Genomic DNA, 41584 nt, shown 5'->3' with positions numbered 1-41584 from the left:
CCCACTTCTATTTTATATTGGAGGTTTTATTTTTTCTACTCATAGCTATAAGCTTTCCGGAACCACAGGTAAAACCTGTGGTATTCTAGATACAATAAAAAACACTAAGCATAAAACCTAGTGTTTTTAGTGGACGAGCAAATCTGTAAGCCGAGTTCTGTATTAAACAATCATCTATCTAGGCCCATTGTTACCAATGGACTCAAGCGATACTACCCGAAAGCAAAGCGGGCCACTTTTTCATGCTTTCCTATTCGATCTTGCTCCAGATGGGGTTTACATAGCCGCAAAGTCGCCATTGCGCTGGTGAGCTCTTACCTCGCCTTTCCACCTTTACCGAAATTAATTCCGGAAGTATATCTCTGTTGCACTTTCCTTCAAGTTACCCTGACTGGGAGTTACCCAGCACCCTGCCCTATGGAGCTCGGACTTTCCTCTCCTGCACATAATGCAGCAGCGATTGTCTGGTTTACTCGCAAGTAATATAATATCATATATTTTTTTTATTTACAATAAAATTTTTTAAAATATTTCATTATAATTCTTAACAAATACTAATCATATTTGCAGTGAACTATTCTTCCGCAATTATCGCAATATACAATTTTTTTATTCTTTTTTATGTTATCGATTGTAATCGCGGACACCTTCATTTTACATCCTGTGCAGACACCGTCATATAATTCAGCAGCTCCCGTACCTTTTGCTTCAGATATTTCATTAAACTCATCCAGCAATTCCTCTGGAATTTCTCTTTCCAAATTAGAAATATCTTTTTCAGCTTTTTCTATTACTTCTTTAACTTTTAATATTTCTTTGCTCCCATTTTCTTTAAATTCGTAAAATTTATTTCTAAGATCAACCAGCTCTTTTCTATTTTTCTTTTTATCGCTCGAAATCTTTTCTTCTTCATACATAAATTCCAGACTTTTATCTTCCATATTTTTAATTTCATCTTTTTTTGATTCTATAGATTTTTCTAAACTTTTAATTAATTTTAAATCATATTTTAAATTACTGTACAATTTGTTCTCGTCTTTTTCTAGCTCATCTTTTACCTCATTTATTTTTTTCTCTGTGATTTCTATATTTTTTCTTATTCCCTTAAGTTCTTTGTCTAACTTTATATAATGTATTTTTTTATCATCAAATTTCTTTTTCAAGTCCTTCATAACACTTATATTCAGTACCGTTTTCAATGCTCTTTTTTCCTTTTTTATTAATGATTTATTTTTCTGAATTTCAATTAATAAATTAAGCATATAATTACCTCCCTTTGAATTCACTTGCAGCCCCAATATCTTTTAATAAAATATTTCTATAAAAAAAGTAAAAACGAATAAATTAATACTCATTTTTACTTATATTTATAAGGATTACTATTAACTTTTGATAAAATAATATTATTTTTAAATCCCATCGATTCTATTCTCTTTTTTAAATAATTTGCTACTACAGAAATAGAAGGCCATTCAGTTCCAAAATGGTCAGCATCTATAATAGCCATACCCTGCTCATTAAAATCACTCACATAATGATAGGTAGTATCGCCTGTTATAATGCAATCTGCTCTCAAATTTTTAGCCAAATTGAAATAATCTTTTCCGCTTCCATTTACAACTGCAACTTTTTTTATTATTTTTTCATCTTTCCCAACATATCTTAAATGAGAAATCTTAAGTTTTTCTTTCACTTCAGTACAAAGATCATTCAATGTAATTGGATTTTTAAGTTCTGCAATTCTTCCTATACCTGAGTCATCTCTAGATTCACCATTAACACATGAATGCTCCATAATGCTTGCATGATTGAAATTTAAAATCTGCATTATTATATCGTTCATTCCACCTAACGTAGAATCAAGATTTGTATGGCTTGAATATACATTTATGCCATTTTTAATAAGTTTAATTATTTTTTTGCCAACTAAAGTATCCATGGTTATGGATTTAGGTTTTTCAAAGATAAGTGGATGATGTGTAAAAATAAGATTACAGTTTTCTCTTTTAGCTTCATCAATTACGGTCAAAGTACAATCCAGTGATACTAAAACAGATGTAACTTCACATTCCATATCACCAACCATAAGTCCTACATTGTCGTAACTTTCTTTAAGTTTCGCAGGTGCATATTGTTGAATTATTTTATCTATATCTTTAACCATTAAAGGCATTTTACCAACTCCTGTAATCTTATTATCTTATTTTCTATTTCTAATTTTCTCATTTTAGCTAAATTACTGTCATCTTTTATATAGCCTAATATATTTTTATATTTATTAATCTTAGATTCTATAAACTTCAAAGCAAGTGGATGCTTCTTCTGTATTAATTTTTCTCCCACTTCATAAAATATATCTTCTTTTTCCTCTGCAATATCACTATATTTTACTTTTATTATCTCATAAAATATATTTTCGTCAATACATAAATTTTCATCAATTATTTTAAAACCATTCTGGTATATATATTTCCTAACAACTTCCGGATTTTGAACTGGCTGAAGTATACAAAATTCAGCACTTTTAAATACATCTATATTTTCATCTATTATATCCCTTATTAAATTTCCTCCCATTCCAGCAATTATAATACCCTGTGCCTCTCCTTTATAAATGGTATTTAGTCCACTGCCAAGTCTGCACTCTACTTTTTGCTGTAATCCTTCCATACTTACATTTAATCTGGCTTTTTGAATTGGGCCTTCATTAATATCTGAAGCTATTGCTTTCATGCACTTATGATTTTTCACAAGATAAATAGGAATATACCCATGATCTGTACCTATATCGGCAACCAAATTACATTTATCCACCATATCACAAATACACTTTAATCTTAAACTGAGGTTCATAATTTATTTATTCTCCATTTCTATCTGAATACTGTAACTATCCTGAGCTGCATTATTAAAAGTATTGTACTCAATATAAGCGACACATATATAAACTTATAAGAATACTTTTTATTATACTTTGCAAATAAAAAATCTGCATAATACGTACAAAATAATAAAGCCATATCAAGTAGTCCATATGCCATTTGTTTAAATGCAAATTGTTTTCCTGTTCCAAATTTTTCAGGTGTAAAATTGATATTGAAATTAATTGGCATCTTATACGGAATTTTATTAGAAAGATACAGAATTATAGGATTAAGTGTAATTATAATTGCCATTAAAGCTGATATTAAAAAAAGTATAGAAAATTTTTTATTTCTATAAGCATTTTTATTTTTGTCTACACTATCCTCCCAGCTAACATTCATGATTTTATTATTTAAAAGCTGTTTTTCAAATTCATGAAATTTTTCAGGTGAGATCCCGTAAATAATTTTATTTATCCTTAAATAAATAACATTTTTAGTAGAAGTTGTAAACATATATGTAATACCTACCTTATCTATAAAAGCTCTGCCAATAGCAAAATTATTTTTACCATACCCGGATAATTTTACTCCTTTTATATATCCATTTGATTTCTGATAGGAAATAATGGAATCAATTGGAATTTTTAATCTTTTTAACCTTAAAGCAGTATATATATATATGTTTTCTTCATCTATATAATATTTAAGAGTTCCATAAATAATAATATAATAAAATTGATATATATTGAATACAATCAAAACTAGATTTATCAAATTAGATACTTCATAAAAATTTACAAAATGGGATAATATTAATAACGCAGCATCATATAAAATTGTTATTGCCAAAATATAATTCATTCCTATACCTTTTGCTGGTTTATACTCTTTCACATCATCACCTCGTACTTATAATTATATCATATTAAAATATATTAATTATAGGCATGTCCGTAATTCAATGAAAAAAAGCGCCTGTAAAAGGTGCTTTAATCCAAATAATCCTTTAATTTTTTGCTTCTGCTTGGATGTCTTAATTTTCTAAGTGCTTTTGCTTCTATCTGCCTTATTCTCTCTCTAGTAACATTAAATTCTTTACCAACTTCCTCAAGTGTTCTTGCCCTTCCATCATCCAGCCCAAATCTTAGCCTAAGTACTTTTTCCTCTCTTGGAGTTAAAGTATCAAGTACATTTATAAGCTGTTCTTTAAGCATGGTAAAAGCTGCTGCCTCAGCTGGTGCTGGTGCCTCATCATCCGGTATAAAATCTCCAAGATGACTATCTTCTTCCTCTCCAATAGGTGTTTCAAGTGAAACTGGCTCCTGGGCTATTTTCATTATGTCTCTTACTTTATCTACTGGCATTTCCATTATTTTTGCTACTTCATCTGGTTGTGGTTCTCTTCCAAGTTCCTGAAGCAATTGCCTCGATACCCTAACCAACTTATTTATAGTTTCAACCATATGAACAGGTATTCTTATTGTTCTTGCCTGGTCGGCAATGGCCCTAGTTATTGCCTGCCTTATCCACCATGTAGCATAAGTACTAAATTTATATCCTTTTCTATAATCAAATTTTTCTACAGCTTTTATAAGTCCGAGATTTCCTTCCTGAATTAAATCCAGAAAAAGCATACCTCTTCCAACATACCTTTTAGCTATACTTACAACCAATCTTAAATTTGCCTCTGCCAGCTTTTTCTTTGCAATTTGATCGCCCTTTTCAATTTTCTGGGCTAAATCAACTTCTTCTTCTGGAAGAAGAAGCGGAACTTTTCCAATCTCCTTTAAATACATCCTAACAGGATCATCTATAGCAATTCCCTCAGGTACAGACAAATCCAGATTTTTTTCATTCACTTCTTCTTCATGTTCATGCATATCACCTATTACTTCAATTCCCATAGATTCTAGTGCTTCATATATCTTCTCTATTTGCTCTGGATTCAAGTCCACTTCTTCCAATTCATTCATTATTTCTTTATAAGTTAAGCTATTATTTTTCTTTCCTTTTTCTATAAGTTTTTTAACTATTTGAATTTTTGAACTTTTATCCTTCATTTTTTTGCCTCCTTTAACCATTACTGTACTTCACCAATCCTTCTTTGAATTTTTATAAGTTCTTGTGCCAATTTTAGAGATTCATCAAGTTTTCCCTCTTTTTCACATTTTTTTATTTTAGTTATAATATTTCTTTTTTCCTGTTCCAATCTATGTTTTTTTATTTTTTCAATAAAACTATTTATCATGTATTTATAATCGTAATTATCAAATATAATTTCTGTATCTAAAATATTCACCCATTCTTTAGATATATCCACATCTCTGCATTTAGATTCTATATGCTTTATTTTATCATCTCTATCATAATTTGAACTTTCAATAATATACTTATATATTTTCCTGTGACTTTCGAGAAGTATTTCTTCAACACCTATAAATTTCTGTGCATATTCCATCGCATGGTCATCATCTAACATTAGCTTAAGCATTGCTCTTTCCGCCTTTAAATAGGCTGGCTCTAAATATAATTTTTGTCCAAAATCCTCTTCAGTATTCATGTTTTCAACTTTTTTTGTATTTTTTCGAATATTTCCATTCAACATGTCATAAAGTGCCTGAATTCTAATGCCTGTTTCCTCAGACAATTTCTTTATATACATTTCTCTTTCTATAGGATCAAGGTCAATTAATATTTCCAAAACTCTATCCACATATTTTATTGTATTGTCAGGGCTTTTCGATTCAAATTCTTTTCTTACACTCTGAATTCTATAATCTATAAGTGGAAGAGCATTAGAGATCAAAGTAATAAAAGCATCTTTACCATTATTTCTAATAAATTCATCTGGATCTTTACCCTCAGGAATTAGAAGCACCCTTACATCCAATCCTGCATTCTTTAATATATTTAGACTCCTCAAAGTAGCCATCTGTCCTGCAGTATCTGCATCATAAGATATTATAACTTTATCTACATATCTCTTCATAAGTTTTGCCTGTCCTGCAGTAAGTGCAGTTCCAAGTGATGCCACTGTATTTGTTATGCCATATTGATGAAGAGATATACAATCCATATAACCTTCTACCATAATAAACATTCTTGAGCTATTATTTTTTATTGCAAAATTAAGCCCATATAAATTTGTGCCTTTTTTAAATAATGAGGTTTCCGGAGAATTTAAATATTTAGGCTTTGAATCATTAAGCACCCTACCTCCAAAACCTATAACTTTTCCACTGTAATTAAATACCGGAAAAATCACTCTATTCCTGAATCTATCATAATAATTACCTTTCTGGCTTTTTATTATAAGTCCATCTGAAAGCATATCCAATTCAGTAAATCCCTTTTCTTTTAGATATTTAAGCATAGCATTCCAACTATCTACAGAATATCCAAGTCCAAACTTTCTAATAGTTTTTACAGTTATTCCTCTATTTAAAAGATAGCTTTTTGCTGTTTCATTTTTATTTAAACAGGAAAAAAAATATCTGGCAGCTTCCACATTTAATTTATACAATTTTTCAAAACTATTTTTTCTGCTTTTATTTTCATTCCTATAAAAATCTATATCTATATTTACTCTATCAGCTAGCAATTTTACTGCTTCCGGAAAGCTCAGGTTCCTTATCTTCATGGTAAAAGTTATTACATTTCCTGCCTCTCCGCAGCCAAAGCACTTATATATCTGTTTGTCTTGAGATACGCTAAACGATGGAGTCTTCTCATGATGAAATGGACACAAACCTATATAATTTCTTCCAGATCTTTTTAGTTTTACACTTTCAGATATTACATCAACTATGTCATTTTCATCTTTTACTTTTTGAATGACATCTTCTGATATCACAAAGCAACTACCACCTATCTGAAATTATTGTACCAAATTTTAATATATTCGACATAAATCATTATATTCCTTCTTTTAAATTAAATATTTTATAAATTAATTTATAAAATATTTAATTTATTATTCTAGTATATATATTCTTTAAAAATAGCAAATATCCTTCAATAAAATAAATAAATAATTTGAAACATATCATTTTTTATTTAACAGAATACTATTAAAGATATTTCTAATACAATACAATTTTAGGTATATATATATTATTAAACAGCATTAAGCAGTAATCATCACTCATACCAGATATGTAATCGGACACTCCTCTTATCAAACCTTCTTTTTCAACAATATTTCTGTAAAATTTAGGCATTTTATCAGGTTTTGTATAAAAGTATTTAAACACCTGCTTTAATACAAATTTTGCCTTTTCCCTTTCTACTTTTAGTGCATCTCCAAGATACACTTTCTCAAACATAAAATTTCTGAGTTCATTTAAAGCTTCAAATATTTCATCACTTAAGGATACATACACTATTCCTTCTCTAATATTTTCTATAGTTTTATATATACAATCTTTAACCAGGGTATCTATTCTTTCGCTGTTTGTTTTTCCTAAAATTTTTGTACAGTTTTCAGGGATATCCTGAGGTTTCAAAATTCCTGCCCTAATAGAATCATCTATATCATGATTTACATAAGCTATCTTATCACTATACTTAACTACCTGTCCTTCAAGTGTAAATGCATTCATTTTAGGATTCCCAAAACCGCTGTGATTTAAAACTCCATCCAGGACTTCTTTAGTTAAATTTAATCCTTTGCCATTCTTCTCTATTTTGGTCAATACTCTTACACTGTTTTTGTTGTGTTTGAATCCCCCTGGAACAAGTTCATTTAAAACCTGCTCTCCACTGTGAGCAAATGGGACATGTCCAATATCATGTCCCATAGCTATAGCTTCTATTAAATCTTCATTTAATCCAATGCCTTTCCCTATGGTTTTTCCAATTTGATTCACTTCTAATGTATGTGTTAGTCTTGTTCTGTAATGATCTCCGAAAGTTCTTATGTAAACTTGCGTTTTATGTTTAAGTCTCCTAAAAGATTTACTATGTATTATTCTATCCCTATCTATCATAAATGATGTTCTTATAGGGTCACTTTCCTCATTTCTCTGCCTTCCAATAGTTTTAGAAGAAAATGAAGCTTCAGGTATTAATATCAACTTTTCTTTTTTCTCTATTTTTTCTCTTATTAGCATATACATCACCTTTTGTATTAGTTCTATACTTACTTTTAAAATTCCTTTTCAACAATAATGTATAATATGAAAAAGTATTTAATATTATTATATAGAAATACTTTTTAAGGAGTATGATAAATGAATAGAACTGTAGACTTATTATCTGAAGAAAATGTAAAAAAATACGTGCTTCCATATTATAATCTTCAAGATAGTGAGTTAATTAAAATAAAATTTAAAAATACAGATAAGCAAAGGGCAGTATACAAAGTAAATTGTATGAATAAAAGCTACTGCTTAAAAAAAGTATATTTTGATGAACCCGAGCTGCTTTTTGTATATTCCGCTATTGAATGGTTATACAGAAACAATATAAATGTTCCAAAAATTTTGCCAACAGTCAAACATAGTAGATTTGTAAAATATGAAGATATGCTGTTTATACTTACTCCATGGATATTGGGGGAAAAATGCAGCTACGATAATGCAAAACACATGAATGCAGCTATTTTAAACTTATCAAATATTCACAAGGTCAGCAGTAATTTTAAACCTATTTATAGAAGCGCCAATAGAAAAAATTTTGAACACATACACCTGTCCTTTGAAAAACATCTTAACCAACTTTTAATTTGTTCAAATTCGGCATTCAAGTATAATGATAATTTTTCAAATTTATTTTTACAAAATTTCAACATAAATTATATGCTGGCAGAAATATCTATTAAAATATCTGAGACTATAAATTATAACAATTTGCATTCATCTCTTTGCCACCTTGATTACGTAAATAAGAACATAATATTTGATAATAGCCAAAATATATGGGTAATAGATTTTGATAAATGTACAAGATCTTACTGTTCTCATGATATATCATATTTTTTGAGAAGATTCTTAAAAAGAACAAATACCAACTGGGATTTCAATACAGCTGTAGATTGCTTAAAAATATATGATAATAACTTTTCTCTTAATTTAGATGATTATAAATATATAATATCCTATTTATCTTTTCCACAAAAGTTTTGGAAAATATCACGAGATTATTATAACAATATAAATAAATGCAATCACAATTCTTTTTTTTATTTGCTTAAAAAAGCATCTGGCAATAATATGAATCAATTGGAGTTTATAATTGATTTTGGAAAATATATATGCAAAAAATTTAAAACTCAAATTTAAAAAGATTAACAATATTTTTTAAGGTAAATCAAAAAAGATTTAGTACTAGAATGAAAATAATTTTAGTACTAAATCTTTTTTTATAAATGTTCTATTTTCTTGGATTCTTAACTTGAGCTTGTGCTGCTGCAAGTCTTGCTACTGGAACCCTAAATGGTGAACATGATACGTAATCAAGTCCTACATTGTGGAAAAATTCTACAGACGATGGATCTCCTCCATGCTCTCCACATATTCCAAGATGTATATCCGGTCTAGTTTTTCTACCTAATTTAACGGCCATATCAACTAATTTTCCTACACCAGCTTGGTCAACCTTCTGGAATGGATCAAATTCGTATATTTTATTATCATAATAATAATTTAAAAATTTTCCGGCATCATCTCTTGAGAAACCAAATGTCATCTGAGTTAAATCATTTGTTCCAAATGAGAAAAACTCAGCTTCTTTTGCTATTTCATCTGCTGTAATAGCAGCTCTTGGTATTTCTATCATAGTACCTACTTTATATTTCAGATCTATTCCTGACTTGTTTATTATTTCATCTGCCGTTTTTACAACTATGTCTTTAACAAATTTTAATTCTTTCAATTCCCCAACCAATGGTATCATTATTTCAGGAACAATATCATACCCTTTTCTGTTTTTAACATCTATTGCAGCTTCAATTACTGCCTTTGTCTGCATCTCTGCTATTTCTGGATATGAAACAGTAAGTCTGCATCCTCTGTGTCCCATCATAGGGTTGAATTCATGAAGTGAAGCTATTGTTGCTTTTAATTCTTCACAGCTTATATTCATTTCCTCAGCTAAATTCTTTATATCCTCAGGATCAGTTGGAAGGAATTCATGCAGTGGTGGATCCAGGAATCTAATTGTAACCGGTCTTCCTTCCATAGCTTCATAAATCTGTATAAAATCGCCTTTTTGCATTGGAAGTATATTTTTAAGGGCAGCTCTCCTCTGTTCTTCACTTTTTGAAACTATCATCCTTCTGACTTCAGGTATTCTATCTTCATTAAAGAACATATGCTCTGTCCTGCAAAGTCCTATTCCTTCTGCGCCAAATTCTACTGCCTGTTTTGCATCCTTTGGAGTATCTGCATTCGTTCTAACTTTTAATGCCCTGATACTATCGGCCCAACTCATGAAAGTTCCAAAATAACCTGTTATTTCAGGAGCTACTGCTTTTATTTCCTCTCCATATACATTTCCTGTGCTTCCGTCTAGTGATATATAATCTCCCTCTTTATAAATTTTACCTTTTACTTCAATTGTCTTATTTTCTTCATCTACATTTATATCTCCGCATCCAGCTACGCAGCATGTACCCATACCTCTAGCTACAACTGCTGCATGAGAAGTCATACCTCCTCTTACTGTAAGTATTCCTTCTGCTGCTACCATTCCTTCTATATCTTCAGGTGAGGTTTCAAGTCTTACAAGTATTACTTTTTCACCCTGGCTGTGGTGCTTTTTTGCATCATCTGCAGTAAAATAAATTTTTCCACAGGCAGCTCCAGGAGATGCTGGAAGTCCATTTGCAATTATCTCTGCCTTTCCAAGTTCATTTTTATCAAAATTAGGATGTAGAAGTGCATCAAGTTGTTTAGGTTCTACTTTAAGGATTGCCTCTTCTTTAGTTATAAGACCCTCTTCAACCATATTAGCTGCTATCTTAAGAGCTGCCTGAGCAGTTCTCTTTCCATTTCTTGTCTGAAGAAAATATAGTTTGCCGTTTTCTATAGTAAATTCCATATCCTGCATGTCCTTGTAATGGTTTTCCAAGTTGTTAGCAATTTTTACAAATTCCTCGTAACATTGTGGGAGATCTTGTTTTAATTTTGCTATAGGCTGAGGTGTTCTAACACCTGATACTACATCTTCTCCCTGCGCATTTATGAGATACTCTCCAAATATGCTTTTTTCTCCTGTAGCAGGATTTCTTGTAAATGCAACTCCTGTGCCTGAAGTATCTCCCATATTTCCAAATACCATGCACTGGACATTTACAGCTGTTCCCCAATCTCCTGAAATGTCATTCAATCTTCTATAAACTATTGCCCTTGGATTTTCCCATGATCCAAATACTGCTGTAATTGATTCAATTAATTGTTCCTTAGGATCTTGAGGAAATTCCTTCCCTATGTTGTCTTTATATATTTTTTTGAATCTAATAATTGCATTTTTCAGATCCTCTTCAGTTAATTCTGTATCAAATTTTACTCCTTTAGAATCTTTTATTTCATCAAGTACATCTTCAAATTCTCTTTTTTCAATGCCCATTACTACATCTGAAAACATTTGAATGAATCTTCTATAAGAGTCGTAGGCAAATCTCAAATTATTAGTTAATTTACCAAGAGCTTTTACTGAATTATCATTTAATCCAAGGTTTAATATAGTATCCATCATTCCTGGCATTGATACTCTAGCACCTGATCTTACAGAAACCAAAAGTGGATTTTCTAAACTTCCAAATTTTTTTCCTGTAACTTTTTCAAGTTTTTCAAGAGCACAATAAATTTCTGCAACAATTTTATCGTTTATTTTTTTATTGTCCCTGTAATATTTAGTACAAGCTTCTGTAGTTACAGTAAATCCATGTGGAACCGGGATTCCAAGATTAGTCATTTCTGCTAAATTGGCACCCTTCCCCCCAAGAAGACTTCTCATTCTTGCATTTCCTTCACTAAAAAGATAAACATATTTTTTTTCTTCCATGAAACAAGCATCCCTTTCTCTATAAAATTTTATACAAATTATATATTTATATATCAGCGGAATATCCGCTTACTATCTTTAATTATTTTCTCCCATTTTAACAAAAAGCCTTGTTATATTTGTTTTAGAAACTTTTCCTACTATTTTAAGTATCTCTTTAGAATCTTCCATTGATTTTTCTATAACAGGAAGACAATCTACCTCATGTTCCATTATTTTTTGAGCTGCCGTGTAAGCAGTATCTTTTCTTTCTAGAAATACTATATTAGGCATCCTGGTCATTATTATTCCTACAGGTACATTTTTCATATCTGTACCGCCTATAGCTATCTTTAAAAAGTCCTTTCGTGACACAGCACCAGTTAATATACCATTATTCTCTACAAACAATGTTCCAACATCATTTAAAAATAAATTTACTATAGCATCATAAACTGTAGTATTTTCATCAACTACAACTGGTTTTGACATTATATCCTCTGCATTTATATTTCTTATATAATCATATAAAAGACTATAGGATGGTTTATTAGAATATATATATCCTACTTTAGGCTTAGCATCCAATATACCGGTCATAGTAAGTATAGCTAAATCTGGCCTAAGTGCTGCCCTCGTAACACCAATTTTATCTGCCAATTGTTCACTTGTTATAGGTGCTCCTTTTTTAACCAATTCCATTATCTTCTGTTGTCTGCTAGAAAATTTAATAACATCCAACCTCCCTTTATATACTATCTAATGTTTATTTTCAATTCTGCAGAAAAAATAAGGTATACTTAACTTTATATCTTCAGAAACATTATACCATTATAAAACAAGAAATAGTATATCATTTTTATTTTTATTTTTATTTAAAATTATATAAACCTAATTATTTACTTAATTCCCCTCAATTTTATATGCTATACTATTTAATTTAATTATAAGACAATTCTTATGATTTTACTATAAATTATCGCAAATATTACAAAATAATTTATAATAAAAGTTAAAATTTTGTATAAAATATAAAAAAATAGAATGGATACTGAAATTATTTTTTTATTTTCAATACCCATTTTTTTCTCTTAATTAAAATAAAATATTTTAATTATTTGGTTTTGTCATCGTCATCTATATCATCAAATTTTACAGTATATTGGTAAGTATTTTTATCATCATCTTTATTTCCCTTATGACTGAATTTATCTTTTATAGAAGATGCAGCATCAAATACCTTGTCTTTTACATCTTTTGCAGTACTTTTAACTCCGCCTTTAATTATTTTATTTACAACTTCTACTGATCCATCATCTTTAGTTATTTCTATGGTTACTTTAGTAAGTACGGCAGTAAGTATTCCAATAGCAATTAAAGGAGGCCATACAAGTACTGTGAGCGTGGCAGCAATCCCTGCATTTACAGGAATATCTACAACTACCTTATCATCTTTTTTTATCTTTATTCTATTTATATTTCCTTTCTTTACTAAATTTTTGAGCCATTCCAAAAATTCGTCTTTTGTAGTGTAAATATTTTCCTTGTCATTTTTTTGTTTTTCTTCAATGTATATAAGAGCATCCACCACATTTGCATCACAAGCTTCCAGTGCTTCTTTCGCATCAGCATAACTTATACCAGTTCTTTCTCTTATAATATCAATTTTTTCTAACGTTATTTCAGCCATTTTATCCTCTCCTTTTAATAATTTTGTTTTTCAAAGTTTACAAGATAATTCAAAGTTTCGAGACTTTTAGGTTTTCTAAAATAATTTTGAGATATAATCAAGCTAAGAACTTTGTAAAGTTCTTCTTTTACTTCTTTTGATAAATTAACTCTATATACTTTTTCAAGCGGAATTTTTGAAATATACTTAAGTGCACTAAATGTTGAATATTTTATACCTACTCCATTTATTTTTTTACATTCACTGCACACACCGCCCAAATATTGTATGCTTAAATAATCGGAAGTTGTAATTTTTCTTCTGCATACTGCACAATAATCAAAATTAATTCCATAACCTGTGGATTGCAGAATTTTTAATTCAAAGGCCCTTGCCAAAGTCTCCAAATCCACAGCATGATTTTTCATAAGATAAAATGCAGTTACAAGGTGTATAAATAATCTTTTATTACATTCTTCATCATTCATAGCTATATCCACTAATTCACAAAAATAAGAAGCATAGGTCAAAGTAACCAGATCATTCAATAGATCTTGAAATGAATCAATCAAACTGCTTTCATTTATAACATATAAACTTCTTCCTTTGTATAATACGTAATCCCCATAACAGAATTGGAGTGTTGAAGAAAAAAGCTTATTTTTTGATTTTTTTACTCCTTTAGCTATTGTAGATATTTTACCTAATTTTTCAGTAAATAGCCATACAATTTTATCATTTTCTTTTATATCCTGAGTTTTTATTATTACAGCCCTTGTTTTAATTGTGTTCAGACAACCATCCCCCGCTAAAAAATGTCATTATTTATATCCAAGCTCCTTCAAGACACCATTACTGTCTCTCCATTCCTTCTTAACTTTAACCCATATATTCAAATATACCCTGGAGTCTAACAATTTTTCAATGTCTCCCCTTGCATAGGTTGATATTCTTTTTAACATTGATCCACCTTTGCCTATTATTATGCCCTTATGAGATTTTTTTTCACATAGTATAGTAGCATCTATATTATACATTCCCTTTGAATTTTTCTTCATGGATATTATTTCTACAGCTATTCCATGGGGAACCTCCTGAGAAAGCAGCTTTAAAGATTTCTCCCTTATAATTTCTGATACTATGAATCTCTCCTGTTTATCTATTATCATGTCATCAGGATAATATTTGGGACCTTCTTTCATATATTGTACTATGAGCTTTTTTAGTTCATCTACATTTTTTCCGTTAATAGCAGATATCGGTATGTATTCTTTAAAATCAAACTGTTCCGAATATACTTTAAGAGTCTCTGCAACTTTATCAGCAGAATTTTCATCTATCTTATTCACAATTAAGAACACAGGTACTTTTAAATGTTTTAATTCTTCTAAAATATAAGTGTCAGCCTTTTTCATTTCACCTTCTGGAGTGGTTAAAAAAAGTACAACATCCACATCCTCCATTGATTCTTTAGCTGACTTTACCATATATTCTCCAAGTTTGTGTTTAGGATTATGAATTCCAGGTGTATCCACAAAAACAAGCTGAAAATCTTTTTCTGTGAGTATAGCCTGTATATTGTTCCTGGTTGTTTGCGGTCTGCAGGATACAATTGATAACTTCTCTCCTATTATTTTATTTATCAAAGTAGATTTACCTACATTTGGTCTTCCAACTACAGTTATAAATCCAGATTTAAACATATATAATCTCCTTATTTTCCTAAATCTTTTTTTGAAAATGCTCCTGGCATTATTTCATCTAGTTTTTTTACTATATAATCATCTTTATTTTTTGCAATTATAATATCCATATTATCCTGAGAAAACTCAACAATTACCTGCCTGCATATTCCGCAGGGATATGTATATTCTTCCGGAGAACCTACTATGGCTATAGCTTTAAGTTTTCTATGTCCCTCAGAAACTGCTTTAAATATAGCTGTTCTTTCAGCACAATTTGTTGCTCCATAAGAAGCATTTTCTATATTGCATCCAGAATATATGCTTCCATCCTCAGTCATAACTGATGCTCCAACTTTAAAATTGGAGTATGGTGCATATGCCTCTTCACGTGCCTTTATCGCTTTATAAATCAGTTTACTATAATCCATTTTTTATTTTATTCCCCCAAAAATTATTTTCCTTAATATTTTCATTCTGTAAATACATATAATCAGAATATTTTAAAAAGTAGTACTGTTATAAGCACACCTAAAAATCCTCCTAAAAAAACCTCTGGCAGCGAGTGAATTTCAGAATCCACCCTGCTTTGTGCTACTATAAATGCCATAAGATAGCTAAGGGTAACTACTGTAAGATTTTCAACCATAAGTGCAATAATTGTAGCTATAGAAAATGCTATTGCACTATGACCACTTGGCATTCCTCCCTTAAGTGGTGTTCCTTCACCAAAAATAGCTTTTACAATAATAACTGATATGCACACAATAGCAAGTATGATAAATACAGTATATGGACTTGTAGTCCTTACTTTTCTCATAAGTACAAAATTTATATATTTTAATTTATCCCAAAATATTATATATCCCACAACCACTGCATTAATTGCAGTTATTAATACACCGCCAGCTGCTACATTTTTTGCAAGCTTTGCCAGTGGATGATAATAATTTGTAGTTGCATCTATTGCAAACTCTACTGCTGTATTAAAAAGTTCTGCCATTATTACCATAGTTATCGTTATGGTTATTGCAAGAATTTCTATCTTGCTCAAATCATAAAAAAAACATAAAATCAGTATAAAAAGCGCAGCAGCCATATGTATTCTCATATTTCTCTGAGTTCTTACAGAATATATTATTCCCTCAATTGCATAATTAAAACTATCTAAAAGCTTTTTTACTTTCATAATCATTCACCAGCTAAAAATTATAACTTTAAAATTCAAATTTTTTTAGAATTTCTTCTTCCCTTTCCCTCATCAATTTCTTTTCGTCTTCTTTCATATGATCATAACCTAAAAGATGGAGTACAGAATGTACCGTTAAATAGCAGGCCTCTCTTAAAAAAGAATGCCCGAACTCTGTACTCTGTTCTTCTGCCTTTTCAAGAGAAAGTGCAATATCACCAAGCACCAGATTTCCATTATCCATATCACTTTCATCAAATTCATATTCCAGATAACATTGTTTAAATACTTTTCCTTCTGGATATTCAAGCATTGGAAAAGAAAGGACATCTGTAACTTTGTCGATATTTCTATTTTCTTTGTTTATTGTCCTTATGCTATCATTGTCTATAAAAATCACACTTACCTCACAAGGTATTTTTACATCTTCCACATCAAGTGCATGTTGTATAACATCTTTTATTGTATTTTCCAGATTATCTGTAACTTGAATTTTATCCTGCCTGTTGTCTATAAAAATCATATTTGTCCTCCATGTTTTTTATACTAATATAAATTTATTTTAGCTATTTTGTGTTTTATTTACAATTTTATGTTCAATAAATTTTTTTTGTTTTTTATCCCATTTATCTTCAGGATACTCTATTCTCTTATGGTATATTCCAAGGAGTACCTTAAGAAAAGCCTTTTTTATTATATTTATATCCTTTAAAGTAAGATCACAGTTATCAAGCTGACCTTCTTCAAGTCTGTCCCTGATTATACTATTTACCATTTGCTCTATATTTTCTTTGTTATGGTCATTTATAGACCTCACTGCCGCCTCTATTCCATCTGCCAGCATTATTATACCTGATTCCTTGCTTACCGGTATAGGCCCCGGATACCTGAAATCTTCTTCTCTGATTTCTTCCGGATTATCGCTTGAATTTTTCATGGTAACATAAAAATATTTTACAAGCGATGTGCCATGATGCTGTTGTATAATATCCTTCACAATCTTCGGCAATTTATATTCTTCTGCCATTTCCACACCATCTCGTACATGAGATATTATTATAAGTGCACTTAATGCAGGAGTTATTTTGCTGTGTGGATTATCGCTGCCAATTTGATTTTCTTTAAAAAAGTAAGGTCTTTTTATCTTTCCTATATCATGATAATATGCTGCCACTCTTGCAAACAGAGCATTACCTCCAACTTCCTCTGTTGCAACCTCTGCAAGGTTTCCAACTAAAATGCTGTGATGATAAGTACCAGGTGCCTCTATGAGCAGTCTATTTAACAGTGGATTATTTGGATTGCACAGTTCTAAAAGTTTTATAGTAGTAACTATATTAAAGGTGCTCTCAAAAAGCGGCAAAAATCCTATAACTAAAATTCCTGATATTATACTCGATATACCAACAGCCATAGCCTTCCTCGCCACATCCATTACATTGTTGCTTATTAAAAATCCCATGGAAAAAGTAAGCATAATATTTATAACACTTACGTAAAAGGATGCATACAATATGTCATTTCTCTGCTGTAATTTTCTGAGTATTATGGAACCTATGACAACATTGACTATTGCAATTATAGTAATTTCAATATTAAATCCTACAGCTGTACTTATTAGCACACAATTAAATAGGCTAATTACAAGAGATGTTTTAGAATCTACAAGTATTGAAAAAAGCATTGGTATAAATGCAAGTGGCATGAAATATGGTGATACTATACTAAGTGTTCTAGCAATTGCTACTGCCAAACAATTTAATATATTTATCATAGTAAAAGTATTCAAATCGTCATATACATCTTTATTATATATGGCAAGGTACACCCATTGAAGCGCTAATATCAAAATCACCAGTGCAGCCAAAGATATATATATATACCATTTAAAATATGATCCATCATTTAAAAGCCCTAAATCTTTAATTACTTCAATTTGGTTTCTAGTTACAGGTTCCCCTTCTTTTACTATAATTTGGTCCTTCTTTACAACAACAGGTTGAACCTTTTTTATCGTTTCATTTTTTAATTCCTGCGTTTTGTCTTTATCATAAAAAAAGTTAGGATATATCTGCGTATAAGCTATATTGGTAGCCAATTCACGTGTTGATTTTGATAAATTTGAGCTTTGGACTTTTATCATTATATTTTCTTGTGCTTTTTTAATATCTTCTTCATTGTCTTTTCCAGAATCATCGCTTATATTATTATTATCATATAAGTCAGACATAGTGCTCACCAAAAAGCTTTGAAGTGTCTTTGCATCATTTTTGTTCATTCTCACCAGTTCAAGGTAATCATCATCTGATAATTTTATTTGTGCACTGCTTTTAAGTTTTTCCTGTTTTTGTCCGTCATCTGAATTATTATCATTTATTATTTGCTCCAGCTTAGAAAAAAAATCATTTAATCTATTTACAGTCGTGTTTTTTATTTCAGGATTTTTATTATATTGAAGAGGTACTGAATTTAGTACCTGATTTATTTTATCTTTTGTAGAAAGTTCATCTCTGACTTCCCGTGGAGCTTTTATATCAAACTTTGCAATCTCTCCTTCTTTTAAATTATATCTCTTTGTAGTAAGACCTGTTACAAGTACAAAATATACAAATATAAAACTTAATATAAAGATAATCATCCTGCTCTGTTTTTCTCGTACAAAAAAGCATTTTAGTTCCAGTTTTTTCATTAGAAATCACCCTTTGTATACTAGTTGTTACTATTTTTGCTCTTTACTGTTTTTCTCATTAACATCTTCTTTATGTTCTACCTGAGATACAATGTTTTCCTCTGCTATAACAAGTACTCTTACCTTGAGAAATTTATCCTGTTTTTTATCAACTACTTTATTAAGTATTTTAACTGATTTATCTAAATTAGAACATATCTGTCCATATAGCTCTTCTGCTGCATCAGAAGTTAGTTTTTCTATGTTGCCTTTCACTTTAACTTCTTTAACTTCATAAAATACTTCTTTTTTTAAGAATAACTTACTTTCCTCTATTTTATCATACTTATCAAATTTGTTTATATTTTTTTTTAAATACACCTTCTTGCCATTTATATTTAAGTAATAATTTTCTATTTTTCTACCCGTTCTCTCCCTTTTTATACTATCTATCTTTACATCTTTACTCTTTTCATAAAATGTTTTGCATATTACACTTCCTGAAGCGTGTACAGTATAACTTTCACCTTCTTTTCCTTGAACTCCTTTTACAAGTATCTGGCCTTTTTTGACCATATCCCCTCTATTTACAACTGATGTACCTGCTGTAGTATACACTCTTAAAACCTCTCCATCTCTTGAGGCTGCAAGATCACAAGGAGAATTATCCTGAACTATATTTGGTGGTGATTTCCTTTCTGCCGCAGTAATTATAAGTCTGGAACCTTCTATTCTTGCCCTTACCCACATTATATTTTCATCACTTTTTACAAGAAATTCCTCTATTTTATAAACATTTAATCTTTTCTTGCTAATTCCAGGGACTACTCCGTATTCCTTTAACTTTTGTCTTAACTCATAAGGAGGTAGATTTGAGTCTGAATTTATTTTAATCTGCCATATAAATGTAGACAGGTAATATATTATCGATATAAATAAAAGTATTCCAACAATAAGCATTTTATTGTTTTTTAATTTTAATATTAAGAATGAAATTCCCCACCTTTTAAGTATCCTTATCTTTACATTATTTCTTTTAGCTATTTTATTTATTTTATTGTAGTCTTCAAGTTTTACATCCATTATTACAGTAGTTATACTTTTTCTCATTATATTTTCTACATATATATTATTTTTCCAAATTAAATTAATAAATCTTTCAGGTCTTATGGATTGTATTTCAATTTTAATTACAGCATTTTTATATTCATAAAATTTTAATTTACTATTTTTTTTCATATACTATAGATTTAAATTTTCCTCCTATAGTTATAGTACTTCCACCCATAAAAAGTACTTCAAATTCATCTCCGTATATTGATATCAATCCAACCCCTGAATTAATTTTTACATTATGTTTATCAAAAAGTGCAATGCCCTTATGATTTTCTATTACTATTTCATTATCGCCTGTTATCTCAATTTTAGGCATATTTAAAATTATATCTCTCGGAAGATCCAGCTTATCTGCAATATTTTGCTTTGTATTATAAAATTTGTCTCCCATAATATCACCTCTAAGAATTTTTCTTATACTAATTTATGAATTAGAAGGACAATAAATTACTTAAAGGCATATTATATTGCTAAATTAAAGCAAAATAAAAAAGGCTGAGATAACTCAACCTTTTATTCTTTTATTTATTTAAATATTGTTTTACAATTTGACTTACAAGCTTACCATCTGCTCTGCCTTTTGTCTTTGGCATAATAGCTGCCATAACTTTTCCCATATCTTTTATACTATTTGCTCCTATTTCATTAACTGCCTGATGAACAATTTCGGAAATCTCTTCTTCACTTAACTGCTGAGGAAGGTAACTTAACAAGATCTTTATTTCATTTTCTGTGTTATCAACCAAATCTTGTCTATTTCCTTTTTTAAAATCCAGTACAGCTTCACGTCTTTGCTTGACTTCCTTGGCCAAAATTTCTATAATTTGTTCATCGTCAAGCTGTTTTCCATCAGTTTTTTCAACTAATAAAACAGCCGCTCTTGCCATACTTATGGTACTGGCTTTAAATTTGTCTTTCGACTTTAAAGCCTGCTTCCAGTCCTCTTGTAATCTTTTTTTAAGAGACATTAACTCTTGTACCCTCTTTCCAAAAGAATTCTATTTAAATTTTCTTTTTCTTGCAGCTTCTGATTTCTTCTTCCTTTTTACACTTGGCTTTTCATAGTGTTCTCTTTTTCTAACTTCTGAAAGAACACCAGCTCTAGCACATTTCCTTTTAAATCTTCTCAATGCACTTTCTATAGTTTCATTTTCTCCAACTTTTATTTCTGACATATATATCCCTCCCTCCGCTAGCTCAATTTAATTTTAACAATTAAATACAGTTAACATAGGTCAAATAGCACATAGATTATTATACAACAAATGTTTTTATACTGTCAACATATTGAATTTAGACCTCTAGCCCGGTGGCCAATTAAGTGATCTGCCACCCAATAAGTGAAAATGTACATGTGGAACTGTCTGTCCCCCATTTTCCCCGGTATTTGAAACAATTCTATATCCAGTATCTGCTATACCTAATTTTTTAGTGATTTCTTTTGCCACCATAAACACATGAGCAATAACCTTTGAATCTTCTTCTGTGAGATCATTAATGCTGCTTATATGCTTTTTAGGAATTATAAGAACATGAACTGGTGCTCCAGGATTTATATCTTTAAAACTCAAAACTAAATCATCTTCATATATCTTTTCTGATGGTATTTCACCTTTTATTATTTTACAAAAAACACAATCTTCCATATATTCACCCCCTTATTTGTTATAAGCTTATGCATAATATCTAGGGATTAATTTTCCTAAATCCACATGGCTTAAATTACTCAATATGTACAGGAATCAATAAATTTACTGCTTAAATATATAATACATTGATTTGCTGACATTAATTATAATATTCAATATTAATAACAAATATCCTTCTAAATTCTATGAAAACTTTTTTAAAATTTTCTATATAATTTGCCTTCTGCATATCCATCTTTAGCTGTTAAAATCTCAGTTTTAAATATTTTACCCTGTAAATTTTTTTGAGATCTTGTAACAACTTTTATATAGTTCGATGTATAGCCCTCATATCTATCATCTTCATTATTAAACTTCTGTTCATATAATACATTCATATTATTTCCCAAAAACTTATTTATAAACTGTTTTTCCAGAATTTTATCTAAGTCTATGAGCTTTGAACTCCTGTATTCCTTTATTTTTCCATCTATTTGATCTTTCATAGCTGCAGCTTTAGTACCATCTCTTTTACTGTACTTAAATATATGCATCTTCGAAAGTTTAATTCTCTTCAAAAATTCATAAGTATCATTAAATTCCTCATCTGTTTCACCAGGAAATCCCACTATAACATCCGTAGTTATGGCTACATTTTTTATATTCTCCCTAAGCTCCTTCAAAATATTTTCATACTGAGCAGTTGTGTATCTTCTATTCATTCTTTTAAGTGTCTTATCACACCCACTTTGAAGTGAGAGATGAAAATGCGGACATAATTTTTTAAGATGGCTTATCTTCTCTATAGTCTCTGTTGTAAAAAATTGTGGATCTATTGAGCCTATTCTAATCCTGTTTACTCCATCTATATTGTCTACTTCCTGCAAAATCCTCAAAAGATTCCAGTTACCGTCTAAGTCACTTCCATACGAGGCTATATGTATACCTGATAATATTATTTCCTGAAACTTATTTTTCGCTAATTTTTTTACTTCTTCTATGACCTTATTTGGATCTTTGCTGCAAACTGCCCCCCTTGCAAAGGGTATAAGACAATACGAGCAAAATCTGTTGCAGCCATCCTGTATTTTTAGGAAAGCCCTTGTTCTATGCTGATATTCATCAATATTTAAATTTTCAAAAACATTATCTTTTAGAACTTTATTCACTTCTACAATTTTCTTTTTTTCAGCTGCAGCCCTATTGACCCAGTAAACTATATCTCCCTTATTTCTGGTACCCAAAACAACATCTACACCTTCAATATTTGAAACCTTATCCGGTGAAATCTGTGAATAACAGCCTACTACTGCAATAATCGAATTTTCATTTTTCCTTCTTGCCCTGTGAATCATCTGTCTGGATTTTTTATCTCCCATATTCGTAACAGTACACGTATTTATAACATATACATCCGCTGTGCTATCAAAATCTACATTCTCATAGCCTTCTTTTATAAATTTTTCTACCATTGCTTCTGTTTCATATTGGTTGACCCTGCAGCCTAAAGTTGAAGTTCCTACAGTTTTTTTTCTATTGTATCTATTAAAAAATTCAGTTTCATTCAAAGTCAAATCTGCTCTATTTTCATAACTATTCAATTAATTTAGACCTCCTAAATCACCAAATTCATACATAAGCAACGATATAGCTACAAAACCAGCCGTCTCAGTCCTAAGTATTCTTGGACCAAGTGTAACTATATTTGCTCCAAGATCCTTAAGACAGGTGATTTCTTCTTCTGAAAAACCACCTTCAGATCCTATTATAATTGCAATTTTCTTTATTTTATCTCTATCAATATATGATGATAATTTCTTTATGCCTAAGTTTTCTTCATTTTCATATGGGACCAAGATTAAATCCATATCAGGAAGTATTTTTAACATATCATCAAATTCCAGTGGACATTCTATCTCAGGTATTACACTTCTCTTACACTGCTTACACGCTTCTTTGGATATTCTTCTCCATCTATCTACTTTTTTTGATTCACCCTGTTTATTTTTTACTACGACTCTCTCTGTAAAGACAGGTATTATTTTTTTTACTCCTAATTCTGTTGCCTTTTGTACTATCAAGTCCATTTTAGATGCCTTGGGAAACCCCTGGAAAAGATATATATCCAATTTACTTTCATTATTAAGTAAAAGTTTTTCTATTATCCTAGCTTGAACCTGTTCCTTATTGACACTTTCTATTTCTGCAAGGAACTCTTCTCCTTCACAGTTGTTTATACTTATTTTATCTCCAGCTTCAAGTCTAAGTACCTTGTATATATGTTTTACATCTTCTCCAGAAATATAAGCTGTATTATTTACTATATTATCCTTTGATACAAAAAATTTGTGCATACTTTTACAACCTTTTTAATATAATTTATTTAGATTTTGCTGCTATACAAACCCATTCTCCATCTTCCTGTATATCTTCTATATTAAATTTGCATTCCTCAAGCTTGTTGACTACATCCTGTTTTCTTTCCTTTAGTATTCCAGAAGATATAAATACACCATCTGGATTTAAAAATTTCTTAATTTGTTCTGAAAGTGGTATTATAATATCTGCAATTATATTTGCGACTATAATGTCTGCTTTTCCTGAAATTACATCCATAAGGTCACCGTGAAGTATCTCTATATCCTTTATATCATTATATTTTATATTTTCTTTAGCTGATTTTACAGCTACAGGATCTAAATCTACACCAATAACATTCTTTGCATTTAGCTTTTTAGCTGTTATGGAAAGTATACCTGATCCTGTTCCTATGTCAAAAACAACTGAATTATTATCAACATACTTTTCAAGCATCCTTATACACATTCTCGTAGTTTCATGTGTACCTGTTCCAAAAGCCATTCCGGGATCCATTTTTACTATTATTTCGCCTGGATTTTTAGTGTATTCTTCCCATATAGGAACTATTACTATTTTATCGCCTACCTTAGTAGGTTTATAATATTTCTTCCAATTGTTCTCCCAATCTTCTTCATTTACTTTGGATACTTTAACTTCTCCTCTGCCTTTATCTATGCCAAAATTCGGCAAATCGTCTATAGCCTTTTTTATATAATCTAAATTATCATTAAATTTCTCGTCATATTTATAATATGCAGTAATTAAAGTATAATCCTTAACTTTTAAAAGATTATTGTCAAAATAGTCCCAATCTCCAGGATGTTTCTTCTTAAATTCAATATCTTCTGGATCCTCGATTGCCACACCTTGAACACCTGTATTATATAATATTCCTGAAATAGCTTCTACAGCCTCACTTGTTGTAGCAATGGAAATCTCTATCCAATCCTTATCCATGATACACCACTTTCTAAATTTTAATTATTTACCTTTTACATTAAAGTTTTTTCTTAACTTTATCAAAAAAAGATTCTTTTCCATTTTCAGTGCCTATATTTTCTCCGCTTGCTTCCATAAACTTGTATAATGCTTCTTTTTGCTTTTGATTCAAACTTCTAGGTACATCAACTATTACATTTACATATTGATCTCCTCTGCCATGTCCATTTACTCTAGTTACACCTTTTCCTCTAAGTCTGAACACCGTACCCGACTGTGTGCCCTGAGGAACTTCATATTTAACTTCACCATCTATAGTTGGAACCTTAAGAGAAGTACCAATTGCTGCCTTTCCAAAGCTTATATGTTTATCTATATATATGTCAAATCCTTCTCTTTTAAACTTTGAACTAGGAGTAACTCTTACATTTACATAAAGATCTCCTGCCGGTCCACCATTCGATCCTGCTTCTCCCTGACCTCTCATAGGAATAACATTACCTGTATCAACTCCAGCTGGAATATTCAATTTTATCTTTCTGTGCTTTCTTACTGTTCCTTTTCCCTTGCAATGTGGACATGGATTTGTTATTATAGTTCCTTTCCCACCGCATTTAGGACATGTACTTGTACTTACAAAACTTCCAAGAGGTGTATTTTTCTGAACTCTAATTTGTCCGGTTCCGCCGCATTTATCACAAGTATGTGGTTTGCTTCCAGATTTTGCTCCTGTTCCATTACAATGTTCACATTTCTCATCTCTACTTAAATTTATTTCTTTTTTTGTGCCAAAAACAGCTTCTTCAAAAGTTAAATTCAAAGTATACTCAAGATCTGCTCCTTTTCTCGGTGCATTTCTACGCCTGCTGCTTCCCCCTTGAGAAAATCCACCTCCAAAAAATGAATCAAATATATCTCCAAAACCACCTAAATCAGAAAAATCAAATCCACCAAAGCCTGCTCCTCCCTGAGCTCCTGCTCCACTAAAGTCCGCTGTACCAAATTGGTCGTATTGAGCTTTTTTCTGCGGATCTGAAAGAACCTGATAAGCTTCATTTATTTCCTTAAATTTTTCTTCGGCCTCTTTATTGCCTTGGTTTCTATCCGGGTGGTATTTTAAAGCCAATTTTCTAAATGCTTTTTTTATTTCATCATCACTTGCACCTTTTTGAAGTCCAAGTACTTCATAATAATCTTTGTTTGCCATTTTTTATATTTCACCACCTAATAAATTTAGTGCACATTATTTACTCTGTACTTAAATTAAGGGAAGAGCATCAACTCATCCCTTAACCATTATTATTATACACATTTATTTTATAATCGTGAAGAGCAAATATTATTTATTATCCTTATCGTCATCAACCTTATAATCGGCATCAACTACATTGTCATCTTTTTTTCCTGCATCTCCTGCTCCACCTGGATTTGATCCTGCATCTGCTCCTGGATTTGCTCCAGCTCCAGGATTTTGTCCTGCTTGAGCATTTTGACCATAAATTTTAGATGAAACTGCATAGAAAGCTTGAGTTAAATCTTCAGTAGCCTTCTTTATAGCATCCAAATCTTCTCCATCCTTAATTTTCTTTAAAGCTTCTATCTTGTCTTCAATAGATTTTTTATCCTCTGGTGATACCTTATCTCCAAGATCCTTTAATGTCTTTTCTGTCTGGTATACAGATTGATCTGCATTATTCTTAACCTCTATTGATTCTTTTCTCTTCTTATCCTGTTCTGCAAATTTTTCTGCATCTTTAACAGCCTTATCTATTTCATCATCGCTTAAATTAGTTGAAGCTGTAATTGTTATGTTTGCTTCTTTTCCAGTTCCTTTATCCTTAGCAGATACATTTACTATTCCATTTGCATCTATATCAAATGTAACTTCTATCTGTGGAATTCCTCTTGGAGCTGGTGCTATACCTGAAAGAGTAAATCTTCCAAGAGTCTTATTGTCAGCAGCCATCTGTCTTTCACCTTGAACTACGTTAATTTCAACAGAAGTCTGACCATCTGCTGCTGTCGAGAATACCTGACTCTTCTTAGTTGGTACTGTAGTATTTCTATTAATAAGAGGTGTCGCAACTCCACCCAAAGTTTCAATTCCAAGAGTAAGTGGTGTAACATCAAGAAGTAATACATCTTTTACATCTCCAGTTAATACACCTGCCTGAATTGCAGCTCCTACAGCTACACATTCATCCGGATTAACTCCTTTTGATGGATCCTTTCCTGTAAAGTTTTTAACTGCTTCCTGAACTGCTGGTATTCTTGTAGATCCACCAACCAATATAATTTTATTTATATCATTTATTGAAAGTCCTGCATCATTTAATGCCTTTCTCATAGGTTCTATAGTTCTTTCAACCAAATCCTGAGTTAATTCATTAAATTTAGCTCTAGTCAAATCCATATTTATGTGTTTTGGGCCTGTTTGATCAGCTGTAATAAATGGTAAATTAATATTTGTCTGTGTTGATGATGAAAGCTCAATTTTTGCTTTTTCTGCTGCTTCCTTTAATCTCTGAAGACACATTTTATCATTTCTTAAATCTATACCATTCTCAGCTTTAAAAGTATCTGCTATATAGTCTATTACCTTCTGGTCGAAATCATCTCCACCTAGATGAGTATCTCCATTTGTAGCTTTAACTTCAAATACTCCATCTCCAAGTTCAAGTATGGATACATCAAAAGTACCACCACCTAAATCATATACGAAAATTTTCTGATTTGTATCAGTTTTATCCAATCCATATGCAAGAGATGCTGCTGTTGGTTCATTTATTATTCTACGTACATTTAGTCCAGCAATTTTACCTGCATCCTTAGTTGCCTGTCTCTGACTATCATTAAAATATGCTGGTACTGTTATAACTGCTTCAGTTACAGTATCGCCTAAATAAGCCTCTGCATCTGCTTTTATTTTTTGAAGTATCATTGCTGATATTTCCTGTGGTGTATAATCTTTTCCATCTATATTTACTTTATGGTTTGTTCCCATTTGTCTCTTTATTGACATTATTGTTTTATCAGGATTTGTTATTGCCTGCCTTTTTGCCACCTGTCCTACTAGTCTCTCTCCATCTTTCTGGAATGAAACTACTGATGGAGTTGTTCTTGAACCCTCTGAATTTGCTATAACTGTAGGGTCTCCACCTTCCATAACTGCACAGCAGGAATTTGTTGTTCCTAAATCAATACCTATTATTTTTGCCATTTCAATTACCTCCTAATTTAACTAACTTCAAATTTCATTTATATATTTATATTTAGAATTAATTTGCAACTTTAACCATACTAGGTCTTATAACCTTATCTTCTCTCTTGTATCCCTTCTGGAATACTTCAACTATAGAATTTTCTTCATAACTCTCATCCTCAATATGCATAACTGCACTATGAATATGAGGATCAAATTGTCCATCTGTAGGAATTTCTTCTACATTTAACTTCTTAAAGGCATCATTAAATTGTTTCATTGTCATATCTATGCCTTGTTTCAAGTCATCCATATTTCCCTCTACTGAAATAGCTCTTTCCAGATTATCCAGCACTGGGAGCATTTGCTTTAATATATCCTCGCAAGCTTCTGTATATATCTTTTCCTTTTCTTTTGCAGTCCTCTTTCTGAAATTATCATATTCTGCTGTCACCCTTGCCAGTCTATCTTTTAAAGCTTCAAGCTCATTTTTAGCTTTCTTATTTTCATTTTTTAATTTTTCATTTTCACTACTAATATTTTTAATCAGTTCATCTTTTTTCAATTCTTGCTCATTATTTTTGCTGCTATCTTTATTATCATCTTTATCTTCTTGAACATCTGTATCATCTAAAGTTTCTTCTTCATTATCCTCTAAATCTTTTTTTAAATCATCATTTTCATTTATGTTGTTCTTACAATCTTCTTTCTTTTTAAACATCCGATTGTTTCCCTCCAATCTAGTATTTTATGTTAAATACAACTATATCTAAAATTAATCATCATTAAAATACGTATTAGTTAAAATATAATTTAATTCTCTAACTACATTCGATAATACAGATATAACTTTAGAATATGGTATTCTCGTAGGTCCTATAACCCCTATTTTTCCTATAGGTCTATCACCCAAGCTATAAACTGCAGATATAACACTGCAATCTTTAGCACCCTCTATATAATTTTCATTTCCAATTTTTATGGAAATATTTGAAGGATCATCTAAAAGTTCATTTACCTCTTCTTTATTTTCAAGCATAGACAAAAATTCTCTAGCCTTCTCAATATCCTTGTATTCTGGATAATTAAATATATTTACAGTACCCTGCATATATATATCTGATTTATTTTCACTTTTTAAATTTTCATATAAAACCGGTATTATTGCATTAAATATATCTTCATATCCATACAAATCCATTTTTATATTATTTATAACTTCCAAATTTATCTGTTCACTATTTAAACCCCTCAATCTGTTACTAAGTATTGAGCTAAGTTTAATTAAAACTTTATCAGAAACATTTTTGCCAACTCTTATTATATTATTTTTTATAACTCCACTATCTGTAATAAGAACAAGCAATATATTATTATTTGATTCTATATTTATAAGTTGAAGGTGTTTTATATAGCTCTTACTAACAGATGGAGTTTTAACTATACATGTAAGCTTAGTAAGTTCTGATAAAAGCAATATTACCTGTTTTATTATCTTATCAACCTCAAAAAGTGCACCATCTAAAATTTGATTTTTTATAATGTACATCTCTTCTGAACTAAGATTAGGTATCTGCATTAGTTTATCTACATATAATCTGTAACCTTTGTTGGAAGGTTTCCTTCCCGATGAACTATGAAGCTGTTCTAAATAGCCCATATCTTCAAGATCAGCCATTTCATTTCTTATAGTAGCAGAACTTATTCCCATATTATATTTTTTTGCTATGGTTCTGGATCCAACAGGCTCAGCTGTATTTATATAATCATTTATTATAGCCTGAAGTATTTTTATCTTTCTTTCATCCATTTCCATATTATCACCTCTTTATTAGCACTCGGTAGTACTGAGTGCTAATTACTATGATTAAAAAATATCACTGATGTTTTTCTTTGTCAACTTTGCACAAACTATATTATAAAGTCAAATAATACGATATATTAAATCTAACCATATACTTATCTAATATTCTCAATTTTTCTTTTAATAGCTATATGGTTTATTTATGCCGTTAAAATAAATTCACACATAACACTATTTGAAACCTGTATACCCCTTTTACTTAAATATAATCTGTCGCCATTCTTAATCAAAGTTCCATACCTTATATGCTTATCTATCACACTCTCATATATATTATATATATCAGTATTGAATCTATTTTTAAATTCAGACATTGATATTCCTTCAATTTTTCTTAGTCCCATAAAGATGAATTCTTCCATGTCATCCTTCACAGAATTTCTATGAAAGTCAAATTTCAAAAAATCATTTTTAGCTGATTCTTGTATATACTGTTCTATGTCCTTACATTTTCTATACCTACATCCATTTAAGTATGAATGGGCACTCACACCACATCCAATATATGGCTGTAAATTCCAGTATACCAAATTATGTTTGCATGACATCCCTTTTTTTGAAAAATTAGATATCTCATATTGTTTATATCCATTTTCACCTAAAAAATCTACTGCAAAATCATACATTTCCCTTTCTTCATCTTCTTCCGGAAGATTAAGTTCACCTTTTTCATACATATCATAAAAAGGAGTGCCTTCCTCTACTATAAGACTATAGCAGGATATATGTTCTGGATTCAGGTATATTACATTTTTCAATGTGTCTTTCCATTCTGAAATATTTTGACCGGGAAGTCCAAACATTAAATCTATATTTATATTTGAGAATTGTAATTTTCTTGCCAGTTTATATGATTTCAAGAATTCATATAATGTGTGTATTCTTCCCAGCCGTTTTAATATATCATCCTGCCATGCCTGAAGCCCGATGCTTAATCTATTGACACCAATTCCTTTTAGGAATTTCAATTTTTCTTCTGTAAAAGTACCTGGATTTCCTTCAACTGTAAATTCTATATTTTTTCCTAAATTAAGATCTGATAAAGCCTTACTTATATTTTGCCATGCCTTTAAAGATAAATATGTAGGTGTACCGCCACCTATAAATATAGTTTTTATCTCTGTATCACCTATACTTCTTATATCTCTCGCTAGAGCAATTGAATATCCCTCCATAAGATTTTCCATACAACTGAAAGATGGAAAATCACAATAAAGGCACTTACTCTTACAAAATGGTATGTGTATATATAACGCTGCAGGTAATTTCATAAAAACACCAGCCTAATCATCAGTTTTTAAAATAGCCATAAAGGCTTCCTGTGGTATTTCTACCGCTCCAACCTGTCTCATTCTCTTTTTACCCTCTTTTTGCTTTTCAAGTAATTTCTTTTTTCTCGATATATCTCCTCCATAGCATTTTGCAAGTACATCTTTTCTCATAGCTTTAACTGTCTCTCTTGCTATAATTTTGCCTCCTACAGCAGCTTGAATAGGTATTTCAAATAGCTGCCTTGGAATTATATCCTTTAATTTTTCAGCTATATGTCTTCCTCTTTCGTAGGCTCTTTCCTCAGGTACAATCATAGAAAGTGCATCTACAATTTCCGAGTTCAAGAGTACATCCAACTTGACGAGTTTTGCTTCACTATAACCTTTTAATTCGTAATCAAAGGATGCATATCCTCTTGTTCTTGATTTCAGTGCATCAAAGAAATCATATATTATTTCATTTAATGGAATATCGTAATTTAAAGATACCCTAGTAGTTTCAATATACTGCATATCCTTAAATGTTCCCCTTCTACTCTGGCAAAGCTCCATAACTGCCCCTACATAATCTGAAGGAGTTATTATGGAAGCTTTTACTATAGGCTCTTCCATATAATTTATTTCTGTAAGCTGCGGCATATTAGTCGGATTAGTAAGTTCTACAACACTGCCATCAGTTTTTATTATCTTATAAACAACAGATGGTGCCGTAGTTATAATATCTAAATTAAATTCTCTCTCTATTCTCTCCTGAATTACATCCATATGCAGAAGTCCTAAAAAACCACATCTGAATCCAAATCCAAGTGCTATAGATGTTTCAGGTTCAAATGAAAGTGCTGCATCATTTACCTGTAATTTTTCAAGTGCTTCTTTAAGTTCTCCATATTTTGCTCCATCTACAGGGTATATACCACTGAATACCATAGGGACTGCCGGTCTATAACCTTCAAGTGCCTCTGTTGCCTGTCTACTGGCTTCAGTAACAGTATCTCCTACTCTGGCATCTCTTACATTTTTTATTGAAGCTGTAAAGTATCCTACATCTCCAGCCTTTAATCCATCATTTGGCATAAAGTTAGGGACAAACACGCCTGTTTCAACTACTTCATATGTTTTGTCAGTAGCCATCAATTTTATCTGCATTCCAGATTTTATTGAGCCTTCTTTTACTCTTATATGACATACAACACCCCTATAGCTATCATAATTTGAATCAAATATAAGTGCTCTAAGTGGTGCTGTTTCATCTCCATCAGGAGCTGGTACTTTTTCAACTATAGCCTCTAAAACATCATCTATATTAAGTCCTGTTTTTGCTGAAACAAGAGGCGCATTTTCAGCTTCTATTCCAATAACATCTTCTATTTCCTTTTTTACTTCATCCGGTCTTGCACTCGGAAGATCTATCTTATTTATTACAGGTACAATTTCAAGATCATGATCAAGTGCCAGGTAACAGTTTGCGAGTGTCTGAGCCTGTATACCCTGCGTAGCATCGACTACCAGTATTGCACCTTCACAAGCAGCAAGGCTTCTTGACACCTCATAATTAAAGTCTACATGTCCTGGAGTATCTATGAGATTCAAAATATATTCCTCATTTTCTGATTTTTTATATATTAACCTCACAGCTTGGGATTTTATAGTTATACCCCTCTCTCTTTCCAGTTCCATATTATCAAGTACCTGTGATTCCATTTCCCTTTCAGTAAGAGTACCGGTCTTCTCAATCAATCTATCTGCAAGTGTAGACTTGCCATGATCTATGTGAGCAACTATAGAAAAATTCCTTATATACTTTTGCCTTTCACTCTGCATATTACTTTCCCCCATATCAATAGATAATTTAAAAGATTTGCATTTTGTGCAAATCTTTTTACCTAAAACTCTATGAACAACCATAATAAATTATAACATAACACATATTTGCTGAAAAGGTCATTATCCTTTGAAAACTAATGTTTTATATTAGATTTAATTTGATTGAAAGTTCTACCTGCAGAATTAATTATACCATCTACTCCATTTTTTATATTATTCCCTACATCTTCTGTAGTTTTAATTGATTTATTCATAAAATTGTTTAGACTATCTCCACCCATATTAATTGAATAATTTTTTGTATTAATTTTAAAATCAAACGGAGAAAGGCTGCAGCTTATACTAAAATTAGATTTATCTTTAATAAACTTTGGCATGCTATTATTTACAATAATTATTCCAGTTAGAATCAAAATAAGGCAAAAGGCACTCATAAATACAGCCGCCCTTTTTTCCATAAAAAATCACCCTTCCAATAAGAATTAATTTTAAATTCCTATTATTAAGGATGACCTTTTATAGAAAATTTATTCATTTATTACTTTCTATTAAGTACTTCTGCAATAATTCTAGCTAAATATTTCATTGAGGCTTTACATTCAGTTGTGGTGTTTATATCTGCTCCAACTTCTACAAGTATTGCATTGTTGCTTTTGTCCTGATTAAAATATCTTGTACCATAATTATAATAGCACACTCCTTTGGTAAATCCAGGATATAGGTTTTCTGAGACTTGAAGTATTTTATTAGCTAATGCCATATTCTTATTAAAATGAGGATTTTTTCTCGCCATAACTAACATAAATTTTGCTACATTTTCGCCGTTCATTCTTGTAGTAATCGAACTTTTATCATCTACAGAATCCCTATGCATATCTATTATAAGTTTAAAGTCTCCATATTTTTTTAAATATTTATCAACTGTTACAGCAGATCTAGAATAACTTTGAGTATAGGCTTCCGCATCATGCACTGTTTTATCATTTATAGCAGATATACCATACTTGTTTAGCTCACTTACCAATTGGTCACCAACTGCACATACATTTTGAGTATCATCAAAATTATCTGGAGATCCTGGTTTATAACTTTCTGTAGTATGAGTATGGTATATAAAAACATCTGGTTTATTATCTAATGACTGTTTCAAACTAGAATCAAATACACTAACTTTTTTATCTGGAAGATTTAAATCATTTTGAGTATTTGATTTTGAACTATCACTGCTTTTTGAAATTTGCTTATTATCCAATTTAAACTCACTTACATTTAAATCATTACTGGAATTAGAGAAGGCCGTACCTAAAAAAGCTATTTCCCTTCCCAATATGGACATAGGATTTTTTGTATTTATCTGAAATAGTGCTAAATTTGAATTTTTTAAAGAAAAACTGTCTTCAGCCATATCTTCTTCATTAAAAGAAGTGGCCTTAACCGCTGGCATTGCAAGATTTAATATCTCTACATAAAACATATTTCCCTTAACCTTATTATTATAAGAGCTCGCTTCAACCATATAGGGTAAAATAATTACAAAAATTAAACTTATAACCAAAATACAAATTTCTAATTTAGGATTGTCTTTTCCATTAATTCTTCTGTAATTCAATGAATTCACCGCTTCTCATCTAAAAAGCAGTTCTCCCCCCTCTCATGTAAATTTCCTGGCTTATTTATCTAAATTTTTTATTTTACTAATTTATATGAGAGAAAAGATTAATTTATTACTAATCTAAAAAAGCATTTATTTCTTTCGCATTTAATTCAGGCTGGAGAGCTATATTTATTCCGGTTGATAATATTTTAGCTATTGATTCAATAATAATATCTACATCTTTAGGTGTAACCATTGTATTTTGAGAATATGGATTTAGAACCTCAAGTATTAATTTCCTCTTTTCTTCCCTATCTAAAGATTTAAGTATATTATAAAATTCTCCTCCGCTCTTTGATTTAGCTATCATTTCATTCAAAACCAAATCAATAGTATCACTTGCCATAGTAGCTGCATCTACTACCGTTGGAACACCCAGAGCTATTACAGGCACTCCAAGAGCTTTTTCACTTAATTCCATTCTTCTATTTTGAACTCCAGAACCTGGTGATATCCCTGTATCACTTATCTGTATAGTAGAATTAACTCTGTCAACCTTTCTTGAAGCCAGAGAATCTATACATATTATAATATTAGGTTTAATTTTTCCTACAATTCCACTTATAATTTCGCTTGTTTCAATTCCAGTTAAACCAAGTACACCAGGAGATATTGCACACACCGGTCTTATTCTTTCATCTATTTTATCCGGTATCAATTGTTTCAAATGTCTTGTAATCATTAATTTTGAAACAACTTTTGGTCCTAAGGAATCCGGAGTTATGTTCCAGTTGCCAAGGCCTACTACCATAGCTGTCATACTTTTGTCTATTTTTACAATTGAGTTAATTATATGTTTTAATTCTTTCCCTAATACTCTGCTTAACTCATCTCTCAACTCTCCGTTATAATGTGTAAATTCAGGTATGTCTATTGTTATATAAGAGCCTTTTGGTTTGCCCATTATTCTCTCACCAACGTCTTCAGTTATTTTTACATTGGTAACTTTTATTCCATTTATCAGATTTTCTTCTACTTTAACACCATCTATTTTTTTATTTTCATCTTCACACATCTCTTTAGCTTCTAACGCTAGATCCGTTCTTATATTTAACACAGTCATCACTCCAAAACTCAATTTAAGTATTAATTTTATTATATCTAAAAATTTACTTTAATATTCACTTGAACAACAAATATAACTTGTTCACATTTGTTACTTCTTGACAATAATTGTTTTATCAAGTACTATATGTGTAAATGCAATTTATTCGCATTTACACATGTTTAGGGAGGAAGCTCTATGTTTAATAGAAACAAAATAATTAAAGCTATAGCATCAGCCGTGGCAATTAGTTGTGCTATAGTTATTTTTGGTGGTTGTAATAATGAAACATCAAAATTAAATACTAAAAAATCTGATTCCAAAATAAAAGTAGTTGTATCATTCAATGCTATGAGAGAATTTGCTAATGCCATAGGAAAAAATAAAATTGATATTGAAACTATAATACCTGATGGCACTGAACCACACGACTTTGAACCAACTGTAAAAGATCTAAAGACTCTCAGCACTGCCAATGTATTTGTATATAGTGGCTTCGGTATGGAATCCTGGAAAGATAAAGTTATATCATCTGTAAACAACAAAAATTTAATTGTAACAGATGCTTCAAAAGGAGTAACTCCAATAAAAAATACTAATAATGATGAAATAAAGGAACATGGTGAATATGATCCACACATCTGGATTAGTTTAAAGGATGCTGAAACTCAATCTAAAAATATAAAGGATGCCTTGATTGAAGCTGATCCTTCAAATAAAGATTTTTACGAAAAAAATTACAAAGATTTTTCAAAACAGCTGGATAACTTATATAATGATTACAATAAAAGTTTCAAAACAATCAAAAATAAGAATTTTGTAACAGGTCATGCTGCTTTTGCGTATCTATGCAGAGATTTTGGTTTAAAACAAAATAGTGTAGAAGATGTTTTTGCAGAAGGTGAACCTTCTCCTAAAAAATTAGAAGGATTGGTAAACTACTGTAAGCAAAATAAAATCAAAACTATATTTGTTGAGGATATGGTAAGCCCTAAAGTATCTAATACTCTCGCAAAAGAAGTAGATGCTAAGGTAGAAAAAATATATACAATTGAAAGTAAAGAAGATAATAAAGATTATATCCAGAGCATGAAATATAACCTGCAGATGATTTATAACAGCTTGAAATAATTAAATTTGCTTTTAAAACTTATACTTGAAGAAACTTACTTTTAATGTTATAATAGCACTTGTTAAATAAACGAAACTCACTAGCGTTCCCTAAAGCTGTTGAGACCTTGGAAAATTATAAGGTGGTGAATTATATGGCAAATATTAAATCAGCAAAGAAAAGAATAAAAGTTATTCAAACTAAGACTCTTAGAAATAAAATAATAAAGTCTTCATTAAAAACTACTATAAAGAAATTCTTAACTGCTGTTGAAGCTAAAAATGTTGATGAAGCTAAAGTTACTTATATTGCTTCAGCAAGAGCTTTAGATAAAGCTGCATCAAAGGGTGTAATACATAAAAACAAAGCAACAAGAAAGAAATCCAGATTAGCAGCAAAATTAAATAGCTTAACTGCATAATAAATAAACCGGTATTAACCGGTTATTTATTTATGCAGCAGTTGTCTTTATTATTAAAAGCTCCATTTCTGTCTTCTCATTTACAGGTGAGTTCTTTATTTTCTGCTCAGTATCCAGGCAAAATCCCACAGCATTTTTAAGTTGTCTTAAAGTAAACTTCTTGCTCTGACTCAGCATAATTTTGTAAGCATAATCAGATCTAATTTTAAGTATGCTCATTATATCATTTTTATCCTTTTTAGCTTCAATTGCGATTTTCATTTTTAACATCAACATAAATTGTCTTTCAACCATATTCAAAATATAATTTATCTTTACACCCTTATATATAAGTTCATTTAATACATCGAGCGCTTCCTTTACTTTCTTGTTTGCTATAGGGTTTACAAGATCAAATATATCATCATCACTATTCTTGAAAAACAAATCTTTTATGTCTTCTTTAGTTATATCCCTTCCATAAGTATAACAACAAAGTTTTTCAACTTCATTTCTTATTACGCTAAAATTATTGTCTTCCATAAGACTGCAAAATATTCTAAGTTCAAACTTTCTTATATTTTTGTTTTTTTCAATGAATACTTTTTCAACTTCATTTTCAAGCTGCCTTCCCTTTAGTTTATCTACTCTAACCACGCATACGTCTTTATCTAATTTATGTATTCTCTTTCCCGCTTTATCTCTCTTGCTTTTAAAAATATCATACAATATCAAAATACAATGATCCGGTACCTGTTTTAAATATTTATGTATATTATTGAATTCTTTTTCACCCGATAATTTATTTTTATCATAAACATTGTCTTCTATAAAAGAAGCTCTATAGACAAGTACAACCTTCTTGTTACTCATAAAAGGAAGGGTCTGGCAGGCATTTATAACATCATCGAATTTCTCAAGTGAATTTCCATCAAATTTAACATAATTTAATTCTAAAAAATCATGCGAAATCACTTTATCAACTATTGTTTTTACGCATTCTTCAATAATTCTTTCATCTAACCCACAAAATACATAACAATTTTTCAAGTTTCCTTTTTTAATATCCTGTTTTAAAGTAAATACATCTATAATAATAAACCACCTCTATTTCAGCTGCTAGTTTTATATTATTTAATTTTAATTGCCCTGTTAAATATTATAACATAAGAACAACTTTTATCTAAAACATCTCCATTAGACATTGAACTATCACTTCTTAATTTTGGTATGTAAATCAAGTTCCTATCAGACGTTTTTATATCAGATTCATACTGTTTATCCAGGACAAAATTAATTTCTTCATTATTATTGCATAATTTTACAATCAATTCGTCCTTGTTTTCAGGATTTATATTTAAGAAACTATTATTATTTAATTTATAAATATAATTTTGTGATGGGTTAGTCACTATTTTGTCTACATTCATAGAATCCCTTATATTTGTTACCCATTTAGATGAAAATGAATCATAATTGCACATCATAAATTTCTTGCTTCCATTATTTAAAATAACTGCTTCTCCACTTTTAAAATTCAAAAAAGTTATTTCTGTAATAAAACTATAATTTTGAATAAATACTGCTATTAAAACTGCAGCCGGCAAATACTTTATCTTTTTATATCCCGACTTATAGAGAACATAACTCATATATAACAAAAGCATTATAATTCCCTGTTCATAACTTAAATAGATTATATCAGGACAAAATTTCAGTATTATTGAATTAGCTCCTTCCGATGCTGTAAGTACCATATTTAAAGGTATTGTAATTAAATCAAATGCCTGTTTTAAGAATGAAAATATAAGAGCAACATTTCCAAGTACAACTATAGCAGAATACAACGGAAGTAAAAATAAATTTCCCAATATAAATCCATAACTGAAATTTTGAATTGTAAAGGCTATATATGGCATGGAATAAATTTGAGAAGCTAATGTAATGCTGATACTTTCGTTTAACTTTTTAGGGAGCATATAAAATTTCATTGAAAGTTTCTTATAGTATAAAATTATACCGAGTGTAGCTAAAAATGACAGTGAAAATCCTATATCTACAACATTATATGGTTTTGCCATAATAAGAATAATAGCAGCTAAGGATAATGAGGATAGGCTATCATATTCTCTAAAAAATACTTTAGACATTTTAAATATAAATATCATGATAAACGACCTTACAGTAGCAGCTGACATTCCTGTAAAAACAACATAAAGCATGGAAAATATCACAGCAGCCTTAAAACCAAGTATACATTCTATAAATTGATATAGTATAGCCATATGAAAGCCAGAAACACTAACTGCATGAACCACTCCCAATTTTTGAAACTCTTGATTTTGATCAGAAGTTAAATATTGTGTATCACCATAGCATATACCCATCACTAAAGCCGTTCTATCCTCACCAATTTTATTTTTAAATTTATTATAAATAAATTTCTTATATTCATAAATATAATATATCATATCATGTTTCAATGGTTTATAATTCTTTATAGTATATCTTCCAATTATCCCCCTGGAAAAATCATTATTTTTTTCAAAGCTTCCATATGCTTCTATCCTCGAACCTTCTTCTAATTTTTCTGTCTTGCCTGTAAGTATAACTTTTCTTCCTTTAAAATTTCCTATAAAATAATAACTTTTTTTCTGTACTACCCTGATCTTTTCATTTGTATCTAAGTACATATTAAAATAACACATAAAACTAAAAGAAGCTAAAATAAAAAACATAGCATTAATAATAAAAAATTTTCTATCTAAGGTAAAAAAATATATTATAAAAAATAATACAGCAATAGTCATGCCTACAATAAAATCATTAAAAAACTCCATTGTAGATAAACAACCTATTGCTGTAGAAATAGAATAAAATACCAATGGTCTTTTCAATCTCCGCACCTCTTGTTTATAATATTGACAAAAAATCCAATTATAAACAGGAAATCAATTAATCCATATAGTAGTTTTCTCCATCCAATTTATAAAACATACAAAATATGAACCATAAAATTGAAAAAGCAAAAATAATTATCCAATATACTCCATCAAATATAATATTAAATTTTCCCATAAACACAATAACAATAATTTGGAAAACAAAATTTATAAATATTATAAAATTAGAAACTAAATTTTTAAATATTTTTGTATTTGAAAAACTATAAGCAAAAATTACCGAACAAAAATTTAAAACTCCAAAAGCCATATTACCAGAAAATTTACTTCCTAAAATTTGTGAAAATTTAAAAGCAGAAAATGCTAAAATAGCCATTAAAAATCCAGCAAAAATAATAAAATATTTTTTGCTTTTTATCATCTGTTTATCTATTTTACAATTAATATATTCTGTTGTTTCATATTTGTATTGATATACCAATGCCAGTGAAGATAAAAACATAGTTACTATATTAAACCATATTGATTTTATAAATATATCTCCTTCAATCTGAGAGCCACCATTAAATATTGAATTCATAAGGTAAAAAATTAAAAATCCAAAGCTGCAGCTTATTATATAAAGAAGTATTTTTCTCATTACACTTATTATTTTTCTTGAACCTTCTATTAAATTCAATAAATTCATAAAATCAATATTTTTTATAGATATATCACATAATTTTTTTACAATATTGCTTTTCGTATTGGTTATACCTATATTGGATATCTTAAGTGCAGGCAAATCAGTCAACTTCCATCCCGTCATAGCTGTAATATATCCATAACTCTTTAGAGCTTCAATAATTTTAATCTTATGTTTGGAATTAATTCTTGAGAAAATATTTATTTTTTCTCCAATACGTTTAAATTCTTCATCATCCATATTATCAATTTCAACACCAGAGATTATCTGCTGCAGCCTGGATAAAAATCCAAGTTTTTTTCCTACTGCAAATGCAGTTAATTTACTGTCTTCTGTGATTATTACAGGTTTTATTGAAAGGCTTGCTGCTTTCTTTATAGAATCTTCTGCAGTTTCCTTTAATTTATTTTCAAACCCTATAAGCCCAACAAACACTAAATTACTTTCTATATTTTCTTTCAGACTTGGTTCATAATTAAAATTTCTATATGCAAAACCAGTTACACTTAAACAATCATTAG

The 41584-nt window shown here is 30.1% G+C and carries 39 protein-coding genes and 1 other RNA gene (1 of these 40 running past the window's edge); 3 read left to right on the top strand and 37 right to left on the bottom strand.

What is annotated here, in order from left to right; genetic code table 11:
• Positions 1 to 130: 130 nt before the first annotated feature.
• The 8 genes from rnpB to J2Z42_RS08410 all read right to left on the bottom strand — a co-directional run bounded on the left by rnpB (position 131) and on the right by J2Z42_RS08410 (position 7978).
• Positions 131 to 476: RNase P RNA component class A (gene rnpB / locus J2Z42_RS08445), an RNA gene on the bottom strand.
• Between the two features lie 78 nt (positions 477 to 554).
• Positions 555 to 1262, bottom strand: coding sequence for a zinc ribbon domain-containing protein (locus J2Z42_RS08440; RefSeq protein WP_209702209.1), 708 nt, complete (start codon positions 1260 to 1262; stop codon positions 555 to 557).
• Between the two features lie 95 nt (positions 1263 to 1357).
• Positions 1358 to 2173: a Nif3-like dinuclear metal center hexameric protein gene (locus J2Z42_RS08435; protein ID WP_209702208.1), complete on the bottom strand. Its 816-nt coding sequence runs from the start codon at positions 2171 to 2173 to the stop codon at positions 1358 to 1360.
• On the bottom strand, positions 2164 to 2853 hold the full coding sequence (locus J2Z42_RS08430) for a tRNA (adenine(22)-N(1))-methyltransferase (RefSeq protein WP_209702207.1): 690 nt from the start codon (positions 2851 to 2853) through the stop codon (positions 2164 to 2166). Before J2Z42_RS08430 ends, J2Z42_RS08435 begins: the two co-directional genes overlap by 10 nt.
• 20 nt (positions 2854 to 2873) lie before the next feature.
• Positions 2874 to 3761, bottom strand: a complete 888-nt coding sequence (locus tag J2Z42_RS08425) for a PH domain-containing protein (protein ID WP_209702206.1) — start codon at positions 3759 to 3761, stop codon at positions 2874 to 2876.
• Positions 3762 to 3856: 95 nt separating this feature from the next.
• Entirely contained in the window at positions 3857 to 4927 is a 1071-nt protein-coding gene (rpoD, locus tag J2Z42_RS08420; RefSeq protein WP_209702205.1) for an RNA polymerase sigma factor RpoD, read from the bottom strand.
• A 20-nt stretch (positions 4928 to 4947) separates the two neighbouring features.
• Positions 4948 to 6720, bottom strand: a complete 1773-nt coding sequence (gene dnaG, locus J2Z42_RS08415; RefSeq protein ID WP_209702204.1) for a DNA primase — start codon at positions 6718 to 6720, stop codon at positions 4948 to 4950.
• A 229-nt stretch (positions 6721 to 6949) separates the two neighbouring features.
• Complete coding sequence (locus tag J2Z42_RS08410; protein WP_209702203.1) at positions 6950 to 7978, bottom strand: deoxyguanosinetriphosphate triphosphohydrolase; 1029 nt, start codon at positions 7976 to 7978, stop codon at positions 6950 to 6952.
• A 120-nt stretch (positions 7979 to 8098) separates the two neighbouring features.
• On the opposite strand from J2Z42_RS08410, the gene J2Z42_RS08405 reads away from it, so the two are divergent.
• Complete coding sequence (locus J2Z42_RS08405; protein WP_209702202.1) at positions 8099 to 9148, top strand: CotS family spore coat protein; 1050 nt, start codon at positions 8099 to 8101, stop codon at positions 9146 to 9148.
• Positions 9149 to 9239: 91 nt separating this feature from the next.
• Here J2Z42_RS08405 and ppdK read toward each other — a convergent pair whose 3' ends face one another.
• The 26 genes from ppdK to gpr form a co-directional block, all read right to left on the bottom strand.
• A complete protein-coding gene (gene ppdK / locus J2Z42_RS08400; RefSeq protein ID WP_209702201.1) occupies positions 9240 to 11873 on the bottom strand; it encodes a pyruvate, phosphate dikinase in 2634 nt (877 codons plus the stop codon).
• A 78-nt stretch (positions 11874 to 11951) separates the two neighbouring features.
• The gene (gene ccpN, locus J2Z42_RS08395; RefSeq protein WP_209702200.1) at positions 11952 to 12593 is read right to left on the bottom strand and encodes a transcriptional regulator CcpN; all 642 of its coding nucleotides are present in this window, start codon (positions 12591 to 12593) and stop codon (positions 11952 to 11954) included.
• Between the two features lie 373 nt (positions 12594 to 12966).
• Positions 12967 to 13542, bottom strand: a complete 576-nt coding sequence (locus J2Z42_RS08390; RefSeq protein WP_209702199.1) for a DUF4342 domain-containing protein — start codon at positions 13540 to 13542, stop codon at positions 12967 to 12969.
• 14 nt (positions 13543 to 13556) lie between these two features.
• On the bottom strand, positions 13557 to 14315 hold the full coding sequence (recO, locus tag J2Z42_RS08385; RefSeq protein WP_209702213.1) for a DNA repair protein RecO: 759 nt from the start codon (positions 14313 to 14315) through the stop codon (positions 13557 to 13559).
• A 27-nt stretch (positions 14316 to 14342) separates the two neighbouring features.
• Positions 14343 to 15224: a GTPase Era gene (era, locus tag J2Z42_RS08380; protein WP_209702198.1), complete on the bottom strand. Its 882-nt coding sequence runs from the start codon at positions 15222 to 15224 to the stop codon at positions 14343 to 14345.
• 11 nt (positions 15225 to 15235) lie between these two features.
• Entirely contained in the window at positions 15236 to 15634 is a 399-nt protein-coding gene (locus tag J2Z42_RS08375) for a cytidine deaminase (protein ID WP_209702197.1), read from the bottom strand.
• 62 nt (positions 15635 to 15696) lie between these two features.
• A complete protein-coding gene (locus tag J2Z42_RS08370; protein WP_209702196.1) occupies positions 15697 to 16392 on the bottom strand; it encodes a diacylglycerol kinase in 696 nt (231 codons plus the stop codon).
• A 28-nt stretch (positions 16393 to 16420) separates the two neighbouring features.
• Positions 16421 to 16915 (bottom strand): rRNA maturation RNase YbeY, encoded by a 495-nt coding sequence (gene ybeY, locus J2Z42_RS08365; protein WP_209702195.1) that lies wholly within the window; start codon positions 16913 to 16915, stop codon positions 16421 to 16423.
• A 39-nt stretch (positions 16916 to 16954) separates the two neighbouring features.
• On the bottom strand, positions 16955 to 19081 hold the full coding sequence (locus tag J2Z42_RS08360; RefSeq protein ID WP_209702194.1) for an HD family phosphohydrolase: 2127 nt from the start codon (positions 19079 to 19081) through the stop codon (positions 16955 to 16957).
• Positions 19082 to 19111: 30 nt separating this feature from the next.
• The gene (gene yqfD / locus J2Z42_RS08355; protein WP_209702193.1) at positions 19112 to 20299 is read right to left on the bottom strand and encodes a sporulation protein YqfD; all 1188 of its coding nucleotides are present in this window, start codon (positions 20297 to 20299) and stop codon (positions 19112 to 19114) included.
• Positions 20286 to 20567, bottom strand: a complete 282-nt coding sequence (yqfC, locus tag J2Z42_RS08350) for a sporulation protein YqfC (protein WP_209702192.1) — start codon at positions 20565 to 20567, stop codon at positions 20286 to 20288. Before yqfC ends, yqfD begins: the two co-directional genes overlap by 14 nt.
• 130 nt (positions 20568 to 20697) lie before the next feature.
• Positions 20698 to 21144, bottom strand: coding sequence for a GatB/YqeY domain-containing protein (locus J2Z42_RS08345; protein ID WP_209702191.1), 447 nt, complete (start codon positions 21142 to 21144; stop codon positions 20698 to 20700).
• A gap of 30 nt (positions 21145 to 21174) precedes the next feature.
• Positions 21175 to 21351: a 30S ribosomal protein S21 gene (gene rpsU / locus J2Z42_RS08340; RefSeq protein ID WP_007061146.1), complete on the bottom strand. Its 177-nt coding sequence runs from the start codon at positions 21349 to 21351 to the stop codon at positions 21175 to 21177.
• A gap of 126 nt (positions 21352 to 21477) precedes the next feature.
• Positions 21478 to 21822, bottom strand: coding sequence for a histidine triad nucleotide-binding protein (locus tag J2Z42_RS08335; RefSeq protein WP_209702190.1), 345 nt, complete (start codon positions 21820 to 21822; stop codon positions 21478 to 21480).
• Between the two features lie 200 nt (positions 21823 to 22022).
• Positions 22023 to 23372, bottom strand: a complete 1350-nt coding sequence (mtaB, locus tag J2Z42_RS08330; protein ID WP_281063534.1) for a tRNA (N(6)-L-threonylcarbamoyladenosine(37)-C(2))-methylthiotransferase MtaB — start codon at positions 23370 to 23372, stop codon at positions 22023 to 22025.
• Positions 23373 to 23405: 33 nt separating this feature from the next.
• Entirely contained in the window at positions 23406 to 24158 is a 753-nt protein-coding gene (locus tag J2Z42_RS08325; RefSeq protein WP_209702188.1) for a 16S rRNA (uracil(1498)-N(3))-methyltransferase, read from the bottom strand.
• Between the two features lie 25 nt (positions 24159 to 24183).
• Positions 24184 to 25122 carry a 50S ribosomal protein L11 methyltransferase gene (prmA, locus tag J2Z42_RS08320; RefSeq protein ID WP_209702187.1) on the bottom strand — a complete coding sequence of 313 codons (939 nt, stop codon included), beginning with the start codon at positions 25120 to 25122 and terminating at the stop codon, positions 24184 to 24186.
• A 40-nt stretch (positions 25123 to 25162) separates the two neighbouring features.
• Positions 25163 to 26311 (bottom strand): molecular chaperone DnaJ, encoded by a 1149-nt coding sequence (gene dnaJ, locus J2Z42_RS08315; protein ID WP_209702186.1) that lies wholly within the window; start codon positions 26309 to 26311, stop codon positions 25163 to 25165.
• 132 nt (positions 26312 to 26443) lie between these two features.
• Positions 26444 to 28324, bottom strand: a complete 1881-nt coding sequence (dnaK, locus tag J2Z42_RS08310; RefSeq protein WP_209702185.1) for a molecular chaperone DnaK — start codon at positions 28322 to 28324, stop codon at positions 26444 to 26446.
• 58 nt (positions 28325 to 28382) lie between these two features.
• Positions 28383 to 29027 (bottom strand): nucleotide exchange factor GrpE, encoded by a 645-nt coding sequence (grpE, locus tag J2Z42_RS08305; RefSeq protein WP_209702184.1) that lies wholly within the window; start codon positions 29025 to 29027, stop codon positions 28383 to 28385.
• 54 nt (positions 29028 to 29081) lie between these two features.
• The gene (gene hrcA, locus J2Z42_RS08300; protein ID WP_209702183.1) at positions 29082 to 30122 is read right to left on the bottom strand and encodes a heat-inducible transcriptional repressor HrcA; all 1041 of its coding nucleotides are present in this window, start codon (positions 30120 to 30122) and stop codon (positions 29082 to 29084) included.
• 188 nt (positions 30123 to 30310) lie between these two features.
• Complete coding sequence (gene hemW / locus J2Z42_RS08295; protein ID WP_209702182.1) at positions 30311 to 31441, bottom strand: radical SAM family heme chaperone HemW; 1131 nt, start codon at positions 31439 to 31441, stop codon at positions 30311 to 30313.
• Positions 31442 to 31453: 12 nt separating this feature from the next.
• On the bottom strand, positions 31454 to 33262 hold the full coding sequence (lepA, locus tag J2Z42_RS08290) for a translation elongation factor 4 (protein WP_209702181.1): 1809 nt from the start codon (positions 33260 to 33262) through the stop codon (positions 31454 to 31456).
• Positions 33263 to 33399: 137 nt separating this feature from the next.
• Positions 33400 to 33723: a sporulation-related protein NgaS gene (locus J2Z42_RS08285; protein ID WP_209702180.1), complete on the bottom strand. Its 324-nt coding sequence runs from the start codon at positions 33721 to 33723 to the stop codon at positions 33400 to 33402.
• Positions 33724 to 33803: 80 nt separating this feature from the next.
• Positions 33804 to 34874 carry a stage II sporulation protein P gene (locus J2Z42_RS08280; protein ID WP_209702179.1) on the bottom strand — a complete coding sequence of 357 codons (1071 nt, stop codon included), beginning with the start codon at positions 34872 to 34874 and terminating at the stop codon, positions 33804 to 33806.
• 118 nt (positions 34875 to 34992) lie between these two features.
• The gene (gpr, locus tag J2Z42_RS08275; protein WP_209702178.1) at positions 34993 to 35976 is read right to left on the bottom strand and encodes a GPR endopeptidase; all 984 of its coding nucleotides are present in this window, start codon (positions 35974 to 35976) and stop codon (positions 34993 to 34995) included.
• Between the two features lie 186 nt (positions 35977 to 36162).
• Here gpr and J2Z42_RS08270 point away from each other — a divergent pair, with 186 nt between their 5' ends.
• Together J2Z42_RS08270 and rpsT are read left to right on the top strand one after the other, a co-directional pair.
• A complete protein-coding gene (locus tag J2Z42_RS08270) occupies positions 36163 to 37095 on the top strand; it encodes a metal ABC transporter substrate-binding protein (protein ID WP_209702177.1) in 933 nt (310 codons plus the stop codon).
• A gap of 134 nt (positions 37096 to 37229) precedes the next feature.
• Entirely contained in the window at positions 37230 to 37496 is a 267-nt protein-coding gene (rpsT, locus tag J2Z42_RS08265; protein WP_209702176.1) for a 30S ribosomal protein S20, read from the top strand.
• A gap of 30 nt (positions 37497 to 37526) precedes the next feature.
• Here the strand turns inward: rpsT and holA are convergent, their stop codons facing one another.
• From holA to J2Z42_RS08250, 3 genes are all read right to left on the bottom strand, one after another.
• A complete protein-coding gene (holA, locus tag J2Z42_RS08260; protein ID WP_245331547.1) occupies positions 37527 to 38525 on the bottom strand; it encodes a DNA polymerase III subunit delta in 999 nt (332 codons plus the stop codon).
• An 80-nt stretch (positions 38526 to 38605) separates the two neighbouring features.
• Positions 38606 to 40381 carry a ComEC/Rec2 family competence protein gene (locus tag J2Z42_RS08255; RefSeq protein WP_439897321.1) on the bottom strand — a complete coding sequence of 592 codons (1776 nt, stop codon included), beginning with the start codon at positions 40379 to 40381 and terminating at the stop codon, positions 38606 to 38608.
• A 49-nt stretch (positions 40382 to 40430) separates the two neighbouring features.
• A protein-coding gene (locus J2Z42_RS08250) for a cation-translocating P-type ATPase (protein WP_209702174.1) crosses the window boundary here: on the bottom strand, positions 40431 to 41584 show its final stretch. The gene runs 1447 nt beyond the window's last position; 1154 of the gene's 2601 nt are visible here — the last part of the coding sequence; its start codon lies beyond the right edge, outside the window; it ends in the stop codon at positions 40431 to 40433.

This window comes from Clostridium algifaecis, assembly GCF_017874415.1.
GTDB classification, from domain to species: Bacteria; Bacillota; Clostridia; order Clostridiales; family Clostridiaceae; genus Clostridium_B; species Clostridium_B algifaecis.
The sequence above is the reverse complement of the archived record's forward strand: the minus strand, read 5'-3'. Positions and strand labels throughout refer to the sequence as shown.

Excerpts from the sequence above, each read along its gene's own strand:
- grpE (WP_209702184.1), bottom strand. The coding sequence starts at position 29,027 with ATGTTTAAAAAGAAAGAAGATTGTAAGAACAACATAAATGAAAATGAT.
- J2Z42_RS08410 (WP_209702203.1), bottom strand. The coding sequence starts at position 7,978 with ATGCTAATAAGAGAAAAAATAGAGAAAAAAGAAAAGTTGATATTAATA.
- ybeY (WP_209702195.1), bottom strand. The coding sequence starts at position 16,915 with ATGATTTTTATAGACAACAGGCAGGATAAAATTCAAGTTACAGATAAT.
- J2Z42_RS08325 (WP_209702188.1), bottom strand. The coding sequence starts at position 24,158 with ATGCACAAATTTTTTGTATCAAAGGATAATATAGTAAATAATACAGCT.
- J2Z42_RS08435 (WP_209702208.1), bottom strand. The coding sequence starts at position 2,173 with ATGCCTTTAATGGTTAAAGATATAGATAAAATAATTCAACAATATGCA.
- J2Z42_RS08270 (WP_209702177.1), top strand. The coding sequence starts at position 36,163 with ATGTTTAATAGAAACAAAATAATTAAAGCTATAGCATCAGCCGTGGCA.
- J2Z42_RS08360 (WP_209702194.1), bottom strand. The coding sequence starts at position 19,081 with ATGAAAAAACTGGAACTAAAATGCTTTTTTGTACGAGAAAAACAGAGC.
- J2Z42_RS08345 (WP_209702191.1), bottom strand. The coding sequence starts at position 21,144 with ATGTCTCTTAAAAAAAGATTACAAGAGGACTGGAAGCAGGCTTTAAAG.
- era (WP_209702198.1), bottom strand. The coding sequence starts at position 15,224 with ATGTTTAAATCTGGATTTATAACTGTAGTTGGAAGACCAAATGTAGGT.
- hrcA (WP_209702183.1), bottom strand. The coding sequence starts at position 30,122 with ATGGAAATGGATGAAAGAAAGATAAAAATACTTCAGGCTATAATAAAT.
- yqfD (WP_209702193.1), bottom strand. The coding sequence starts at position 20,299 with ATGAAAAAAAATAGTAAATTAAAATTTTATGAATATAAAAATGCTGTA.
- hemW (WP_209702182.1), bottom strand. The coding sequence starts at position 31,441 with ATGAAATTACCTGCAGCGTTATATATACACATACCATTTTGTAAGAGT.
- J2Z42_RS08285 (WP_209702180.1), bottom strand. The coding sequence starts at position 33,723 with ATGGAAAAAAGGGCGGCTGTATTTATGAGTGCCTTTTGCCTTATTTTG.
- J2Z42_RS08375 (WP_209702197.1), bottom strand. The coding sequence starts at position 15,634 with ATGGATTATAGTAAACTGATTTATAAAGCGATAAAGGCACGTGAAGAG.
- rpsT (WP_209702176.1), top strand. The coding sequence starts at position 37,230 with ATGGCAAATATTAAATCAGCAAAGAAAAGAATAAAAGTTATTCAAACT.
- prmA (WP_209702187.1), bottom strand. The coding sequence starts at position 25,122 with ATGGATAAGGATTGGATAGAGATTTCCATTGCTACAACAAGTGAGGCT.
- J2Z42_RS08440 (WP_209702209.1), bottom strand. The coding sequence starts at position 1,262 with ATGCTTAATTTATTAATTGAAATTCAGAAAAATAAATCATTAATAAAA.
- dnaK (WP_209702185.1), bottom strand. The coding sequence starts at position 28,324 with ATGGCAAAAATAATAGGTATTGATTTAGGAACAACAAATTCCTGCTGT.
- J2Z42_RS08390 (WP_209702199.1), bottom strand. The coding sequence starts at position 13,542 with ATGGCTGAAATAACGTTAGAAAAAATTGATATTATAAGAGAAAGAACT.
- rpsU (WP_007061146.1), bottom strand. The coding sequence starts at position 21,351 with ATGTCAGAAATAAAAGTTGGAGAAAATGAAACTATAGAAAGTGCATTG.
- yqfC (WP_209702192.1), bottom strand. The coding sequence starts at position 20,567 with ATGGGAGACAAATTTTATAATACAAAGCAAAATATTGCAGATAAGCTG.
- rpoD (WP_209702205.1), bottom strand. The coding sequence starts at position 4,927 with ATGAAGGATAAAAGTTCAAAAATTCAAATAGTTAAAAAACTTATAGAA.
- dnaJ (WP_209702186.1), bottom strand. The coding sequence starts at position 26,311 with ATGGCAAACAAAGATTATTATGAAGTACTTGGACTTCAAAAAGGTGCA.
- J2Z42_RS08370 (WP_209702196.1), bottom strand. The coding sequence starts at position 16,392 with ATGAAAGTAAAAAAGCTTTTAGATAGTTTTAATTATGCAATTGAGGGA.
- J2Z42_RS08335 (WP_209702190.1), bottom strand. The coding sequence starts at position 21,822 with ATGGAAGATTGTGTTTTTTGTAAAATAATAAAAGGTGAAATACCATCA.
- J2Z42_RS08430 (WP_209702207.1), bottom strand. The coding sequence starts at position 2,853 with ATGAACCTCAGTTTAAGATTAAAGTGTATTTGTGATATGGTGGATAAA.
- ppdK (WP_209702201.1), bottom strand. The coding sequence starts at position 11,873 with ATGGAAGAAAAAAAATATGTTTATCTTTTTAGTGAAGGAAATGCAAGA.
- lepA (WP_209702181.1), bottom strand. The coding sequence starts at position 33,262 with ATGCAGAGTGAAAGGCAAAAGTATATAAGGAATTTTTCTATAGTTGCT.
- J2Z42_RS08405 (WP_209702202.1), top strand. The coding sequence starts at position 8,099 with ATGAATAGAACTGTAGACTTATTATCTGAAGAAAATGTAAAAAAATAC.